This is a genomic window from Acinetobacter portensis (assembly GCF_023158935.1).
GTDB classification, from domain to species: Bacteria; Pseudomonadota; Gammaproteobacteria; order Pseudomonadales; family Moraxellaceae; genus Acinetobacter; species Acinetobacter faecalis.
Map to the genome: position 1 here is coordinate 2362044 of NZ_CP096120.1, position 57671 is coordinate 2419714.

Genomic DNA, 57671 nt, shown 5'->3' on the forward strand with positions numbered 1-57671 from the left:
TTAATACTAATTAATCAGGATTAATTATAAACATCTTTTATATGTGCTTTATATAAATCACCCATTCCATAACTATTTTGTATCGAGGCTCTCTCCCAATGCAAAAAACACAAAAATTATTACTTGCTACTTTAATTCAAGCAGCACTTGTTTCTACAGCTTTTGCAAGCGAACAAAGCGAATCTAAAGGTCTTGTTGCAGATGCTGAAGGCTCTGTTCTTTTCCGTACAGGTTTTATTGACCGTGATAAAAAAGATGGTGCTGCAGATAATCGCTCTACAGCTCAAACAGCAATTATCAAACTAGAGTCTGGTTATACACAAGGTACTGTTGGTATTGGTTTTGGTTTAATTGGCGATGCATCGTTTAAACTTGGCGACAATAAGCACGCTGGCAACAACATGATTCCACGTCATGATGATGCCAATGGTGAACCTAATGGTCGCACATACAATCATTGGGCTCGTGGTGGTGCATTTTTAAAAGCACGTGTTTCTAATACAACTGCTGTTTTTGGTACTCAAGTTTTAGATTTACCTGTACTAGCTAGCAACACAGGCCGTATGGTTCCTGAATACTTTGATGGTTTATTAGTTACAAGCCGCGAAATTAATGGCTTAGAACTTACTGCTGGTAAATTCACTAAAAACCAAATGTCTGACCAAATTTCTACCGATGAAAACAAGTTAGACCGTGCAATTGTTTGGGGCGCAAAATACAAAGTAAATGATGCATTAACAACATCTTACTTTGGCTTAGATTCTAAAGATAAATTAGAACGTCATTATGTAAATGCTAACTACAAACAATCTTTGGCTAATGATGCTTCTTTAACTTATGATTTCAGTGGCTATCATACAGAATGGGATAAAGGAGCAAGTGCTTCTTCTGCTCGCCCTGGTTTAGATGCTACATCTGACAACCGTAGTAATAACATTTGGGCACTTTCTGGTACTTATAGCCAAGGCCCTCATGCTGTAATGCTTGCTTACCAACAAAGTACGGGTAACACAGGTTATGCATATAATGAAAATGCTGACGGTTTCCAAAGTATTTATTTACCAAACTCTTACCTTTCAGACTTTAACGGTCGTGGCGAGAAATCTGTTCAAGTTCAATATAACGTAGATTTTTCTAATTATGGCGTTGCTGGTTTAAATTGGACTTCTGCTTATATTTATGGTTGGGATATCGACACCAAAACTACTGGTAACGCAAAAGAAAGTGAAATCTTTAACCAAGTGAAATACACAGTACAAGACGGCTTTGCTAAAGATGCTAGCCTACGTTTACGTTATTCTCACTACCGTACAGATTTTGCTTATACAGATGACTACTACATGCCAGACACTAATGAATGGCGTATCTTCCTTGATATTCCTGTGAAATTATTCTAATTCACACGAAATTCAAGTAAATAAAAAAACCTGCACAATGTGCAGGTTTTTTTATGGCTAAATTTTAAAAATAAAAACTTAAACCATCAAACAATTACTTGTTTGCTTCTTCGTAAGCAGCAATTGAGCTAAGAACTTCTTGTTTTGCAACTTCAGAACCTTCCCAACCACTTAACTTAACCCACTTACCAGCTTCTAAATCTTTATAGTGAGCAAAGAAGTGTTCAACTTGTTTGATCAATAATTCAGGAAGATCTGTATATTCTTTAACATCTTTATAGATAGGTGTTAATTTGTCGTGAGGTACAGCGATTAATTTCGCATCTACACCACCGTCATCTTCCATATTCAATTTACCAACAGGACGGCAACGAATTACAGAACCTGGTTCAACTGGATGTGGTGTTACAACTAACACGTCTAATGGATCACCATCTAAAGATAATGTATTAGGAACATAACCGTAGTTTGCAGGGTAGAACATTGCTGTACCCATGAAACGGTCTACGAATAATGCATCAGAATCTTTATCAATTTCGTATTTGATTGGTGCTGCATTTGCAGGAATTTCAATAATTACATAGATGTCGTTTGGCGCATCTTTACCCGCTGGGATATTGCTGTAGCTCATAGCATCACTCTTTAACAAGTTAAATCTTTCTTAATCGAAAGCGATTATAACCGCTTTCTAGATTAAATTTGCTGTCGATTATACATCTGCACTGGAAAAATACATATTTTCAGCCTTGCTACTCATCCAGTAATTTTAATCACTAGTAAAAGCAACGAAACCGAGCAAAGTATTGAAAGCAACCAAAAGATAGATCTTAAAGTTGCCCAATTAATTAAATAGCAAATACCAAATAAAATTCTAAATACAATGTACGCAATACCAAAAGTCATCACAACGCTTTGCGGAACCACCATATATTCTGCCAACAAAACCGCAGCAATAAATAAAGGAAGACTTTCAAAACTATTTTGCTGTGCAGCATTTGCTCGTGCAGCTAAGCCTGTTGTATTGGCTAAAAATGCTCTAGGGTTCTGATTATCTTTAACTTTAAACCCACCTGCTTTCTTTGCAATAATTGTAAAAACATAAGGTAAAAGACACGCAATTAAAATTAGATAAACAATTCCACTTATACTTTGCATGAAGACAATTCTCATAGAGATTTTATTGTCATATCATAGCATGGCGTTTCAACGATAATTTTCGTTTAATGTCGTGTTTTATCAATTTTACTTGTTTTAAAGGATCCATTTATGGCTAAGCCAGATCAAGAAGAAATGTTTGATATCCTTGAGATGCAACATAAAAATCAGCTTAAAGTGGATCGCGCTTTTAAAATTGTGATTCCTATTACTGCATTTTTATTGTGCGTTATTTGCGCCAATTTCAATGTTTGGTCAACCATTTTTACATTTGTAATTTTATGGATTGCCTTTTACGCAGTTTCAGTTAAACGCCTTTCTCTTGGTTTATGGGTCGCAATTCTTTGTGTTTACTGCCTTATAGACAATATTTTAAGTTATGGCACATTTAAAAATCCAAGTTTTTTGCGTCAATTTGGCACAATGTTTATCTTTATCGGTATTTTTGGTGTAGGTCGCCCATATGTCGATAGATGGTTTTTAAAGAAATAAAAAAAGCGCCTTAAGGCGCTTTTTTTATTTCATGAATTATGCTGGTTTACGTAAATCTTTACGTAGGATTTTACCTACATTCGATTTTGGTAATTCATCCATAAATTCAACATAACGTGGGCGTTTGTAGCCAGTTAAGTTTGCTTTTGCAAATGCTAGAATTTCTTCAGTTGTTAAAGATTGATCTTTTTTCACAACAAATAGTTTTGGTACTTCACCTGATTTTTCATCTGGCACACCAATTACTGCAACTTCTAACACTTTAGGATGTTGAGCAACAATTTCTTCAATTTCTGAAGGATATACGTTAAAACCAGAAACTAAAATCATATCTTTCTTACGATCAACAATTTTAACAAAACCTTCTGGGCTCATAACGCCAATATCACCTGTACGGAAGAAACCATCTTTAGTCATGACTTTTTCAGTTTCATCTGCACGGTTCCAATAACCCTTCATAACTTGTGGGCCACGAATCGAAATTTCACCTTGCTCGCCAAGTGGAACTTCATTGCCATCATCATCTAAAATAGCAACATCAGTTAATGGTAATGGAATACCAATTGAACCACTGAATTCCATAGATGCTGGTGGGTTTGCCGTTGCAACAGGTGAAGTTTCAGATAAACCGTAACCTTCAATAATGTTTGTACCTGTTATTTTTTTCCAAGCTTCAGCAGTCGATGGCAATACAGCCATACCACCACCCATCGCCATCTTCATTTTACTGTGATCTAACTGTTTAAATTCTTCGTTATTCACAAGTGCATTAAACAATGTATTTACAGCAGGGAAGAAAGTTGGTTGATATTTTCGAAGCTCTTTAATTACAGCAGGTAAATCGCGCGGGTTTGGAATAAGTACGTTGGCTTGACCTTTGTACATACCATATAGCGCACAAACCATGAATGCAAAAATATGATAAAGCGGTAAAGCACAGAAAATACGGTCGTCTGGCTGACCATCTTGATTACCAAATTTACTTTGGAAAATACCATCGCACTGCAGCATGTTTGCAACTAAGTTACGGTGAGTAAGTTCTGCACCTTTAGAAACACCTGTCGTACCACCTGTATATTGTAGTACTGCGGTATCACTTAAAGTTAAGCTTGGACGTTTGTAGTTGCTTGGATTTACCTTAGACATTGCAGCATTAAAGCGCACATGACCTGGAATATCCCATGCTGGAACTTGTTTACGAACAGAGCGTAAAACAAAGTTTACAATTGTGCCCTTTAGCGTACCAAGTAAGTCACCAACCGATGCGACTACTACATGTTTAACTGGCGTTTTGCCTAAAATTGCTTGGTAAACCGCAGCAAAGTTTTCAATAATTACCAACGCTTCAGAACCAGAGTCATTTAATTGATGCTCTAATTCACGAGATGTATAAAGTGGATTCACATTTACAAGTACATAACCTGCACGGAACACCCCTAAAGCTACAATAGGATATTGAAGAACGTTCGGCATCATTACTGCAACACGTGAGCCTTTAGCCAATCCTAAGCTTTGTAAATATGTCGCAAATTTACGACTTTCTTCATCTAATTGACCAAAAGTTAAAACTTTATCCATAAAGATAAAAGCATCACGCGAAGCAAACTTTTGAAAATTTCTTTCGAAAACATCGTTAAGAGATGTATTTTCTGCCGGAAGTTCAACAGTCTCTGGAATGCCTGTTTTTTGGTATTCACTAAACCAAATTTTTTCCATAACGTTCAATACTCCTACCTATAATCCTTAATATTTAAACTATTTTTTTCCAGTACAAGCTCATTATTTAACTTTTTGTGCTTGATACCGCATCCATTTTGAACACTTTGCATATATAACGTATTTTGTTTAATAGATGCTAGCATTATCTTTGAATGAACAGTTTATTTGCTTTTTGATAACCTCTTGGTAAAAGTTGCCCCTTGGTTCCCCTTTTACCTATATATTTTTGAAGGTCATCACCTTTTAGTTTTAGTTGTTGCTGCCCTGCAAGCAGTTGAATTATTTCATTTAAATTAAGAGTTGTCATGGATGTAATTTGATCTTTCGCATCAAGTTGTATCAATTTATTACCCTTACCTTTATTTAATGAAGGCAATTCTTCTAAATCTAGCACCAATAACCGACCCGCAGAGCTTAATACAGCCAAGTGCGTAGCTCCATCGACAGTTTGTAAATCTAGTGCAGAAGCACCTTCAGCCAAACTTAAGAAAGCCTTACCTGCTTTTGCACTGGTATCTAACTGCTTAGCTTGTGTTTTAAAGCCATAGCCTTTGTTACTAGCAACAATAAGTTCAGCGTCGTCATCGGCAATAAAGACTTGTTTGAAGCCAATACCATTTGCAGGTGCAAGTTTAGAGCTTAAAGGTTCACCCATGCCACGTGCCGATGGCAAACTATTTATTGCAAGCGCATAACTACGCCCTGCTTCATCTAGCACATAAACACGTTGATTTGACTTGCCTTGTGCATGACTTAAATATTTATCACTCGCACGATAATTTAAGTTTTCAACGTCAACATCGTGACCTTTTGCACAGCGAATCCAACCTGCTTCTGAAAGTACAACAGTTACAGGATCGGCAGGCAACATATCTTGTTCATTAATCGCTTCTGCATCTGCACGTTGAACAATTGGCGAACGGCGATCATCACCATATTTCTTCGCATCTTCTTTAAGCTCTTCAATAATTAAAGCTTTTAAAGATTCAGGATTTTCCAATTGCTCACGGATAATTGCAGCACGAGCTTCTAACTCTTCTTGTTCACGGCGCATTTCCATTTCTTCAAGCTTTGCCAAATGACGCAACTTGAGTTCTAAAATGGCTTCTGCCTGAACTTCATCAATATTAAAACGCAACATCAACACAGGTTTTGGTTGATCTTCTTCACGAATAATTTGAATGACTTCATCAATATTCAAATAGGCAATAATCAAACCGCCTAAAATATGCAGACGTTTTTCAATTTTGTTTAGATGATATTGCAGACGACGTGTAACGGTCTGTTTACGGATTTCGATCCATTCAAGCAAAATTTTACGAATAGATTTCACTTGTGGACGACCATCTGCACCAATCATATTCATGTTGACGCGATAGCTCGATTCTAAATCTGTTGTTGCAAATAAGTGGCTCATTACCGCTTCTGCATCAATTCGATTTGAACGTAAAACAATCACTAAACGTGTTGGATTTTTATGGTCAGATTCATCACGTAAATCTGCAACTAAAGGAAGTTTCTTCGCTTGCATTTGATCTGCAATTTGCGAAATTACTTTTGAACCCGAAACTTGATACGGTAAATCCGTAATCACAATTTCGTTCTTTTCAACTTTATAAACCGCACGTACTCGATAACTACCACGCCCTGTTGTTTGAATTTTTAATAATTCTTCAGGTGCTGTGATAATTTCTGCATTGGTTGGTAAATCTGGTGCAGGAATATATTCTGCAATTTTAGAATCGGTTAGGTTTGGATTGCGAATTAAAGCAATTGTACCTTTTACAACTTCACGTAGGTTATGTGGCGGAATATCTGTCGCCATACCTACCGCAATACCTGTTGTACCGTTCAGTAGAATATTGGGTACACGTGCAGGTAAATTGACAGGTTCTTTCATTGAACCATCAAAGTTATCTTGCCAATCGCATGTGCCTTGACCTAATTCAGACAACAACACTTCACTATATTGTGAAAGTTTGGCTTCGGTATAACGCATTGCCGCAAATGATTTAGGATCATCTGGCGAACCCCAGTTACCTTGCCCTTCAATAAAAGGATAACGATAACTAAAGGGCTGTGCCATAAGCACCATTGCTTCGTAGCAGGCAGAATCACCATGAGGATGATATTTACCTAATACATCACCCACAGTACGTGCAGATTTTTTTGGCTTGCCGCTATGTTTTAAACCCAATTCGCTCATTGCATAAACAATACGGCGCTGAACTGGTTTTAAACCATCGCTAATATGTGGCAATGCACGATCCATAATCACGTACATGGCATAATTTAAATAAGCTTGTTCAGTAAATTCTGCTACGGAACGGTTTTCTGTCGCATGATGCGCAAGGCTTGTCATAACAACTTGTTATCCTAAATCGTTTTTGTCTGTTTAAGTTCTTATGCTATGTCGCAGGGGGATTCTATACAAGTGTATGTCGTACCACTCTGCGACAATTTATGTCTTATGTCGTAAAAATATCCACTTTATTCCAAATGATCAACTAAAAAATAACCAATCACTAACTAATGGAATCGAGTGATTTTCCTTTTGTTTCTTCACCTAAAACTAAAATGACACATGCAACTGCCAATAAAACAGCAGTAAACATCATAAATACATAGCTAAAACCATTGTTCATGACCATCATGTGAGTAACCACTAATGGCGCAACAATTCCACCCATTCGCCCAATTGCAGATGCCCAACCTGAGCCAAATGCACGGATATTTGTAGGATATTGTTCTGGTGTGTAGGTATAAAGAACCCCCCATGCACCCAAATTAAAGAAGGACATTAAGCAGCCCCAAATTACAATTTGCTCAACGCTGTTAGATTGTCCAAAGAAATATGCAGATACTGCACACATTCCAATGAAACCTGCCAAAGTTGCTTTACGTCCTAGTTTTTCTACTAACCAAGCGGCTGCGATATAACCAGGAAGCTGTGCCAAAATCATCACCAAAACATATTCAAATGACTGAACAATGGTATAGCCTTCTTTGACCAATAAACTTGGCAACCATGTAAAAATTCCGTAGTAGGAATACACAATACCAAACCAAATAAGCCATAACATTAAGGTACGACGGGCAAAAGCACCTGACCATAATTGACTAAATGATACGTTTTGCTTTTCTGATACAGGCTTAACTTCTATTTTCTCTATAACTTCTACACCACATTGACGTTCAAAGCTTTGCACCAATGCATGTGCTTCATCAATACGACCACGGTTAATTAAATATGGAATAGATTCAGGGACTTTTTTCCAAATAACAAAAGCATATAAAGCAGGTAATCCACCAATTAAAAATGCCATATGCCAATCGAATTTAGGAATAACGAAGTAAGCAATAAGTGCGGCACACAGCCAACCCAACCCCCAAAAACTTTCAAGCAATACAATAAAACGACCACGAACATGCGCAGGGATGTATTCACTCACTAAGGTGACAGCAACAGGAAGTTGACCACCTAAGCCTAAGCCAACAATAAAGCGAAAAACCAATAACCACGTTAAATTGGGTGCAAAAGCACAAGCAGCCGTTGCTAAGCTATAAATAACTAAGGTCGCTGCAAATACGGTTTTACGCCCCCATTTATCAGCCAAACCACCTGAAAAAACAGCACCAATTGCCATACCCACAAAACCAATAGACACCACCCAACCTTTTTCGGCAGGCGTCATGGCCCAATCTTCAGACATTTTTGCCAAAATAAATGAAATGAGTCCTGTATCCATGGCATCGAACATCCACCCCAGTCCGATTACCCATAACAAGGTGTAGTGGAATTTACCAATAGGTAAGCGTTGTACTCGTGAGACTAAATCCATAACAATATCTCTGATTTGGTGAAAGATTACGTACTGCTTTCCCAACAGGATTTTATACTTTTGCTATTTTTTATAAGATAATCTTAAAAAGTAACTGCTTCTTATAGCAGTTACTTGGTCTTTTTAGAATAGTTATGATGCATCTTTCGATGAAGCAGATTGCTCATCATCATCTTTATAAATGAATTTAGGCATTTCTAAGCCAAAGTAAATTGCAATTAAACGAAGTGTAAAACCAAATATAAGCGTAGCAATCACTGTAAGCTCTAAAGATAAGCCTATTTCCACGCAAATCCAGTAGCAAATTACCGATACAAAAGAAATACTTGCATAAAGTTCACGGCGGAAAACCAAAGGCACATCATTACATAAAATATCACGTAAAATACCGCCCGAAACCCCTGTTAACACACCTGCAACAGCACAAACGACAAAGCCATGTCCCATTTGCAAGGCAATTTGGCAACCGATAATAGTAAAGCCAATTAAACCTAAAGCATCTAAAATTAAGAAAATTGAACGAAGCTGACTCATCCATTTTGCAATAATAATTGTGACAAATGCAGCGCAACACGTAAGCACTAAATATTCAGGATGCTTCACCCAAGTTAAAGGATAATGCCCAAGAAGAACATCTCGGACAGAACCACCACCTAAGGCGGTAACACAGGCAATGAGCGTTACACCAAACCAATCCATACTGCGCCGACCAGCAGATAAAGCACCTGTCATTGCTTCAGCAGTAATTGCGATAATATAAATAATGGTTAACAACATCGCCCTGATTCCCTATAGGGTAATAAGTGTGCGCTATTCTAAGGCATATCTAAGCTAAAGTTACAAAAATTGTGCGCAACATTGCTTAAATTTTTTATTAGAACCACAAATACAAGGCTGTTTCATCGTAATTTGTTGATCTGTTGTTGGGTCAAGGAAATACCATGCACCTTCTTGTTTCACAAAATGTGAAATTTCATGATGTATTTGTGCTTTTTCACCATCATGATAATGTGCTTTAAATTCAACTTGAGCATGATTTTTATCTAATTTTTCTTTGGCTTGTACAACTTCTAATTTTAACCATTGATTCGCTTTACTCCAATCTGCAATGGCTTGAACATCTAATGCTTGTTGTTGCCCAATTGCTGTGGTTTTTACAATGTAATCAATTTCATGTTTAGCAAAAGCACTATAGCGTGAACGCATAAGTTGAGCCGCAGATTCAGCTTTCAATTGACCTAAATGTAAAGGTTCACAGCAAGTTTTATACTCACCTTCACCACAAGGACATGCACTTAATGTCATTCAATTTTCCATAAAAATAGCCCGAAATATCGAGCTATTTTAGCGGAACTAGAAAACAGATTTTAATTATTTAATCTGTTTTCATTACGTACCTACTTTTTGTCTTTTGGTGTGATGTGCACTTTTTCAATTTTCTGACCTTCCATTGTCACAATTTCGAAAATATAACCATCAATTTCAATTTTTTCACTATTTTCAGGCAAATGACCTAAATGAAGTAAGATATAACCTGAAAGCGTTGAGTATTGTTCAGACTCATCGACCAAATCACGCCCTAAAAGCAATGAAACATGACGAATATCAGTTGAACCTTCAAGCATAAGTGAGCCATCTTCTAGACTTTCTGCTGCTGTATCAAGCTCATCTTCATCTGGGAATTCACCTGCAATTGCTTCAAGAACATCAATTGGTGTTGCAATACCTTCAATTGAGCCATATTCATTAAGAATAATTGCCATTTGTAATGGCGCTTGACGCAATTGTTCCATCACCATTAAAACTTGAGCATTTTCGTGAACAATCACAGGATCGCGTAAATGTGCCTCAAAGTTTAATGCACCTGTTTCAATATATTCATTCATGACTTTATGCGTCAGCACAACGCCCGCAATATTATCAAGCTCACCATGCGCTACAATTAAACGTGAATGCGTAGTACTTAATAATTGCTCACGAATAGACTGTTCATCTTCGTCTAAATCAATCCATTCAAGCTCAGGTCTTGGCGTCATTACAGACTTCACAGGGCGTTCAGATAAACCCAAAACACCTTGAACCATCACACTATGATAAGCACCGTTTTCTTCATCGAAAACTTCATCTGCAAAAGCGCGTGTTGCTAGAACATCTTCAACATTATTGTCTTGCGATTCCGCTCCACTTTTGGCACCTAACATACGCATAACAGCAGATGCTGTGCGATAACGTAAATCTGTTGTTGTCACCATTTTTTCTTGGTTACGGCGCACTGTTTGGTTCAAGAACTCAATGAGTACAGAGAAACCAATTGCTGCATATAAGTAGCCTTTTGGAATGTGATAACCAAAGCCTTCAACCAATAATGAGAAACCAATCATCATTAAGAAGCAAAGACATAAAATCACAACCGTTGGATGCTTATTCACGAAATTCATGAGTGGTTTAGATGCCCAAAGCATAATTCCCACAGCAATAATGACCGCAATCATCATCACAGAAAGGTGCTTCACCATACCAACAGCAGTAATAACACTATCAAGTGAGAAAACAGCATCTAATACAACAATTTGAATAATCACCATCCAAAATGTGGCATGTACTGGATTTTCTTCTTTCAGCATTGGCTTGCTTTCAAGACGCTCGCGCAACTCCATGGTGCCTTTAAATAAAAGGAATACCCCACCAAACAGCAAAATAAGATCTCGACCTGAAAATGGATGATCGAAAATATGGAATAAAGGATTGGTAAGCGTGACGACCCAAGCAATAGATGCAAGCAAAATTAAGCGCATACCGAGTGCTAAAACTAAACCGATAATACGTGCTTTATTACGCTGCTCTGGCGGCAGCTTTTCTGCCAAAATTGCAATAAATACTAAGTTATCAATACCTAATACAATTTCTAAAATAACGAGTGTAAATAATCCTACCCATGCAGATGGGTCTGACATCCATTCAAAGATCATATGCTCTTCTCCTGAATATCATGTTTAGATTGAGATTTATTGAATATCGCATTTAATTTAAATAGATAAAATGCAAAATTTAAGGAATAACTTGCGTTGGAAACCCAACTTCCACTACCCATGTCAGTTCTATTGTTATGAAACAGATTTTTAGTATAGAAAATATTGCAAATAGAATCATCATTTTTTGTGCATGCTTTGTTATTCATTTTATAAATTAACTGAAAGCTCAATAATCTATATACGTTTGTCACATTTTTATTCTATGCTAAAACCTGAATACAGAAGATGATAAGGTCATGACAACAATATGAACAATGCGTTAACGATGATTGAATATCAAAACCCCTCTCCTAAAACAACTCAACCACTTGTTGCACTTTATTGCGGTTCTCGTTCTGGTAACAATCCAATTTACAAAGAAAAAGCCATTGCGCTTGCTAAAGGCTTAGCAGAACATAATTTAGGTTTAGTTTACGGCGGTGCAAGTATTGGCTTAATGGGTCAAGTTGCAGATACTGTCATTGAACATGGCGGTGAAACGGTTGGTGTTATTCCTGAATTTATGTTGGATTATGAAATTGCACATAATGCCTTAACTGAACTTCACGTTGTTAGAACAATGCATGAACGTAAAGCAATGATGGCTGAACGTGCTTGTGCATTTGTTGCGCTTCCTGGTGGTTTGGGAACATTCGAAGAAATTCTAGAAATTGCCACTTGGGCACAGTTAAATCAACACCAAAAACCAATGATGCTTTACAACGTAAATGGTTTTTATGATTCGCTCATTGCGCAACTTGATCACGCTGTTCAAGAAGGTTTTTTACCACCGCAACATCGCGCGAAACTCATTGTGTGTAATTCTTCAAAACAGATTTTTAATGCATTAAACAATTTAGATTGCCCTAAAAGCTTTGTTGTTTAAATTGTAATTTGAATAGTTAATAAAAAAGCGAGCATCTAGCTCGCTTTTTTATTAACTATTCAACTCGCCAAGTTCGTCACAAAGTTATAGAACCACGGTAAAGTCACCGCTAAGAACACACTCATTGCCAAACCAAGCATGAGCTTCATTGCATCTTTACTTACGTTACGTGATGTTTTGTGCTTATTCACTTCACGTAAATGCATCGACATTGCAAACTCACGACCTGCAAGTAAACCCAAGAATACCCAAGTTGTACTCATTGGAATATTACTCCACTCTTTAAACACTAAAAGAATTAATGCATAAATGAAGTCAATAATGGTTGCCGAACGAATATCTGCAAGACCTGTTTTTGTATCAATAATCTTTTGGATTGCCCCACCACGCTGATAAAGAATCACACCAAGCAACACAACAAAAACTGAAATGGCAAAAATAAGGAACTCAAATGGAACTTGACGTGGCACATAGACAAAAATGTTTGCCAAATCTTGAATGAGCCATTGGCTCCAAAGAAATGCGGTAGATACCCACTGCAAACCAATCCAAATATTTGATGGACTTTGATCTCTAGTCTTACTGAAATAAACTGAAATTTGTTTAATCACAAAACGATAAACAATAATCGCAACAATAAAAGCAACTGCATAGCCCATCATTGATTTGGTGAGCATTGAAGTCAAACTACTTGGGGAGAAAATTGTTAATACTAAAAAAGTTGTACTAACAGGAATTCCGTATTTGGTTAAAAGAATTAATAAAATTGGCGGAACAATATAAAGCCAAGTAATACCACCTTCAGGAAATGGAATGGTTTCCAATCGACCATAAGATGCATCCCCCACACCAGATGCATACCAACCATAAAGTAGTACAACCACTAAAATTGAGCTGATATAAATCCAAAGTACCCACCAAGGACGATGCGCATTTGATGAAATAAAAGTACCTAAAGTTTGTGGAACATCATTTCCAACGATAGAGTATGCGGCTAAGCAAAAGCCTATCACCATCAATATTTCGATTGTCATATAAAGAACAAACCCTTTATTGCCAAAGACTTCTGTCTAGCAGTACTAAAATTTTTCAAGATTATGACAGTATTCTAACGCTTTAACTCATTTTTCATCAGGAAGTTTTTTTAAATATACGCTGAACCTCTTTTCATTTAATTTTTACATTCAAAATAAAAGCATTAATTTTTTATATGCTTTACTTTAAATATGCATTTTCACAACATGCTTTTTTTATTTATTCAGCTAAACTGTTTATAAATTCAATATTTTAACGCCAATATGAATGCAACCCCAACGCATCAAGCCTTACAACCTGAATTTAGACTTTTGGTACTTTTAGTATCAATTGGCTTTTTCATGCAAGGACTAGATACCACTATTGTAAATACAGCCATTCCAGCTATGGCACGTAGTTTAGGAGAAGATCCTCTGCAAATGCATAGTGTTGTTGTGGCTTATGTATTGTCCGTTGCAGCATGTATTCCTTTAAGTGGTTGGTTAGCAGATCGATTTGGCGTTCGAAATACTTACTTTGCAGCCATTATTATTTTTACCCTCGCCTCTTTAGGCTGTGGTTATGCAGAAAGCTTAAATGAACTTTTGGTTTACCGTGTAATTCAAGGCATTGGCGGTGCTTTGCTGCTTCCTATTGGTCGTTTAGCAATGCTCAAAGTCATTCCACGCACGCAATTCCTTGCAGCAATGAGTTTAATGAGCCTTGCAGGTTTAATTGGACCACTAATTGGACCAACTTTAGGTGGATGGATTGTTGAAGTTACGACATGGCATTGGATTTTCTTAATCAATATTCCTATGGGCTTACTTGGCGTGCTTATTACGTTTAAAGCAATGCCAAATGTTACAGAGCCTACAGTTCCTACTTTTGATTATGTCGGAATTATTTTACTTGTACTTGCAATGGTTGGCTTATCTTTAGGAATTGAGAACTTTGCTAATCCACAACATTCAATTTGGTGGAGTGTTGGTTTAATTATTATAGGATTTTTGGCTTCATTAATTTATGCATACCATTCGCATACACATAAAAATGCATTGTTTCGCAGTAAATTATTTAAAAACCGCATTTATGCAGTCGGCATTATTGGTAACTTTTTCGCACGATTAGGCGGCAATGCCTTACCTTTTCTATTGCCATTAATGCTACAAGTTGCTTTTGGTTTCAAGCCCTTTATAACAGGCTTACTAATGATTCCGACTGTGCTTGGTTCATTAGCATCTAAACCTATTATTCGCCCAATTATTCAAAAATTTGGTTATCGCGAAGTACTTATCATCAATACTCTTTTGGTTGGCGCATGTATTGCAAGTTTTGCCCTAACATCAGCAGATACGCCTATTTGGTTACGTGCAATCCACTTCTTTATTTTTGGCGTGCTTAACTCACTCCAATTTGTGTCTATGAACACGCTCACTTTAAAAGATTTACCTCAGCAAGATGCAAGTAGCGGTAATAGCTTTTTATCTATGATTATGATGGTTTCAATGAGTATTGGCGTTGCGCTAGCAGGTACATTAGTGAATGTTTTTACAGCCTATTTGGGTGCAGAAAACACCACAACTGCTTTTCATATTACTTTGTTAGTTCTAGGTTCTATCAACATTATAACGGCTGCAATTTTCTGGCAAATTCCTAAAAATACGCCCGTGTAAATTGTTCATACAAATAGCGTAGTTTGTTATTTCAGAACAGCGTATCATGGGCTAAACATCGTTTTTATATTAAGAATGAGCACACGAAAAAAGAAAATTCATCATAAAGCTGCGTATAGCTCCCTGTTTGGCATTGGGGGATTTTGTCTTGCTCTTATTATTTATTTAAGTTTTTTCCAACAGCGCTCTGCTTCAGCCACTGAATATCCCATTAAAGGATTTGATGTTTCACATCATCAAGGAGATATTCAATGGAAAAAAATATCTCCTAAAACCTATAAATTTGTATATTTAAAAGCCACTGAAGGTGGTGATTTTAAAGATAGAAAATTCCAAGACAATTGGTTAAAAGCACGTGAACAAGGCTTTTTAGTTGGCGCATATCATTTTTATAGAATTTGCCGTGATGGAAAAATTCAAGCACAAAATTTTATAGAAACAGTGCCAAATAAAGAAAATGCTTTACCCCCTGTCATAGACTTGGAATACGACAGCAATTGTATTAATACATTCACCAAAGAACAGTTGCTGCAAGAAATTCAAGTGATGCATGACCAAGTCCATCAGCACTATGGCAAACAGCCTATTTTTTATATTTCTAAAAGTTTTTATAACATCGTACTTGCTGGTGAGTTTAAAAACACACCGCTTTGGGTACGTGAATATAAAGGCAAACCTGATTTAAAAGACGATCCTAAATGGTTGATGTGGCAACATACGAATCAAGGTAAAATTTCTGGTATTTCTACTGTTGTCGATATGAATGTATTTAATGGCAATGAAAAAGACTGGATGAAATTTTTAGAAAAAAACAAAATTGATCCACTACAAAATCAACCATAATTTAAATTTAGTCAGACAGCTTGTGTCGTAGCTATCGTAGCTTGCTCTTCAACAAACCTACTTAAAATGTAATACTGAACTTAAAATAAACAACTACTTCAGTGCATGCGAAAAATCATACACATCGACATGGATGCATTCTATGCATCTGTCGAGTTACGTGACCAACCTAACTTAAAGCATTTACCTGTGGTCATTTCCTCGCATCATCCACGTGCGGTTATTGCTGCGGCATCTTACCCTGCGCGCACTTTTGGTTTACGTTCTGCAATGTCTATGACACAAGCCAAAAAGATATGCCCACAAGTTGTTGTCATTGAACCTAATTTTAATAAATACCGTGAAGTTTCAACTCAAATTCATCAAATTTTTCAAAAATATACACCACTTATCGAACCATTATCTTTGGATGAAGCTTACTTAGATGTAACCGAAAATTTGCAAAATATTGCCAGCGCAACAGAAGTGGCGATGCGTATTCGTGAAGATATTTTTGAAGTAACAGGATTAACAGCATCGGCAGGTGTTGCACCCAATAAATTTCTAGCAAAAATTGCATCTGATTGGAATAAACCGAATGGAATTTTTGTAATAAAACCATCACAAGTTCAAGGCTTTATACAAAATTTAGAATTAAAAAAAATCCCTGGCGTTGGCAAAGTCACACAAGAAAAGCTAAAAACTTTGAACTTAGAAACTTTAGGTGATTTACAAAATATTGAAGAAACCTTTTTAACGCATCACTTTGGAAAATATGGAAAACAACTTTATCTATATGCAAAAGGCATTGATGAACGACCTGTACAAACAGAGCGTGAACGCCAATCTATTTCTAAAGAAACAACATTTGATCAAGACTTTAACTTGGAACAATGCCACCCCTATTGGCCAAAATTGATTGACCAAGTTTGGGAGATATTAGACAAGAAAAATTTATGCGCTCGCGGTGTTTCAGCAAAATTAAAGCTGAAAAACTTCCAAGTTTTACAACACAGTAAAAGCTTTAAACATCCATTAAAAAACAAAGATGAATTGCAACAAATTTTAGAAAATCTATTGGCTGAAATGCATATTCCTCAAAATGATGAATTTAGATTAGTCGGCGTTGGCGTATATCAACTTTTTGAGAAAAAACCTCAACCACAACTTTCTCTTTGGGATTAATTCATATTTTAAATTGCATGCTTTTTAAACATAAGAATAAAAATAAATCAAATTTAACTTCACTTTAAATATTTTTAGAGTACTCTATTCGGGCGATGCATTATCCATGTATGCGCTGAGATGTTGAAAATCACCTTTACTTTCAGCATTTTGTCCTGTGATTGGCGTGACGATCAAATCCGAAGATTACAGGACATCTCTGATGTCAGTCCATGGAAACAATTCAAATTTAGCACTTTAAAAATTAATTAAAACTACAATCAAAATACTTTTAGATAAATTTATTCTTCTTAATCAATAAAATATACTTCTGAATATTCATTATAAGTTTTCTTATTTAAAGCTAGTACATAACACCAATACTGTATTACTGGTATTGAGCATCGTGTTACCAGTATCATTATAAAACTCTTTATTCCATTGAAAATCTTTGGTCATTAAGAACTAGACATTTCGACACGATGTTGTCATTTACTTTGCAATAGGCGATTGATTAACAATAATTTTGATTTTGTTAATGCCAAACTTCAGGATTAATAATATGGCTGTAGAACGCTTACATATTCAAGAACGCTTTTCTGAAATTGCGATTTCGGGCAACTTAGTTCACCTAGCAGGGCAACTTGCTGCGGACCTAACACTCGATATTAAAGGTCAAACACAACAAACTTTAGATTATATTGACCAATTTCTTGCAGATGCAGGAACTGATAAAAGCCACATTTTATCTGTGATGATTTTCGTGAAAGATATTGCAACAAACTACGCACCAATGAATGAAGTTTGGGATGCTTGGGTTGCAGATATTGATGCTCTACCACGTACATGCATAGAAGCAAATATGTATAAACCAGATGTTTTGGTTGAAATGACCGTTGTTGCTGTTAAACCATAATTAAAATTCAATAAAAAAGCATGCTATTCGCATGCTTTTTTTTAGTTCGTTAGCTTGAGATGAGAGGATGGCTTCCCCGCATAAAACTCATACTTTTTTGATGCAATATCTTGAACAAATAATTCAGAATCATCTAATACTCGAAATTCATCTTTTATATGTTCTAAATTAGGCACACCGTCAAAATAAAAAACTCGATAGCCTGCCATCTTTAAAATTTTTTCTTGATACACCACATCTTTATGCTTTTTTGTTGCGTGATAATCTTCTAAAACAATAATCGCAATGACTTCATTTTGTTGTCCTAAAACCACAAAATCTGCCGTCATATTTCTATATTTTGAACGTGTATGATAAAACTTTGTCGTTAATAATGAATCAAAAGATACTTGTGCCAAAACCGTATATTTCGGTAAGGCTTGCTTTAAACGAGCAAAAGTAAGTTGCTCGCTGATGTTAAAAATAGCACGTTGCTTTAGCGCACTATCATGAGGCTTTACACCAGACCTTAAGTTTTTAACCGCTAAAAAAACAATTAAGGCTAAAAGCAAAGCCCCCATTAAAAAGTAAATCACCATGACCCAATCCTTTAGATTCTTCTATTTTTATTTTGATATTTTTCATGCACGTAAAATCACTCGATACATCAACTTTAGCGCTATGAATTAAAAACAGTTTTAAATTAATTATTATATAAATAGATCAATTTTCCATATTGATCGCCCACTTTAAATAATCAATATTTTGTAAGCAGTCTTATAAAGTAGCCTAAAATTCATTTTTAGATCAACTTTTATCTTATTATTTTTGTATTTTCCGATGAAATACGCCCAATAAAAAAAGAACTCCTAAGAGTTCTTTTTTAAATTTTCAATTAAGCTTTCGATTTAGGCTTAGATTTACCTTTTGGTTTTGAACCACCAAAAGGCTTTTTAGCATCACCAGTTTCACGTGGTGGTAAACCTGTGTGTTGCGTTAAAATTTGCCCGCGCTCAGGACGTTTTTTGGTATTTGACGGACGAGTCGCTTGAGCATTTTTATCGGCACTACGCTTTTGTGAGTCACCCGCAACAGTCGAGTTCTTCTTACGTGCAGATTGATATTGGCCCTCTGCGCTACCCGCAGGTTGATAAGTCGGAATTAAATGATGTTTCGAGTTACCAATTAAATCAGCACGTCCCATTTCCTTCAGTGCTTCACGCAATAAAGGCCAGTTATTCGCATCATGGTAACGCAAGAATGCTTTATGTAAGCGACGACGTTTATCACCTTTTACAATATCCACTTGCTCGGTATAACGTGCCACTTTCGCAAGTGGGTTTTTACCTGTGTGATACATGGTTGTTGCTGTTGCCATTGGCGATGGATAGAAAGTCTGAACCTGATCGGCACGGAAACCATTCTTCTTCAACCAAATCGCAAGGTTCATCATGTCGTAATCGGTTGTACCCGGATGCGCTGCGATGAAGTAAGGAATTAAGTATTGTTCCTTGCCTGCTTCCTTACTAAAACGATCGAACATTTGTTTGAAACGGTCATACGTCCCTATACCCGGCTTCATCATTTTATTGAGTGGGCCTTTTTCGGTATGTTCAGGCGCAATTTTTAAATAACCACCAACATGATGAGTGACTAGCTCTTTCACATATTCAGGGTTTAAAACTGCAAGGTCATAACGTAAACCAGAACCAATCAGGATCTTCTTAATACCAGGTAAAGAACGCGCTTTGCGGTAAAGCTGCGTTAATGGTGCATGATCAGTGTGTAAGTTTTGACATACACCAGGGAATACGCACGATGGCTTACGGCAGTTTTTCTCAATTTCAGGATCTTTACATGCCAAACGATACATATTGGCTGTTGGACCGCCTAAGTCCGAGATAATGCCTGTAAAACCTGGTGCCGTATCACGAATTTTTTCAACTTCACGAAGAATTGAATCTTCAGAACGGTTCTGAATAATACGACCTTCATGTTCTGTAATTGAACAGAAGGTACATCCACCAAAACAACCACGCATGATATTCACAGAAAACTTAATCATGTCAAATGCTGGGAAACGTGCATTGCCATATGCTGGATGTGGTAAACGCGCATAAGGCAAATCGAATACATAATCCATCTCTTCCGTTGTTAACGGAATTGGCGGAGCATTCAACCATACATCACGCTCACCATGCTTTTGTACCATTGCACGAGCATTACCCGGATTGGTTTCTAAATGCAAAATACGATTAGCGTGTGCATACAAAACTGGATCTGCAGCAACATCTTCATAAGCGGGTAAGCGAATAACAGCCAATTCACGTGGCGGAAGCTTATGTTTAATTGCTTTCGAAGATGGTTGTAACTGCACAATTTGCGTATCAGGGGCTAAACCATCACCTTCACGCACAATTGGATTAGCAACATGTTCTTTTTGGAAACCTTGATATTGGCTGCTGTCCTTCCCTTGCTCAATCTCACAACCTTCAATATCTTCAGTCATAACATAAGGGTTAATAATCGGATCAACACGACCAACTGCATCTACATCATTCGATGCGATTTCTACAAATTTTGCTTTCGAAGCACGGTTGTGTTTATTAACAATAAACGCTGTACCACGAACATCTGTAATTTCGTGGATTTTTTCGCCACGCGCCAAACGATGCATAATTTCAGTAATAGAACGTTCACCATTACCGTACATCAATAAATCGGCTTTTGAATCCATGAGTACCGAACGACGAACTTTATCTGACCAGTAGTCATAATGTGCGATACGACGTAACGATGCTTCAATACCACCCAATAAAACAGGTACATCAGGATAAGCTTCACGTACGCGTTGGCAATATACCGTCGCTGCACGGTCTGGGCGCTTATTTGGTTGATTATCTGGAGAATATGCATCATCAGAACGAATCTTACGATCAGCCGTATAACGGTTAATCATAGAATCCATGTTGCCTGCTGTTACACCCCAAGCAATATTTGGTTTACCCAACGTACGGAATGCATCCACATTTGTCCAATCTGGCTGTGCGATAATACCGACACGGAAGCCTTGCGCCTCCAAGGTACGACCAATAATGCCTGAACAAAAAGATGGATGATCGATATACGCATCACCACACACTAAAATAAAGTCACAACTGTCCCAACCGAGATGATCCATTTCCTCGCGTGACATCGGCAAAAATGGCGCAGGGTCAAAACATGACGCCCAATATTTGTCGTAATCAAACAGCGCTTTCGGCGCAGTTTGCATAGTATAAGCAGTAGACATGGCTAGCAATTCTCGGCTGGCAGATGGTAGGAGATCTAAAATAGATCAAATATGAAAGCCGATCATTTTACCATGAATTGCATACATCTTGCTTGATTCAAATTTATACAAAATGTTTTTTAAAATATTTAATATAAAAAAATAATATTTACCACTTTAAACAAATACGGCTTTGTTGCACAAACCTATCTGTAAAGGGTTTTTCAGCGATATAATTTTCAAATGAAGAAGCCTACACACAAAATCTACCGCACAACCAATTGGCCCGCATATAACCGAGCACTCATGAGTCGCGGAAATATTGCCATTTGGTTTGATCCTGCTACGCAATGGTATGCTCAATCAAAAGGCAAACAAGGGCGAAATCAAACCTACTCCGACGCAGCCATCCAATGCTGCTTAATGATTAAATCCTTATTCCGTCTGTCTTTACGTATGGTCACTGGCTTTGTGCAAAGTCTGATTAAACTTTGCGGATTAAATTGGATAGCTCCAGATTACACCACGCTTTGTAGAAGACAAAAGCATATTGATATTGTAATCAGCTACCAAAAAAGTAGCGATGGGCTGCATCTACTCATGGACTCTACAGGCATGAAGTTTCTAGGTGAGGGCGAATGGAAACGCAAGAAGCATGGACCTGAATATCGTCGCCAATGGCGTAAACTTCATATTGGTATAGATGCTAAAACCCTACAAATACGAGCAGTTCAGCTTACAACCAATAATGTCAGTGATTCACAGGTGCTTGGTGATTTACTTAATCAGATTCCACAAGATGAGCAGATTAACTCTGTTTATACCGATGGAGCTTATGACACCAAGCAATGCAGTCAGGTCATTGCAGATCGGCAAGCGCATGCGGTGATTCCACCTAGAAAAAATGCGAAACCATGGAAAGATACAAAGAGTAGCTCGCTAGAGCGAAATGAATTACTTCGAACAATTAAACGTTTAGGCAGGACACTATGGAAAAAATGGTCAGGCTATCATCGGCGAAGTTTGGTTGAAACTAAGATGCATTGCATCAAATTATTAGGAGATAAACTCAGTGCAAGGAGTTTTGATAGCCAAGTGAATGAGATCCATGCACGTGTAGCAGTCCTTAACAGATTTACGGAATTAGGTCGACCACTTACCCAAGTTACGCCTTAAATTTGGCTCAATTAGGGGCGCTTTGCATTTCAAATCTTTGTGCAACAAAGCCGTTATTGATAAAAAAATGCATGAAATTTGGATACAAGATGATTTCAAATTTCAACCAATTCATAGTCTGAATATTGAAGCTTTAAATTTCGATCAAGTTGTAAATCTTAGACAGCAAAAAAAGAGACATGACTTAAGCCTATGGCTGTGGAATTATCTTTGGTCAAACCTTCAAAACGTCTCAAAATTCGATCATTCAAGTTATTACAAGCTAAAATATTGGCCTCAATATAGTAAAAATGTTCCAAAAGAGACATTAAAAATATCATCATGTTTTCAGCATGGTGCAAATATCAGTACTATTTCAAAAAATTTAAATATCAATCCTGAGCTTATTAACAAGTTCATTTACATTGCTCTTGCCTGTGACCTTATTCAAGAAATTCCAGCACATGAAGCAAAACTCAAATTCAATAATGAAGATAACACACCTTCCACTTTACGAAGCTTTTTTAGCAAAATGCGAAAAAAACTGGGGATATAAGGACTACTTGTGATTTTACATCCACATAAAATTGTTTTTGCTGGCTCAATGGGCGCGGGAAAATCTGCAGCAATACAATCACTCTCAGATGTACCTGTATTTACAACAGAAGCTATTAATACAGATCAAGATCGACACAATAAGTTGTTCACCACTGTTGGTATCGATTACGGTGAAATCACACTTGATGATGGCGTAAAAGTTGGACTTTATGGCACCCCAGGACAACAACGCTTCGATTTTATCTGGTCTACAATCAGTCAAGGTGCTTTAGGTACAATTATTTTAATTGATCATAGCTCAAAGAGCTCTATTCAAGATTTTGATTTTTATTATGAAAATTTTGTAAAAACAAATAATAATCTAATTTTTGCAATCACGCATATTGATGAGAAGTCTACAGCACATACTTCACAGTATCGAGAATGGATTTCAAATCAAAAACAAATTTATCCTTTATATTTTATTGATGCAAGAAAGTCAGAAGATGTGCTTCTACTCATAGATACCCTTCTTAGCCAATCTGAAATCTCTCTTAGCCTCTCAGGTAACTAGAATTATGCATGACCTTTCACGAAAGCCGCCAGAGTCTCTTATTCATTTATCACATCGCGCAATTTCAGATGTACTATTGAATGTAAAAGGTGTGGATTATATTCTTTTATGTACAGCAGATGGCTTTGAAATTAGCTCTGTACATAACAAAAATATCTATAACTCTAGTAAATTAGCAGCCGTGAGTAGTTCAATTGTTGCCATGATTTCTGCATTTGTAAATGAAATTGATTTAAAAGGATGCCAAAGCATCACTTTAGATGCTGAAAATGGCAAAGCTATTTTAAATGCAATACCTAACAAGAACTACCCAATGATTATGGTTGCTTTAACAAGTAAAGATATATTATTAGGACAGGCACTTTTCTTCTTAAAAAAATGCACAGAAGACATCATTTCAGCAGATTCGCACTATTCTAATTAAGATTATATCCCGATTCCATCGGGATTTTTCTTCGTAAATTATTCATATTTTCATTTTACTATTTTACTTAGCCAATAAAAAACCCCCTCCGTATTGGAGGGGGTTTTTAGAATTAATGAGCTGGCGATGACTTACTCTCACATGGGTAACCCCACACTACCATCAGCGCAAAGAGGTTTCACTTCTGAGTTCGGGAAGGGATCAGGTGGTTCACTCTTGCTATTGTCGCCAGCACAACTGTTTATGGACTTATTCGGGTCTTATTTACATCATTTGATGTATGCCTTACTTCGTACCAAATAGAATACATTAACAGGTATATCTGAGTTGAACATTGTCTTACTAACTTTCTTCTGAATCAAGCTATTTTGCTTAATATCGAATCAATTGAGCTTTATACAACAACTGTTTGGGTGTTGTATAGTCAAGCCTCACGAGCAATTAGTATTGGTCAGCTTCACATATCACTATGCTTCCACATCCAACCTATCAACGTCGTAGTCTTCAACGGCTCTTTAGAGGACATAAAGTCCTAGGGAAATCTTATCTTGAGGTAGGCTTCCCGCTTAGATGCTTTCAGCGGTTATCCCTTCCGAACATAGCTACCCGGCGATGCGACTGGCGTCACAACCGGTACACCAGAGGTTCGTCCACTCTGGTCCTCTCGTACTAGGAGCAGATCCTCTCAAATTTCCAACGCCCACGGTAGATAGGGACCGAACTGTCTCACGACGTTCTAAACCCAGCTCGCGTACCTCTTTAAATGGCGAACAGCCATACCCTTGGGACCTGCTTCAGCCCCAGGATGAGATGAGCCGACATCGAGGTGCCAAACACCGCCGTCGATATGAACTCTTGGGCGGTATCAGCCTGTTATCCCCAGAGTACCTTTTATCCGTTGAGCGATGGCCCTTCCATACAGAACCACCGGATCACTAAGACCTACTTTCGTACCTGCTCGACTTGTGGGTCTCGCAGTTAAGCGCGCTTTTGCCTTTATACTCTACGCGTGATTTCCGACCACGCTGAGCGCACCTTCGTACTCCTCCGTTACTCTTTAGGAGGAGACCGCCCCAGTCAAACTACCCACCAGACATGGTCCTCGCTCCAGATTATGGAGCAGAGTTAGAACCTCAATATTACCAGGGTGGTATTTCAAGATTGGCTCCACCGCAACTAGCGTCGCGGTTTCAAAGCCTCCCACCTATCCTACACAAGTAAGATCAAAGTTCAATGTCAAGCTGCAGTAAAGGTTCACGGGGTCTTTCCGTCTAGCCGCGGGTACACCGCATCTTCACGGCGAATTCGATTTCACTGAGCCTCTGCTGGAGACAGCGCCCCCATCATTATGCCATTCGTGCAGGTCGGAACTTACCCGACAAGGAATTTCGCTACCTTAGGACCGTTATAGTTACGGCCGCCGTTTACTGGGGCTTCGATCAAGAGCTTCGCTTACGCTAACCCCATCAATTAACCTTCCAGCACCGGGCAGGCATCACACCCTATACGTCCACTTTCGTGTTTGCAGAGTGCTATGTTTTTAATAAACAGTTGCAGGGGCCTGGTTTCTGTGGCTGCCGATAGCTCAGGAAGCAAGTTCCATCACCGTCAGCAGCGTACCTTCTCCCGAAGTTACGGTACCATTTTGCCTAGTTCCTTCAGCAGAGTTCTCTCAAGCGCTTTGGTCTACTCGACCTGACCACCTGTGTCGGTTTCGGGTACGATTCCTGTGTAACTGAAGCTTAGAGACTTTTCCTGGAAGTATAGTATCAGCCACTTCGCTAATAAATTAGCTTGCTATCAGTTCTCAGCATAGAGTACCCCGGATTTGCCTAAGATACATGCCTACAACCTTTCACCTGGACAACCAACGCCAGGCTGACTTAACTTTCTCCGTCCTCTCATCGCATTACACAGAAGTATTGGAATATTAACCAATTTCCCATCGACTACGCCTCTCGGCCTCGCCTTAGGGGTCGACTCACCCAGCCCCGATTAACGTTGGACTGGAACCCTTGGTCTTTCAGCGAACGGGTTTTTCACCCGTTTTGTCGTTACTCACGTCAGCATTCGCACTTCTGATACCTCCAGCAGACTTCTCAATCCACCTTCATCGGCTTACAGAACGCTCCCCTACCACTTGCAATAAATTGCAAATCCGCAGCTTCGGCATATAGTTTTAGCCCCGTTACATCTTCCGCGCAGGCCGACTCGACTAGTGAGCTATTACGCTTTCTTTAAAGGGTGGCTGCTTCTAAGCCAACCTCCTAGCTGTCTATGCCTTCCCACATCGTTTCCCACTTAACTATAATTTTGGGGCCTTAGCTGGCGGTCTGGATTGTTTTCCTCTTGACTACGGACGTTAGCACCCGCAGTCTGTCTCCCGGATAGTACTCATTGGTATTCGGAGTTTGCATCGGTTTGGTAAGTCGGGATGACCCCCTAGCCGAAACAGTGCTCTACCCCCAATGGTATTCGTCCGAGGCGCTACCTAAATAGCTTTCGGGGAGAACCAGCTATCACCAAGTTTGATTAGCCTTTCACCCCTATCCACAAGTCATCCCCTGGCTTTTCAACGACAGTGGGTTCGGTCCTCCAGTTAGTGTTACCCAACCTTCAACCTGCTCATGGATAGATCACCTGGTTTCGGGTCTATGCCCAGCAACTAAACGCCCTATTAAGACTCGATTTCTCTACGGCTCCCCTATTCGGTTAACCTTGCTACTGAACATAAGTCGCTGACCCATTATACAAAAGGTACGCAGTCACCGGACACAATGCCGGCTCCCACTGCTTGTATGCATGCGGTTTCAGGATCTATTTCACTCCCCTCACAGGGGTTCTTTTCGCCTTTCCCTCACGGTACTGGTTCACTATCGGTCAGTCAGGAGTATTTAGCCTTGGAGGATGGTCCCCCCATATTCAGACAAGGTTTCACGTGCCCCGCCCTACTCGACATCATCATATAAGCCCTTTCGTGTACAGGACTATCACCCACTATGGTTGCACTTCCCAGAGCATTCCACTAGAACTTATATGACTTAATGGGCTGTTCCCCTTTCGCTCGCCGCTACTGAGGGAATCTCAATTGATTTCTTTTCCTAAGGGTACTGAGATGTTTCACTTCCCCTCGTTCGCCTTGCAACACTATGTATTCATGTTGCAATACCTACCTTATGGTAAGTGGGTTTCCCCATTCAGAAATCTCCGGATCACAGGATATTTGCCGCCTCCCCGGAGCTTATCGCAGGCTATTACGTCTTTCATCGCCTCTGACTGCCAAGGCATCCACCACATGCACTTAATTACTTGACTATACAACCCCAAACAGTCGTTAATCCCTACAAGTAGGATTAGCAACAGATCAACTAACAAGTTAGTCAATCATACAGTTGGCGTCTGTGCACTTAAGCACTGTACAGCTTCAATTAGATTCATATACCAAAACGCTTGATTCAGTTTAATCGCTAGTAAATCATCATTCTCGTAAACTCAGAATTGCTTCTTCGTTTTTAAGTTTGATGAGTTATGAACAAATTATTTCAACTCAAATATATTCTGTTAATGATTTTTCTAGCCTTCGTCAGGTCTAGAAACTGTGATAAATCACAGAACTTAATAAACTTAAACTCTATCGTTTAATTTACTAAATTCTATAATCTCTCAGCTTATATATCGTAAACGATATATGGTGGAGACTAGGAGAGTCGAACTCCTGACCTCCTGCGTGCAAAGCAGGCGCTCTACCAACTAAGCTAAGTCCCCAGCTTATCATATAGATTCAATGTCTCTGATTCTCTGTCTTACTCTGCAATTAATTGCTTCGTCAGTAGTGGTGGGTCTGACAAGACTTGAACTTGTGACCCCACGCTTATCAAGCGTGTGCTCTAACCAACTGAGCTACAGACCCTCAGGTACATCGTATGAAGAACAACTTGTTGTGGATTCTTACCAATCGTCAATCTTTCGTTAAGGAGGTGATCCAGCCGCAGGTTCCCCTACGGCTACCTTGTTACGACTTCACCCCAGTCGTCGGCCACACCGTGGTAAGCGTCCTCCTTGCGGTTAGACTACCTACTTCTGGTGCAACAAACTCCCATGGTGTGACGGGCGGTGTGTACAAGGCCCGGGAACGTATTCACCGCGGCATTCTGATCCGCGATTACTAGCGATTCCGACTTCACGCAGTCGAGTTGCAGACTGCGATCCGGACTACGATCGGCTTTTTGAGATTAGCATCCTCTCGCGAGGTAGCAACCCTTTGTACCGACCATTGTAGCACGTGTGTAGCCCTGGTCGTAAGGGCCATGATGACTTGACGTCGTCCCCGCCTTCCTCCAGTTTGTCACTGGCAGTATCCTTAAAGTTCCCACCCGAAGTGCTGGCAAATAAGGAAAAGGGTTGCGCTCGTTGCGGGACTTAACCCAACATCTCACGACACGAGCTGACGACAGCCATGCAGCACCTGTATGTAAGCTCCCGAAGGCACCAATCCATCTCTGGAAAGTTCTTACTATGTCAAGACCAGGTAAGGTTCTTCGCGTTGCATCGAATTAAACCACATGCTCCACCGCTTGTGCGGGCCCCCGTCAATTCATTTGAGTTTTAGTCTTGCGACCGTACTCCCCAGGCGGTCTACTTATCGCGTTAGCTGCGCCACTAAAGCCTCAAAGGCCCCAACGGCTAGTAGACATCGTTTACGGCATGGACTACCAGGGTATCTAATCCTGTTTGCTCCCCATGCTTTCGTGCCTCAGTGTCAGTATTAGGCCAGATGGCTGCCTTCGCCATCGGTATTCCTCCAGATCTCTACGCATTTCACCGCTACACCTGGAATTCTACCATCCTCTCCCATACTCTAGTCTCCCAGTATCGAATGCAATTCCTAAGTTAAGCTCAGGGATTTCACATCCGACTTAAAAGACCACCTACGCACGCTTTACGCCCAGTAAATCCGATTAACGCTCGCACCCTCTGTATTACCGCGGCTGCTGGCACAGAGTTAGCCGGTGCTTATTCTGCGAGTAACGTCCACTATCCAAGAGTATTAATCTCGGTAGCCTCCTCCTCGCTTAAAGTGCTTTACAACCAAAAGGCCTTCTTCACACACGCGGCATGGCTGGATCAGGGTTCCCCCCATTGTCCAATATTCCCCACTGCTGCCTCCCGTAGGAGTCTGGGCCGTGTCTCAGTCCCAGTGTGGCGGATCATCCTCTCAGACCCGCTACAGATCGTCGCCTTGGTAGGCCTTTACCCCACCAACTAGCTAATCTGACTTAGGCTCATCTATTAACGCAAGGTCCGAAGATCCCCTGCTTTCCCCCGTAGGGCGTATGCGGTATTAGCAGCCGTTTCCAACTGTTGTCCCCCATTAATAGGTAGATTCCTAAGCATTACTCACCCGTCCGCCGCTGAATCCTGTAGCAAGCTACTTTCATCCGCTCGACTTGCATGTGTTAAGCCTGCCGCCAGCGTTCAATCTGAGCCATGATCAAACTCTTCAGTTTAAAATCAGTAGTACCTTTAAAGGGTACCAATCTTGGCTCATCAATTTTCTGACAAATATTTCTCAAATAAACTTCGAGTAATTTCTACCTTCAAATCAATGAAAATAATTTCGATTGATCAATCAGTAAAAATCCACACAAGTTGTTCTTCATAATCTCTTAATGATCTTCTTGTTGGTTCGTCACCAGCAAGCTAGGTCGGCTATATTACGCTTTCTTTTCAGAAAGTCAATCAGTAATTTAAATTATTTTTAAACTTTCTTTTCAAAACCCAATCCTAACACTTTGCGCTAAGTTACTGTTTATCAAGAAGTTTTAATCTTCATCACTGCCGATGGATGTGCATTCTACAGCATTTCAGATGCCTTGCAACACCTTTTATAAATATTTTATTTTGCATGTTTATTTTGTAATCTACAAAAACCATAAATACCTGAAATTTAAATAAAATTTATTTTAAATATATTTTATTTCTATTAAAAAATTAAGAAAGAACAAAGTAACACATTGTTTTATATAAACTTATCACAAAAACAAAACCCAATTTGCTTAAAGAAAATCCTATTATTGCGCTATTTACCAACAACGTGATGAATATGTATTCAATATCAATATTTCTTTTAAGAAAATATTAGATCACAAGCCATATCTTCCTATAAAAAAGCCACTACTCAGAAGTAATGGCTTTTAAAATATTTAAAATTTCAATTTAATTAGAACTTCATACTCATACGAGCCCAATAATTGCGTCCCGTATTATTAAATTGCTGATCACTTGCAAATCCATCCCCAAAACCTGCGTTACCCATTTTATTTAAATGCTCGGTATAGGTTTTATCTAATACGTTATCAACACCAACCGACAAATCTATATCTTTCGTTAAGTTGTATGAACCATTAATAGACAATGTCGTAAATCCTGCACTTTCTTTCAGGTCGTAACCAACAATATTACCTTCGTTTTGACTAATACGATTTTGACCATCGACTACGCGCCACAATAATCCAAAATTATATTTGTCTTGCACATAACGTAAATTCACACGTGCTTCTAAAGGTGAAATTTGTGGTAACGGCGTATTGTCTGTGGTGTTTTTACCCCATGCATACATTGCGCTCACATCTGCCTGAATTGCATCTGTAAATTGATAACCAATTCCTGCTTCAGCACCTGCAATAGTTGCATCCACATTACGTGTATGAGCTTGCAACATTTTCATATGCCCTGTTGATGACAAATACGTCGTAAGAACATAATCATTAATGATACCTGCGTATGCAGAAACCCAAGAGCTAAAAGCACCATGTTGATGTTGATATCCAGCATCCAACTGTAAAGTCTTTTCGGTATCAATGTTATTAAATGTATTTGGATTTCCATTACCAGATTGAGGACTAAATAATTCCCAATAGTCTGGCATACGCTCTACATAACCTAAGCCAATGTATGTTTTGCCATCATCATGTTCAGGATGTGTATTTTCAAATCGAATAAAACCGCTTGCTAATGTTTTGTCTAATTTACGGTTATATCCTTTATCAACAGAATTTTGACGTTCGTCTTTTACATTCACTTGATCTAAACGAAGACCTGAAACCAAACGATTTTGATCGTCAAAGTGATATGTCAACTCACCAAAACCACCAACCGATTGATATTTCATATCTGTCATACGTGGTTGATCTTGATAACTAATTCCTGTCTTACTATCCGTTTTACGAATACTATGTTCGTTATTTTGACTATCTACACCAGTAACTAGTTGAACTTTGTCCCACTCACCTGTTATAGCTACTCGAGTATTTAATGTTTTACGCGCCACATTAGTTGCTGCTCTATCAGGCATCATCATGCTTGGTTTAAACTCACGTAAACTATAATTATCCATCACATGATCATTAAAGTTATAGTTAACTTGTGCTTCAATTTTTTTAATGACTTCTGTGACATTTTTCTTTTCAAAACGCACTCCTAGGCTTTCACGTGCAAATTTAGAACCATCCATGCCACGACCCGCATAAACAACTTCACCATCTGCTTTGCCACCCGTAAGTTCTAACCACGTGTTTTCATCAGGCGTCCAACCCAGCGCAACATCTGCATTCCAACGTTCCCAATCCGATGGCACTTTGTTTCCATCACCATCTTTATAGCTGTCTGAAACTGAACGATTGGCATTTAAGCGGACATATTTATGCTCATCACCAATTGCCGTTTCAAGGTTATGATCTAAACGACCAAATGAACCCATCAGCACACTTGCTTGTCCACGATAATGCTTATCTTCTGTGAATTTTTCTGGTGTACGTTCAAAAATTACTGTTGCTGCTGAACCAGTATTTGCATATTGGACTGTTTGAGGTCCTTTAATCACTGAAATTCGATCGTAACTTTCAGGTGAAATATAAGATGTAGGTGAATCCATTCGACTTGGACAAGCACCTAAGTTTTCTGTGCCATCTGTCAAAATTTTAATACGTGAACCAAACATACCGCGGAATGTGACATCACCATTTGTACCCGCACCACTATTTACAGAGCTAAAACCCACAATACTTTGCAAGTAATCTGCACCATCTGTTGCAGGAATTGGCTGAATGGGCTGCTTAGGATCTGCACGTACAATTAGACCGTGTGCATCATTACCTGCTTGGGCAGTAACCGTAATTGGTGCAAGTATTTTAGAATCATTTAAATCATCTGCAAATACAGCAGTTGAATAACAAGCAACACAAATTGCAGCCGCAAGAGGCTGTAAAAAGAATTTTGGCTGAGCCATTTTTTTCTCACTTAAAACATAAATAAAACAAGGCTGGAGTCAGTAAAGACCCAAATTAAAAAGTTTTGATTTATGCAAAAAGTGGTGGGGCTCGCCCTTGAGGAATAAGAAAAAGTTGCTGAAGTACAAACCAAACATGCGTGAATGCTTTTTGAAATGCAATTAAACGAATTTGAATTCGGTCAAAGACTTCTTTTATGTCAAGCTCTAGAGGTAAAACTAAATTTGCATGTACCGTACAATATTGGCAATGATGATTTGCATCATGCTCATGCCCTGCATGTTCAGCAGTTTGCGTATGATGTGAATGTGCAGATGTGTGGTTTGAATGAATGCTATGTTCAGAATGTGCAGAAATTTTCAACAAAAGCGCACGCGTAATGGTTTCACAGACCGGAGCAACTTGATATTGCTTCGGCAATAAAGGCTGTATATAAACAGCAATCTGTAAAAATACTGCAAAAGCTGCAAGCAGTAAGCCACCACGTAATAGCAAAGGCAAATCCTAAAATTTGTCGCGAGCAAGTATAACAAAGCCCAATAAAAATTGGGCTTTGAGTTACAAACTTTTGCTAAGGAATTAGCGTTTTGCTGGAACCTTTTCTTTTTGACGCTGACGAGCAGCTTTTTCAATTTTCTCACGCGCACGTTGACGCTTTAAAGGAGAGAGATAATCTACAAAAAGTTTACCGTTTAAGTGATCCATTTCATGCTGAATACAAACAGCGAGAAGTCCATCTGCTTCCAACTCAAAAGCATTACCCTCTAAGTTGATTGCCTCAATTTTTACGCGTGACGGACGTTCAACTTTATCGTATATTTGAGGCACTGAAAGACAACCCTCTTCATAAGGTTGAGTATCTTCAGTTAATGGGGTAACTTTCGGGTTAATAAAAACCATGGGTTCATCTTTGTTTTCAGATAAATCCATAACAATAAGCTGAATATGTTTATCGACTTGCGTAGCAGCCAAACCAATTCCTGGCGCAGCGTACATCGTTTCAAACATGTCTGCAGCAAGCTGACGAATTTCATCAGTAACTTCTTCGACTGGTTGTGCAATGGTACGAAGACGTGGGTCGGGGAAACTTAAAATAGGTAATAAGGCCATATTGCGTCCTCACTTATGCCATTGATCAAAAAACCAAAATGAAGGAATGCTTCATCGAAAAAATGTGTGTAAGATCGTTATTATAACGCAACTACATACATAATTTTAGGAATTATGATAATGAAAAAGGTTTTGAAGGACACTTCTTCTTTGCGTGTCTTGGGGTTTAAAAAACAAATTCTAGCTCTTGCTGTTTGCTTTGGCGTTGGTCTAGGTACAATCAGCATTGCTGAAGCTGCGCCTTCTCGCAATGTTAATCCGCCTGCATTAAAAGTAAATGCACCCAATGTTTATATTGTGAAAAAGGGCGATACACTTTGGGATATTTCAAAAAAATTCCTCAAAAACCCGTACCGCTGGCGTGAAATTTGGGCAGGTAATAAACACGTTAAAAATCCACATTGGATTTTTCCTGGCGACCGTTTACTCATGTGTACCTATAACGGTAAGCCTTTAATTGGAAAAGATGAAGGTGATGGTTGTGATGGTATTATTCGTCGCTATGACAATCAAACCATCAACTTACAACCACAAGTTCGCGTAGAATCTTTAAACAATACTATTCCAGTCATTCCACTAGATAGCATTAAAAACTGGTTAGAACGCTCAACTATTGTTCCTGTGAATTCTACCAAAAACATACCTTATGTTGTTGGTGCTAAAGATCAGCGAGTTCTAGCCGCAAAAGGTCAGAATATTTATGTTCGTGGTAATGGCTTAGAAATAGGTCAGCGCTACAGCGTTTACCGTGAAAATGATCCCTACATCATGCTTGATGCTAAAGGTAAAAAGTATAATGCAGGCTTAGAGCTTGTTGAGGTTGCATCTGGTATTGCAACAAAGCAAGCTGGCGATATCACCACACTAGAAGTTACAGATTCTTATAATTCTGAAATTCGTCGTGGTTATTTCGTAATGCAAGAATACGAAGCAATGTTACCAACACTATTTTATCCTGTGAATGCTGAAGAAGTGATTGCAGGCGGTAAAGTTATTCGTGTTCAAGGCTCTATTGGCGCTGCGGCTGTTGGAAGTGTCGTTAGCCTTGACCGAGGTACAAACCAAGGTGTTAAAGTTGGACATGTTTTCAACGTAAATGAATTAGGTCAAACCATAAAAGACCAAGTTACAAATGAAACAATTCAGCTTCCTTCTGAAAATGTCGGTAGTGTTATGGTATTCAAAGCTTTTGACAACATTAGCTATGCTTATGTACTAGAAAGTTCACTGCCTATTAATGTTGGTGCGGCACTTACACCACCTATTATGAATGACTAGTTGAACGAAGATGTTGAGCCATTTATCAAAATCTCAAACTGAAACAATTGCGATCTGGTACGTGGTTCAACATTCACTATCTAGTTTTTATAAAATTCAAAAACATTTCAAAACCCTTGAACAAGCATTAAAACCTGAAAATATTAGCCAATGGCAAAATTTAGCATTACATAAAAATCATCTTCAGCGTTTAGAAAAATTTCATACTTTAGAAGGTCAAAATGACTTTCAACAATTACTCAACCAAATTAAGCAATCTTCAGATTTTGTTCTTATAGAAACAGATTCCTGCTATCCAACTCAACTTTTACCTTATAGCGATAGACCGCCGATTCTTTTTGGGCAAGGCAATGCGCAAACCCTTTTACAGCCACAAGTTGCAATTGTAGGTAGTCGTAAATCGAGCACGCATGGTCGACAAGTTGCTTATGACTTCGCTTACTATTTAAGTGAAAAAGGTTTTTATATTAATAGTGGATTAGCACAAGGAATAGATGAAGCATCACATCAAGGTGGATTAAAAAATCAACGCACAATTGCTGTTATGGGTACAGGTTTAGACATTACCTATCCATCTCAAAATACAGTACTAAGACAAGACATTATTCAGAATAATGGTGCGGTGATTACAGAGTTTCTACCAACAACTAAACCTTTACAACAACATTTTCCAAGAAGAAATCGAATTGTTAGCGGATTAAGCCTAGGTGTTATCGTAGCTGAAGCAACTTTAGAGAGTGGTTCACTTATTACCGCTAAAATTGCTGCTGAACAAGGTAAATTAATTTTTGCAATTCCCGGTCATATCTACAGTGAGTTTCACCAAGGATGCCATCAACTTATACGAGAAGGTGCCATTTTAATTGACCATCCTGAACAAGTTGTTGAAGATTTAGCCTTACCAACACAATGGCAAGCGAAACAAGCAGAAAACCAAAACATACCATCAAAATTATTTGAAAAAAATAATGAAGAATCATCTGATATTCCAAGTCATTTGATTAATTTATATAAACAACTCGATTGGGTTGGACAAGATATAGACCAACTTGCAGCAATACTAAATCTTGATATTGCTACGCTTACAGCTTACTTAATGGAATTAGAATTAAGTGGATTATGCATGCAACAATCAGGTTTATATGTACGTTGTCGTTCCAATAAATAAGGTTCACAATAGCCCTTTGTTTTTGAAAGGCTCCCTCCCATGATCACTACTTCTGCCACTGAAGCTGCGAACCTCCTTAAAAATGGACAAGTACTCGCCTATCCAACAGAAGCTGTTTGGGGATTAGGTTGCGACCCTCACAATGAACAAGCATTCCAAGAAATTCTTAGGTTAAAACAAAGACCTATTGAAAAAGGCGTTATTCTGTTAGCAGGTCAAACTTCACAAATAGAACATCTACTAGTAAATTTAGACCGTGAAATGCAAAAGCAAGTTATCGATTCTTGGAGCAATAGACACCCTGCTGAACGTGCTACAACATGGCTTTTACCTGCAACCAAAGACATTCCAACATGGATTAAAGGCAACCACCCCAAAGTTGCCGTTCGTGTAACAACACATCCTTTGTGCATTGCTTTATGCCATGCGTTTAATGGCTATATTGTTTCTACAAGTGCTAATTCTGCAGGCTTAGAACCTGCACGCTCATTACAAGAAGCAAATACTTATTTTGCAAATGAACTCAATTATTTGAACGGTGATTTAGGCTTAAGCCGTGAACCAAGTAAAATTATAGATGCAGAAACTGGCGAGATAATTCGTGCTTAATATTTTAAAAGTATTATAAGCTAAATTTATTAGACAAAAAAAAGCTCAACCATATAGGGATGGTTGAGCATAAAAAGGATGTGTAATCACATCCAGAGGGTCTTACATATCTCTGGGTTAGCAACAAGGATGTTTAAAAAACAAGTACTTAATTACCTAACTAGGACTATTATTAATTAAATATTATTCAATATGAAATATAATAAAATTATCTATTAATAGAAAAAATATATTAATAACCAACTGTTAAAATTATAATCAAATTATCTCACTATTTTATTGAACATTTTTTTAAATTTGTATTTTTATTCAACATATAAAATTTATATATATCGAATAAAAAAATATTAAAACAAAATTCAATTGATTATTATCCAACCAAAATGCTTGGTTTTAGGCTTTCTTTTGCGCCAAAATAATTCCCAAAACAATAATAATGCCACCAATCGTGTGATAAATCGTCCATGCTTCTTTTAACCATAAATATGCAATGAGTGCGGTAAAGACAGGCATTAAATTCATGAAAATACTGGTTCTATTTGGACCATTTTTTTGAATAGAGAGCATCCAAATTAACGGTGCTATAAAAGATGGGAAAATACCTGCATATAAAACACTTGCTACATTTTTTGTGTTTATAGCATCTAAACCCAACCACATTAAAAATGGTAAATGATAAATAAGCGCAAAAATAATCTGTACATACAAACTGAGCATCAGTGGAATTTGTAGCTTCCACTTTTTAAGAAACACGCCATAAAATGCATAAAAGAATACGGCTGCAATCATTAGCAAGTCACCTAAATGACCACCTAAATTCAGTAAACTTGTAATACTCCCCTGTGCAATCACAAATATAAGACCACTAAATGAGAGGATTCCACCAATTACAGCAAACTTACTTGGAAAATCTTTAAGAATCACCATCGACACAAAAATGGTAAATATTGGAATAAATGCGTTAATAATCCCCATATTTGTTGCACTTGTATAATGTGCCGCAGCATAGGCAATCCCTTGATACAACACCATGCCGAATGCAGATAACACAGCAAGTTTTGGTAAATAAGGACGTATAGAAGACCATTCTCGAATAAGCTTTATAGACATAAATGGCGTTAAAATAAGAAAGGCAACCAACCATCTATAAAAACTAATGCTCACAGGTGAAATATAGTCTGCAACATAGCGTGTTACAGCAACATTCAGTGCCCAAATAAACACGGCAATTAATGGCAATAAAACTGCCCAATTATTTGTTTTGGCTTGCTGATTCATAAATATTTCATGTCTTAAATGCGAGTGATTATTGTGCAAAAAGTCTGAAACAATTTAAATACTGAATTTCAGACATCTATACCGTATATTCGACATTGTAAAAATAAGAATAATTTCCTAAAACTCACCAACTCATTGAACCTATACGACATGATTGAACTTGAAAAATATATAACAGTAGAAGAATTTTTTTATGAAAAAGATGATGTTGTGAATCCCCATGCATCTATTTGGGGAGATTTTAATTTTTGCCTAAATGGTATTTTAGAATATGAAATTGATGGACATACACAATTATCTCCACCTAGCTATGGTATTTGGATTCCATCCCGTACAACGCATCACTGTAAAGCAATTGAACAAACCAAAATTCATTATGTCGCTATTCGCTTTCATCCGAACTTATGCCAACATTTTTCTAAAAATGCAGAAATTTTAGGAGTAAGTTTCTTTCTTCGAACATTGGTTGAGGAAGTTTTAAATTTTAAAGTTAATGCTAATAATTTAAATATTTACCGCAACTTACTTCAAGTTTTATTAGATCAACTGATTGTAGCACCCAAATATAATCACTACTTACCACAAAGCAACCACCCTGTTTTAAAAGAAGTTTTAGAAAAACTATCTTCTCCTAAAAATTTAGCATGTAGTCTTCATCAACTCATTTCACAAGCTCCAATTACAGAGCGTCACTTATTACGTTTATGCCAACAGGAACTAAATATGACGATTTCTGAATGGCGTAATCGGGCTAAAATTTTATATGCCATTACCCAATTACGTCAGGGGGAATCAATAAAAAAAATTGGATATGATTTAGGTTATAACCATAGCTCGAGCTTTATTGAGTTTTTTAAAAGATACACAGATCAAACACCGAATCAACTTAAATCTTCTTAATGCAAGCCTGAAAGAACAGCATTCTAAAAACATCATCTTAGTTAATTCGGCACTAAAAAATAACATTGCTGTTTTCATATTCAGTTATTTTAAATGTACAAATTTACCTCAAATTCAGCAAAAAATTCACTTGCTCCTCTCATTAATAACCGCTAAAACATTTGAGTACTTATTATTAGAGAATTTGTCATGGCTTCTGTATACAACATTCCAGTAAAAACCATTCAGGGTTATGATGTCACACTTAACCAATATGAAGGCAAAGTTTTACTTCTTGTAAATGTTGCGTCTAAATGTGGTTTAACACCGCAATATGAGGGCTTAGAAAAACTTTATACAGAAAAGAAAAATGCAGGATTAGAAATTTTAGGATTTCCTGCAAATAACTTTTTAGCTCAAGAACCAGGTTCAGATGAAGAAATTCAAGAATTTTGCTCTGTAAATTACAAAGTAGACTTCCCTCTTTTCTCTAAAATTTCTGTTGCAGGTGAAGACAAGCATCCACTTTACCAAACTTTAACGCAAGCTATTCCAGAACGTATTGGTGAAGGCCCTTGGTGGAAAGATCTTGTAGATTATGGTTTAACACCAAACGAACCACCTGAAATTTTATGGAATTTCGAAAAGTTCCTTGTGTCTAAAACAGGTGAAATTGTTGCGCGTTTTGCGCCAGATATCACTGCAGATGATGCTCGAATTGTAGATGCAATTAATGCTGAACTTGCAAAATAAGCTTCATTTAATCCATTAGGAAGAAAAGAGCATACACATGCTCTTTTTTACAAAAGTAATGTTATAACTTTGCAAAAATCTGTTTTTTCTCCACATTTCCCCCTTATATTAAAACTCTCTTTATCAATGCTGTGCTGATTATGAAAAAAGTTATTCAAGGTGCATTACTCCCTTTTGTTATTTTTAGCGCAGGAGTTCTTTTAATTGGTTGTGAACAAAATCAATTACCTGAAACCACATCAGATAAAAGTGAAACTGAACAATCTCTTGATGTTTCATCTAATAATGAAGCACCTGAAAATTTAAAAAGTGGCAATATGCTTTATATTGTTCGCGATGTTGCAGACATGCAAATGAAAGCTGGCGAATATATTGAGCAATTAAAACAAACGCAGACCGACCTTGAAAGTGCGGTTAATGCACAAAATCATGAACAATTACAAACAGCAGCAACTCAGCTTCAAACTCAATTAAAAGCATTGAATCAAGTTTTAGAGTCTTTAAATTTAAAGAGTCAGGAAATTGATAGTATCCGTGCAAATATTTTATCTGCCAATGAAAAAGTCTTAAATTCTTCTTTCTTGAATGGTGATCTAGATTTATCTAAGGTCGATTTAGAAAAAATTGAACAGCAAATGGGTAGCGTTCAAGATGAAATGATTAAACTTGCAAGCATGATGATTTCATCGAATGACAAAGAGTCTTCTTAAGTTATTATAGACTCCTACCTTCCTTTTAATCTCTTATGCTTTATGCAGTTAATTATTTTTACAGGCGTTCAAGCTTCAGGAAAGTCGAGTTTTTATTTATTGAATTTAGCGCATAGTCATTTGCGTATAAATTTAGATATGCTAAAAACTCGCCATCGTGAAAATATTATTTTTGAAGCAGGTTTAGCTTCTAAAACTAAAATGGTTATAGACAATACCAACCCTACCAAAGCAGATAGAGCGCGTTATATTCAACGTGCTAAAGATGCAGGTTTTAAAGTCATTTCTTATTATTTTGAAACAGATTTGAATAGTGCTTTAGAGCGTAATAGTCACCGTACAGGCAAAGCCAGTATTCCTGAAGTTGGTGTCCGAGCAACTTATAAGAAACTAGAAATACCGAGTTTAGATGAAGGATTTGATGAGATATTCAAGATAAAAATTGTGGGAAATGGGGAGTTTGATATTATTAATACCTACTAAATTAAAACTTATAAACACGAGTCTTTTTTAATTAGGCTAATTAATTCACCTACATATTTTCTTGAAATATCAACAAAATTATCATTAATATTTTCTAAATCACTTAATAACTTATCTGTTTCAATACTACCCTTAGTACTTACAACATCGCATATTTCATCAAATAGACTATTTATATGATCATAATAATCAATTAAATAACTTTTTAACAATTGATTGTCTTTAACCTCCAAATAAAATAGCCCTTCATGCATTAAATCATTATTAGATTTAGTTATATTTTCTATATTTCGATATACTGCATTATGCATTTGTTCTATTAAAATCTGTCTATCAGGCCTACCTGTACAATGTAATTTTTTTAAATCTAAAGTAAGAGCTGTGAGATCAAGGGAATATCCATGCGTTTTTTTAATTGTAAAATAAGATCTTTTCCTAAACCACTAAAATAATTTACTCTATGTTGTTCTTTCCAGTTATCAAGTAATAGATAGGCAACAACTGCAGCATATAATGTTGCTCCTGTATTTAAACAGGAAGCTAAAGTTGCACCTTTATCAGTTGATACAGGCAAGATGAACCAAAGTGTAATTAGTAAGGTATATGAAAAAATAAATAAAAACATCGACAACATGCGTCTAAATAAGCTTAATTCCGAAATTTTTTTCAAACTCAGCACCCTTTTTATTTTTAATTATTTATAGCATAAAAAAACCACCCTTTCGGGTGGTTTTTTCAATCTCAAACTGCGTCTTATTGAGCGCGGTTTTTGATTTTGCGGATCGTTTCCAACTGAGCAGCAGTTTCTGCAAGAGCAGCCAATGCAGCAGCAGCGTCCAAATCGCTCTTTTGATTTGCAAGCAATGCTTCAGCGTTTTTACGCGCTTCAATAATTGCAGCTTCATCTAAGTTGTCAGCACGAACTGCAGTATCTGCAAGAACAGTAACAACATGCGGTTGAACTTCTAGAACACCACCCGATACATAGATTAACTCTTCTGTACCGTTTTCCAACACAACGCGGATTGCGCCAGGTTGAAGCAAAGTTACTAACGGAGCATGTCCAGGCATAATACCTAACTCACCGCCAGCACCTTTAGCAATTAGCATAGTTACAGTGCCAGAGTACAAAGACTCTTTTACACTTACAACGTCACATTGCATAGTCGCCATGAGAATCTCCTAAATTAGGGAACTAATTAAAGTTTCTCAGCTTTAGCAATAACTTCGTCAATACCACCAACCATGTAGAACGCTTGTTCTGGGATATGATCGTATTCACCAGCTAAAAGACCTTTAAAGCCACGAATCGTTTCTTTAAGTGGTACAAGTTTACCAGGAGCACCAGTAAACACTTCAGCTACGTGGAACGGTTGAGAGAAGAAACGTTGGATCTTACGTGCACGGTATACAGTAAGTTTGTCTTCTTCTGCCAATTCGTCCATACCAAGAATTGCGATAATGTCTTTCAATTCTTTGTAACGCTGAAGAACGTTTTGAACTGAACGAGCAATTTCGTAATGCTCAGTACCAACCACTAATGGGTCTAACTGACGTGAAGTAGAGTCTAGTGGATCGATCGCTGGGTAAATACCAGAAGATGCGATGTCACGGCTCAATACAACTGTTGCGTCTAAGTGAGCAAACGTTGTAGCAGGCGATGGATCTGTTAAGTCATCGGCAGGTACGTATACCGCTTGAATAGACGTAATAGAACCAGACTTAGTAGATGTAATACGTTCTTGAAGAACACCCATCTCTTCTGCAAGAGTTGGTTGGTAACCTACAGCAGACGGCATACGACCTAGAAGTGCTGATACTTCAGTACCTGCTAGTGTATAACGGTAGATGTTATCTACGAACAATAGAACGTCACGGCCTTTACCGTTTTCGTCTTTCTCGTCACGGAAATACTCAGCCATAGTAAGACCAGTCAACGCTACGCGTAAACGGTTACCTGGTGGCTCGTTCATCTGACCGTAAACCATCGCTACTTTGTCAAGTACGTTAGAGTCTTTCATCTCGTGATAGAAGTCATTACCTTCACGAGTACGCTCACCAACACCAGCAAACACAGATAAACCTGAGTGAGCTTTAGCGATGTTGTTGATCAACTCCATCATGTTTACAGTTTTACCAACACCGGCACCACCGAATAAACCAACTTTACCACCTTTAGCGAACGGGCAAAGTAAGTCAATTACTTTAATACCAGTTTCTAAAAGGTCAGTAGAAGCAGCTTGTTCAGCGTAAGATGGCGCTTGACGGTGAATTGGTAAACGCGCTTCAGTAGCAACAGGACCAGCTTCGTCGATAGGGCGACCAAGAACGTCCATGATACGACCAAGAGTCGCTGTACCAACTGGTACAGAGATAGGCGCGTTAGTGTTAGTTACGTTCAAACCACGCTTAAGGCCTTCAGTAGAACCCATTGCAATAGTACGAACTACGCCATCACCAAGTTGTTGCTGAACTTCTAATGTAGTTTCAGTACCATCAACATGGAGAGCGTCATAGATCTTAGGAACGCTGTTGCGTTCAAACTCGACGTCGATAACCGCGCCGATGATCTGAATGATACGACCGCTACTCATTGCTGTCTCCTCAATTCAAAATAATGTTAAACGGCAGCGGCACCACCAACGATCTCAGAAATTTCCTGAGTAATCGCGGCTTGACGCAGCTTGTTATAAATAAGTTGTAGGTTCTTGATGAGATCACCAGCGTTATCAGTTGCAGCTTTCATTGCAACCATACGAGCAGACTGCTCACACGCGATGTTTTCAATCACACCTTGATACACCACAGACTCAATGTAACGAACTAATAAACCATTTAAAAGCTCTTCAGCTTCTGGCTCATAGATATAATCCCAACCATATTGACGGTTTAGACCCTTGTCATCTTCAGACGCAGCTAAAGGAACAAGTTGTTCGATTTTTTGATCTTGAGTCATGGCGTTTACAAAGCCGTTAGAAACTAAATAAATACGATCTAAATCGCCTTTATCGTAAGCATCTAACATTACCTGTACAGAACCAGTTAACTGTTCAAGACTTGGAGTATCGCCTACATTCGTAGTCGCACCAAGAACTTTACCGCCGTAGTTTTTAAAAAACGAAACCGCTTTTTGACCAATTAAAGCAAATTGAACTTCAATTGACTGCTCTTGTTGTTGCTGTACATGTTTAACAACCTTCTTGAACAAGTTAATGTTCAAGCCACCTGCCAAACCACGATCTGATGACACAATGATATAGCCAACGCGCTTAACAGGACGTTCAACCATATAACGGTGTTTGTATTCAGGATTCGCTTGTACCAAATGAGCAATTACACGGTGCATATTTTCGGCATACGGACGGCCTTGAGCCATGCGCTCTTGCGCACGACGCATCTTAGAAGCTGCTACCATCTGCATCGCGCGAGTAATTTTCTGCGTGCTTTTGATACTAGCTACTTTGGCGCGAATTTCTTTTAAATTTGCCATACGCTTAACCTAGTATTCGAAGGCCCTTGCGAGCCTCCGAAGGTTGATTCCGTGAACCAAACCAACACTAAATTTCAACAGTTTGAAACTTAGTAAGTTTGAGTCGCTTTAAAGCTTTCAATACCTGCTTTGAATGTTGCTTCGATATCTTTATCCCAAGCACCAGTCTCATCAATCTTTTGCATTAACGCTGCGTGTTCTGAACGGAAGTAAGAAACTAACGCAGCATCAAATGCAACGATTTTCTTAACTTCTACGTCAGCCATGTAGCCTTCGTTAGATGCATAAATTGAAACAGCTTGGTCAGCAATTGAATATGGAGCATATTGTTTTTGCTTCATTAATTCAGTTACACGTTGACCATGTTCTAATTGCTTACGAGTTGCTTCATCAAGATCAGAAGCGAACTGAGCAAACGCTGCTAATTCACGATATTGAGCCAAAGCGGTACGGATACCACCAGACAATTTTTTGATGATCTTAGTTTGCGCAGAACCACCAACACGAGATACAGAGATACCCGCGTTCACAGCAGGACGGATACCTGCGTTGAATAATGATGTTTCTAAGAAGATCTGACCATCAGTAATCGAAATTACGTTCGTTGGTACGAATGCAGATACGTCACCCGCTTGAGTTTCAATAATTGGTAATGCAGTTAATGAACCAGTTTGGCCTTTAACTTCACCATTAGTGAATTTCTCAACGTAGTCAGCAGATACACGAGAAGCACGTTCAAGTAGACGTGAATGTAGATAGAACACGTCACCTGGGTAAGCTTCACGACCTGGTGGACGGCGTAAAAGCAATGAAATTTGACGGTAAGCAACAGCTTGCTTAGACAAGTCATCATAAATGATTAACGCATCTTCACCGCGGTCACGGAAGTATTCGCCCATTGTACAGCCAGAGTATGGAGCAAGATAAAGCATTGCTGCTGGATCCGCTGCCGCTGCTGCTACAACAGTTGTATACGCCATAGCGCCAGTTTCTTCTAGCTTGCGTACAACGTTAGCGATAGTCGATTGTTTTTGACCAATCGCTACGTATACACATTTAATGCCAGAGTTTTTCTGAGCGATGATCGCGTCGATCGCCATTGCTGTTTTACCAGTTTGACGGTCACCAATGATCAACTCACGTTGACCACGGCCTACAGGGATCATTGTATCTACTGATTTATAACCAGTTTGTACAGGTTGATCCACTGATTGACGCCAAATTACGCCTGGTGCTACTTTTTCAACAGCATCAGTTAATTTTGCATCAATAGGGCCTTTACCATCAATTGGGTTACCCAAAGCATCTACTACACGGCCTAAAAGTTCTGGACCAACCGGAACTTCTAATACACGACCTGTGCAACGAGCTTTTTGACCTTCTTGAAGGCTTAAGTAGTTACCTAAAACAACGACGCCCACTGAATCCTGTTCTAGGTTCAGTGCCATACCATAAAGGCCGCCGTCGAATTCGATCATTTCACCGTACATTGCATCAGCAAGGCCGTGAATACGCACAATACCGTCGGAAACCATAACAATGGTTCCTTCGTTCTTAGCGGTTGCGCTGGTGTCCAGATCGCCGATACGCTGTTTAATGAGCGCACTGATCTCGGATGGATTCAGTTGTTGCATTGCGCTATACCTCAATCTTTTTAAAGTTCAGTCTTCGAGCCATTAAGCAAGAAGACGAGTCCGCATTTTTTCAAGCTTGTTAAGCGCAGAATCATCTATCACTTGGTCGCCTGCACGAATAACCACACCAGCAATTAACTCTGGTTTAACTTCTACAGAAACGTTTACTGCTGCTTCGAATTTTTTCTCTAATGCATGTGCAAGTAATTGTTCTTGTACAGAAGTCAATGGGAATGCTGATTCAATCACAACATCCACAGTATTGTTATTCTGTGATTTGAGCTGTTCGTATTCTGCTGCAATTTCAGGAAGAAGAGATAAACGGCCATTTTCGGCAAGCAATGTCAAAAAGTTAGACACTGAAACGTTTTGGTCTTCACCTAAAACTTTAACAATAACACTTACCTGCTCAGCAGGAGTAAGCTCAGGGCGATTTAGATAAGCTGAAAATGCTTCGTCTTGCACCGCAGCACTGAGCAATTCAAGTGCTGTTGACCAAGAGTCAGTCGCACTTTGCTCAGAAGCGTACGCAAATGCTGCTTTAGCGTATGGGCGTGCCAACGTCAAGAGTTCAGCCATAATCCGCCTCTCTTAAAGTTTAGCAGCCAGCTGAGTCAGCATGGCATTGTGAGCTTCTGCGTCAACTTGTTGGCTAAGAATTTTCTCAGCACCAACAACTGCAAGAGCAGCAACTTGTTGACGTAATTCTTCACGAGCAGAATTGATTTCAGTATCAACAGCTTCTTTAGCCTGTTGACGAATACGCTCACCTTCAGCAGATGCTTGAGTACGCGCTTCTTCAATCAATTGCGCACCGCGACGGTTCGCTTGTTCGATCAATTGAGCCGCTTGTGCTTTAGCCGCGTCTAATTCCGCTTTCACTTGAGCTTGCGCATCCGCAAGATCAGCTTTCGCTTTTTCAGCTGCGTTTAAGCCATCAGCGATTTTACGCTGACGCTCACTAATCGCATTGATTAGTGGTGGCCATACAAACTTCATGCAGAATGCGACAAAAATCGCAAAAGCAATCGCTTGGCCAATCAATGTGAGGTTGATATTCATTGCTATTCCTCAATAGTTTAATTTAGGAATTAAGCTGATTAACCTACAAATGGATTAGCGAAGATGAAGAACAAGCCAATACCAACACCGATCATAGGCACAGCATCAAGAAGACCCGCGATTAAGAACATACGAGTTTGAAGTTGTGGAGCCAATTCTGGTTGACGAGCTACAGCTTCAAGGAAACGGCCGCCTAATAGACCAAAACCAATCGCAGTACCTAAAGCACCAAAAGCGATCAAGATAGCAGATGCGATTGCAACTAGACCTAAAGTGAGTTCCATGATAATTCCTCAGAGGTTAGGTTTTATACCAAGTTAAATTAAAGAAAATTATAGGCTTAACCATCTTATGATAGTTAAGCATTACCATTAATGTTTTTCGCTAGCCATACTCAAGTATACGATAGTTAGCATCATGAAAATGAATGCTTGTAGCGTAATAACAAGAATGTGGAAGATCGCCCAAGGCACAGACAGAGCCCATTGGATCCAGAACGGTAATAACGCGATTAAGATGAAGATTAACTCACCTGCATACATGTTACCGAAAAGTCGAAGAGCCAATGAAACTGGACGTGCAAGGAATGTTACTAATTCAAGAATTAAGTTAACTGGAATTAATAACGCTTTTGCAACTGGGTTACTTGGGTTAAATGGGTTAAGTGCCAATTCGCCAACAAAACCACCAATCCCCTTTTCACGGATACTATAGAACAAAATAAGAACAAATACAGACAATGACATACCAAGGGTAATGTTAGGGTCAGTAGATGGAACAATTTTGAAGTAAACGTGGTGAGGATCCATACCAAATACGTGTGCACCAATCAATTGAGCTGTATACGGGATAAAGTCAACTGGTATTAAGTCCATCGCGTTCATGAGGAAAATCCACACGAAGATGGTTAATGCTAATGGAGCAATTAAACGTGATTTGCCATGGAAAGTGTCGCGAACACTTGAGTCAACAAACTCAATGATCATTTCAATTGCAGACTGGAACTTGGTAGGAACACCAGAGTTTGCAGCTTTCGCTACACACCAGAATAACAAACAGAAAATCACACCGAGCGTGATAGACCAACCCATAGAATCCAAGTGAATAGCAGTGAACCCCATCTGTTGAGCTTCATCAGCAGTTTCAGCTAACTTCCAAGAACCATCCGGCATTTTGCCGTAAGTCATGTTCGTTAAGTGATGCTTGATATACTCGGTCGAAGTAAGGGCATGTTCTTCAGCAGCCATAAATCACACCTGGTCAATGTCAAATACTAATATAGAGAAAACGAATATCGCGTGCTGCTTGATATCTCGCTCCACTCCAAAAAAACTTTTCAATTTTTTGTTGCGTTTAAACTCGTTTCTGAAGGCGTGATACACAAAAAGGTGCAACCCACGACATGGCTTGAACGAGCATAAACCCACAAAACAATGCTCCCGCTGACAACGGTTTAACATTGCTCAAAATTAAAATGAATCCAATGATCACTATAGCAAACTTGCCCATCATGCCCCTATACATGTTCAAAAGAACTTGCTTCGTTGCTCGCGCGCCTGCCGTTCGAAACGACTGCCAAGAAAAATAACTACTCGCTAACCAGCAAACTAACGCTCCAAGAGCGGCGCTATAAGCGGCAGTTGTGTCTTTCAAGACCAACGCAATCAAGGCTGAAACAGGAATCATACATGCTTGTATGAGGATTAAAGCTTTCGCTAATCGTCGATCAATCATGCGACTAGTTCGGCTCATATACATTTCCACTTACAGCACTAATGCTTGACAAGTTTATCAGGTGATCGATTTTTATCGGAGGCATTATAGAGTTAGCCCCCTAAACATGCAATCGTTTCCCGACCTAAGTCGAGTTTTTTTGCAACTATGTAACATTATCTTTATGTTTATTTTTGCTTAATAAATAGTTTACTTTCGTGTACTTAATACGCATTTTTGAACTTCTTGAGTCAAATTAGCCCAACCTACAACAAAGTCCCCTTCCCCACTCATACTTTCATCAACCTTTTGAAAGGAGATATCACCTAATTTTTGATATTGATTTTTACTTGCATGACCTTCTGCAAGTAAGCACATTTTTGTCATTGGACGACTGTCATTTAAGTATTTAATTTGAGTTACAGTTGGTGCCATATGCGAATCTGTCGTTAAAGCGCCCGAAAATTTCAAATTCAATGAACGCTCTAAATATTGGTATGCGTCATGAAATGACCAATAAGGCTTTGCCGCAGAAGTAATATTTAACTTGTTTGCAGCCAACAACATATCTTTTGCAAACTTCTGAGCATTTGCCCAATATTCAGCTTTAAATTCTGGTTTTTGCTGTGAACGTAATGCTGCAATAAAGAAACCAATACGAACAGCATTATTGGGATCTAACCAAACATGCGTATCTAAAGTACCTTTAATTGCTTTTCCACGAGCATCACGTTGTGGCAATGTTTGCACAATTCCAGATTCTAGAATTGAAATTGCTGAAGCATTATTTACCAATAATTTATTTAATGGTGCTTCATGCTGGGGGCCAAGCCAAACAACCAATTCAGCTTCCTGAATAGTTTTACGATGTGCAGGCGTTAATGTTACATCATGACCTGACTGATCTTTTAATAATAAAGTTGGCTTTTCCACACCTTCTGTAATTTTTTCAGCAATTAAATAAATTGGATGTGTAGAAACCACGATCGCTTGAGACCAACTCAAACTACTCATCACAGTAAATATACAAAATGCAAAAAAACGAGACATGGAAAAATCGCTTAAAATTTTTGAGGATGTTATAGTATAACAAATTAATAAAAATATATATCCTGAATCGAAACTCCACTCACTTCATGTTAAAATTCAACGTATATTTTTTACTCTAAATCCATGAGGTTGCTATGGGCTCATGTTCTCATGAACATCACGATGCTTTACACGGCGTACACGGTCATCACAATGTTGATCAACGCCTAGCAGATGCCGAAAGTCTTTGTGCATCGACAGGTGCACGCCTCACTCCATTGCGTAAAGAAGTTTTAGAACTCATTCTTTCTGCTTCAGGACCTGTTGGTGCGTATGACCTTTTAGCAAAATTAAAAGGCGGTTCAGAGCGACCTGCAGCCCCTCCTACCGTTTATCGGACTTTAGATTTTTTATTAGAAAAAGGGCTTATTCATCGCCTCACTTCTATTAATGCTTATATTCCTTGTTGCCATCCTCGTGAAGGACATCAAGCAGCATTTTTAATTTGTACAGAATGTAAATCTGTTACTGAAGCATCTGCCCAAGGATTACTACAACAACTTGCAACTTTATCTGCTGCAGACAACTTCACAGCCCATCACAGCATTATTGAAATTTCTGGAGTTTGTCAGCAGTGTCGCAACAAGCAATAACTGGAACTCCTGTCATTGAGCTAAAGAATATTTTTGTTCATATAGATGATAAAGAAATTTTAAAAAATGTTGATTTCACTTTGCATGATCGTGAAATTGTCACGCTTATTGGCCCAAACGGTGCAGGAAAATCAACATTAATTAAAGTTTTGCTTGGAATTGTGAAACCAAAATCAGGCAGCATTCACACAAATGCTCATCTTAAATTTTCTTATGTGCCACAAAAGTTCAACCCGTCTCATAGTTTACCTTTACGTGTAAAAGACTTATTAAATTTAGAAGTTTGCTCACCAGAAATTAAAGCGCAAATTATTCAAGATACAGGTATTGCTAAACTAGAGAATGCAAAAGTTCAGCAACTTTCAGGTGGTGAACGTCAACGTGTTTTATTAGCACGCGCTTTGCTCAGACAACCGAATGTTTTAGTGCTTGATGAACCTATGCAAGGGTTAGATATTCAGTCTGAAGCCGAACTTTATGATTATGTTCGTAGCCTTCCTAAAAAATATGGTTGCTCAATTTTAATTGTTTCACACGATTTACAATGGGTGATGCAGGGTACACAACGCGTTGTTTGTTTAAATAAGCATATTTGTTGTAGCGGTCTGCCTGAAAACATTCAGCAAGATCCTGCATACCAAGCCATTTTCGGCACAAATCGCGTTTTCTATCAACATCATCACAATCATTGTGCTCATGGTGATACAGCAACAACTTGCGAACATGATTCACGCCCACACATTCACCCAGAACCGGAAGCTTAAGCCATGATGGAATGGTTACAACTACTATTACCTGCATGGACAATGGGAACATTACTTGTGTTTCTAACTGCACCACTAGGATGTTTGATGTTGTGGCGTCGTATGTCATTTTTTGCTGACACGATGGCGCATGGAACACTACTTGGCGTTGCTGTCGCAGGTATTTTAAGTTTGCCTTTATGGGTTGGTGTAACTTTTTTAGCATTATTATTAGTTGCTGTTTTATGGGTTCTACACGATCCTAGACTTCCAAATGATGCACTTCTTGCACTTTGTTCAGCAACACTCTTATGCTCTGGTTTACTGCTCATTCAGTATTTACCTACGCTACGTCCCGAACTTTTAAGCTATTTATTTGGCGATCTTTTACAAATTTCTTGGGCAGATTTACCTGTATTTGCAACTGTTATTGCAATTGCGCTTGCTATTCTTTACAAGTACTGGACAGCACAAATTCAAATTGCGATTGATCCAGACATTGCAATAAGTGAAGGTGTGAATGCAAATTGGCAACGCCTAATTTTCATGTTATTACTTGCATTATTTACAGTATTGGCTTTACGTGCTGTTGGTTCTTTACTTATGGGTGCTTTGTTAGTTATTCCTGCTTTAACCGCTCGCCTACTTGCACATTCACCCAAACAAATGGTTATTTGGGCATTTGTAATCGCACAAATTGGCGTAAGTGTTGGCTTATGGTCAAGTGCAGGTCTAGACATCTCTACAGGACTAAGCATTGTTTTAACGATGTCTATTCTGTTTGCCACAATATTTTTCATTCAAAAAGTTAAAAAAATCGTTTAATTCATACATAAATGAATAAATAGAAAGCCATCTTTAAAGATGGCTGTTTTTATTTTGAGCTTTGATTTTTGAAAAAGTGTAAATAAAAAGAGACTCCTTAGCTTGGGGGAGCTAAAGAGTCTTAAAATGCAAAACTTGTGGAGTTTTTTCTTATTTTGTTTTTATATTGTGAAATATATCACATTTTTAAAAAGAGTCAAACACTTTCTGTTCTTTTTTTAATCAAATTTTCATTTCTTCAAAATTTATTCAAATCACTCTACTGATGCACAAAACTAAGTAAACTTGCAGCACATGCAAAGAGCACAGCAAATGTACGATTCATCATTTTTTGCTGTTTCGCAGATTTCAACATTCTTAATACTTTCGCAGCTAAGCCTGTATAACCCGCCATTACAATCAAATCTATACTAATCATTGTTATTGCCATAATTGTATATTGAGGCCACTGAGGCTTTGCCAAATCTAAAAATTGAGGCAACACAGCTAGTAAAAACACAATCGCTTTCGGATTACTCATATTGACTAAAAAACCATAGAGCACAAGCTGAGTCCGAGATTTATTTGGCAAATCATTTTTAATATCTATAGATTGCGCAGGTGCATTCCACTGCAAATAAGCCAAATATAATAAATAAGCCACACCAAACCATTTCACAACTAAAAATGCCCAAGGACTTGTGGTAAATAAAACCCCAACCCCTGCTGCAACAATTGCAATTTGTACTACCAATGCCAATTGCAACCCTAGAACATTCCAGTATCCGTGTCGAAAACCATAGTTGAGCCCACTCGACATAGATGCAATAGCACCCGCTCCTGGAGAAATACTAATCACCCAACATGCAAGCATGAAGGCAATCCACATTTGATAGGACATGATTGAACCGCATAAAATAAAATCGACGTATTATAAAACTATTCCACTTTTCATAGCTTTAAAATTCAATAGTGAATTATTTGTTTTATACTATTCACAGCTTTTACCATCAGGCACAATAAGCAAAGTCTGCAAAAAAGATAAATTTTCAGGAGCCATGAATGACCGCCCAATCTGTAATTTTGCCATTACCATCAGATCATGCTCGATTTATTGTTTTACGTTTAAAAGATTTAAGCATTGAAGAACTTAAAGAAAAATTTGAAGATTTAATATCAACACGTGATCGCCTTATTAGCCAACATCCACAAGCAGATATTAAGACCGCAATTGCATTTGGACCTGAACTTTGGGACAAACTTTATTCAAAACGCCCTGAAGGTTTCAATCAACTTGCACCCATTCACGGTTCATTTGAAATGCCAGTTGTTCCTGCCGATGTGATTATTCATATTGCAGCTCAACGCGCAGATTTATGTTTTGCACTTAGTCAATCATTCTTTGATGGCATTCAAGACAAAGTTGAAGTTTTAGATGAGCGCGTTTGCTTCCGCCAATTTGATGGTCGAGATTTAACAGGTTTTATTGATGGCACCGAAAACCCCCAATTTCCAGATGATCGCGCTGAAACAGCCCTTTTACCTGAAGATGCAGATGAATTTGCGGATGGATCTTTCATTTTTGCACAGCGCTACGCACACAATTTGGAAAAATGGAAAAAACTAAAAGTTGATGTGCAAGAGCAAGTGATCGGTCGTACTAAATTAGAAAGTATTGAACTAGATGATGATGTTCAACCGAATAACTCTCACGTTTCTCGTACCGTTGTAGAAGATGATGAAGGTGAAGAAATGGCTATTCTTCGTCACTCACTTCCTTATGGTGATGGTAAAGGTGACCAAGGTCTATTTTTTATTGCATATACCAACAATTTATCAATTATAGATTCAATGCTTTTACGCATGTTTGGTACAAGTGGCGATGGTATTCATGATCGTCTACTTCACTTTGTAACACCAAAAGATGGTGCATATTACTTTGCGCCAAGCGAAGCATTACTCGAAACAATTTTAGAAAGTTGATTTTCTAAATAAAAGGGAGTAATTGCTCCCTTTTATTTAGAATGCTAATTAATAAGTAACGCGTTTATAATCTCGATACTCTGGTTTCCAGAAATTATTTTCAATTTCTTTATTTAATAAATCATCACTTATAATAGGAGCGACACCTGTTTCCATTGCTGCTTTTGCAACTTTAAATGCAATGATTTTTGAAACTTTTTGAATCTCATTTAAATCAGGTAATAAATCTGCATCAATATTTTGCAATTTTGGAGAACAGTCTGCCAAAGCATTACTTGATGCCATTAGCATGCTTTCAGTTACACGCGTTGCACCAACAGCTAATACACCCAAACCTATACCTGGGAAAATATAAGAGTTATTGCATTGAGAAATATTAAATGTTTTACCCTCATATTCTACAGGTTCAAATGGGCTACCCGTTGCAATAAGCGCTCGACCTTCCGTCCATTTAATAATATCTGCTGGCACAGCTTCAACTCGCGAAGTTGGGTTAGATAAAGGCAAAATAATTGGACGTTCGCAATGCTGAGCAAGCGTTCTAATAACTTCTTCTGTAAATAAACCCGGCTGACCAGATACACCAATTAATACAGATGGCTTGGCATTTTTAACAACATCTAATAATGTGATGATGTCACCTTCAGATGCCCACGCAGAAACATCGTCATGGTTTTGTGCCAATTTGCTTTGAAAGTCGAGTAAATCTGGTTGCTTATGTGTGACTAAACCAAAGCGATCAACCATTAATACACGTTTACGTGCTTGCTCATCCGTTAAACCCTCTGCAACCATTTGCGAAACAATTTGTTCCGCAATACCACAACCCGCTGAGCCAGCACCCAAGAAAGTAACAACCTGATCTTTTAATTGCTTACCTGCTGCACGTGAAGCAGCTATTAAACTACCTACTGAAACTGCTGCCGTACCTTGAATATCATCATTAAAGCAACACACTTTATCTCTGTATTTGTTCAATAAAGGCATTGCATTTACTTGTGCAAAATCTTCAAACTGAATTAACACTTTTGGCCAACGACGTTGAATCGCAGCGATAATTTTATCAACAAAGTTATAGTATTCTTCACCTCGAATACGCGGGTGCTTTAACCCCATATAAATAGGATCGCTTAACAATTCTTCGTTATTTGTACCTACATCAATGGTGATTGGTAATGTGTATGCAGGGCTAATACCGCCACATGCTGTATATAGCGATAATTTACCAATTGGAATACCCATACCACCAATACCTTGGTCACCTAGACCAAGAATACGTTCACCATCCGTAATTACGATAACTTTCACATTTTTTTTATTCACATTATGTAAAATTTCATCAATTTGATCACGGTCTGAATATGAGATAAACACACCACGATGACGGCGATAAATATCAGAAAAACGCTGACATGCTTCACCTACAGTTGGTGTATAAATAATTGGTAACATTTCACTTAAGCGATTTTCAACTAAGTGATAGAACAGTGTTTCGTTGGTATCTTGAATATTACGTAAATAGATATGTTTATTAATGGCTTCATCAAAAGCACTATATTGCTGATATGAACGCTGACTTTGCTCTTCGATTGTTTCAACTACACGCGGAATTAATCCATTTAAATTAAAAGTTGTACGCTCTTCGTCGCTAAATGCTGACCCTTTGTTTAAAAGAGGCAATTCTAAAAGGGTGTTACCTGCGTAAGGAATATATAAAGGTTTTTTAACTTTGCTTAAGTCTGATGTCATTTCCGATCTCATTGTGCGGGTCACCGGATGAAATAAAATGGGAAAATTTATTCCATCTCTATTTTCTTGCTATAGCTTAGCGTCATTTCATCAAAAAATGTCATTTAGTTAATTGATAGTAATTTTAAGATGATTTAGCCAATAAATAAAAATGGCATTTTTTATAATTTTTATCTAAAAAATTGCTTATTTTGATGAATAAAGGGTAATTTTATTATTATTTTTATAAAAAACTTAAATTTTGTGAATTAGTACGATTTCTTATAAATCTGAAAATGATTCCATTTTACGAAATTTGTCATTTCTTAAAGAAATACCAAGTAGCATATTTGACTTTTATTTAAGCAAATTACTTTGGAGGCATAATCTGTCTCATATCAACAAAAATACTTGCCAAACATCTCACCCAAGGCAATAAGACCAATACCACAGGAAATGCGACAACCCAAGACAACATCCAATTTTCAAACCAAAATGCAAGAAAGCCGTCGTACCAACCCACATTTCGTAGCATATTAATAAAGGAAATAATTCCACTCATTAAGCATGATAGAAAAAACGGGATAACAACAGCTGCCCATTTCACTGAAAGCTTTGGAACATTGCCAAATATCATTGGAAGTTTTCTAGACACTTCAATTCCATTTTTATTTATTAAATTTGGCTTAGAATATGCCACAAACCAATTACTTATTCTTATTTATTCACTAAAAATTCATTAAATATTAAAAAAATCATCGAACAATATTCATTCAGTACAATTGCGTTTACCTAAAGACCTCGAAATTTGCTATATTTAGCGTTTTTCTGCGACATCTTTTTCGACTGATTATGAATACGGCAATACAAGCAGCGCTCGATCATGCAGTGCAATCCCTTCAAGCTGAAGGTGTACTCCCATCTGACTGGAACAATACAAGCATTTTGACTCGCACTAAAGACCGAAGTCATGGCGATTTCGCATCTAATATTGCGATGATTGGTTCTAAAGCTGCTGGTATGAAACCACGTGATTTAGCCGAAAAAATTCTTGCGAATCTTCCTGAAGTTGCAGACATTAGCAAAGCAGAAATTGCAGGTCCTGGTTTTATCAATTTCTTCTTAAATGCAGACCAGCGCTTTGTTGTTTTAGATCAAATTCAAGCACAAAAAAATCTATTTGGTCGTACTCAAGCAAATGCTGAAAAACGCATTCAAGTTGAATTTGTTTCTGCAAATCCGACATCAAGCCTACACGTAGGTCATGGTCGTGGTGCTGCATACGGTATGACTGTTGCAAACTTGCTTGAAGCCACTGGCGCTAAAGTTGACCGCGAATACTATGTAAATGATGCTGGCCGTCAAATGGACATCCTTGCAACATCTACATACCTTCGTTATTTAGAGCTTACAGGTCAAGAACTTGCATTCCCTAAAAATGCATACCAAGGCGACTATGTTAAAGAAATCGCACAAAGCATTATTGATAAAGATGGTGATGCACACGTACGCCCTGTTGCAGACGTATATAAAGATGTTCCTGAAGATGTTCAATTTGCTGCTGAGCTAGATGCTGATGGCAACAAAGTTGTACTTTCAGGTGACAAAGAAAAGCACATTGATGGTTTAATTTTTAACGCTCAAACACTCATTGGTGAAGGCTACCGCGTTTTCCATCAAGCAGCTTTAACTGCCATTTTAGATGACATTAAAGATGACCTTGGTGAATTTGGCGTAACATTCAATAACTGGTTCAGTGAAGCAACTTTAACTGAAAAAATTGAAGAAGCACTTCAAACTTTAGACCAACGTGGCTTCTTATACGAAAAAGATGGCAACATTTGGTTTAAATCGACTGAATTTGGCGATGAAAAAGACCGTGTTGTAAAACGTCGTAATGGTCAAACAACTTACTTCGCATCTGACATTGCATATCACTTGAACAAACTTCAACGTGGCTACACAGATATTATTGATATTTGGGGTTCAGATCACCACGGTTATATCGCACGTGTAAAAGCAGCAATTGATGCTTTAGGTTATGACTCTAAAAAGTTAACTGTTCTTTTAGTTCAGTTCGTAAGCTTGTGGCGTGGCGGTGAGATGGTTCAAATGTCATCTCGTTCTGGTCAATACGTAACTTTGCGCGACCTTCGTAAAGAAGTGGGTATTGATGCTGCACGTTTCTACTATGTAATGCGTAAGTCTGAACAACACATTGATTTTGACTTAGATCTTGCAG

Annotated in this window: 53 protein-coding genes, 2 tRNA genes and 3 rRNA genes (1 of these 58 only partly in view); 23 read left to right on the forward strand and 35 right to left on the reverse strand. The window is 38.2% G+C overall.

Translation table 11 applies throughout. The features are described from left to right. The first annotated feature begins 98 nt into the window (after positions 1-98). A complete protein-coding gene (locus MZO21_RS11750) occupies positions 99-1397 on the forward strand; it encodes an OprD family outer membrane porin (protein ID WP_248102303.1) in 1299 nt (432 codons plus the stop codon). Positions 1398-1491: 94 nt separating this feature from the next. On the opposite strand, the gene ppa is transcribed toward MZO21_RS11750, so the two are convergent. Together ppa and MZO21_RS11760 are read right to left on the reverse strand one after the other, a co-directional pair. Beyond that, positions 1492-2028 (reverse strand): inorganic diphosphatase, encoded by a 537-nt coding sequence (ppa, locus tag MZO21_RS11755; protein ID WP_152873743.1) that lies wholly within the window; start codon positions 2026-2028, stop codon positions 1492-1494. Positions 2029-2150: 122 nt separating this feature from the next. After that, positions 2151-2552 (reverse strand): MAPEG family protein, encoded by a 402-nt coding sequence (locus tag MZO21_RS11760; RefSeq protein ID WP_154771918.1) that lies wholly within the window; start codon positions 2550-2552, stop codon positions 2151-2153. A gap of 111 nt (positions 2553-2663) precedes the next feature. On the opposite strand from MZO21_RS11760, the gene MZO21_RS11765 reads away from it, so the two are divergent. Then, positions 2664-3044: a hypothetical protein gene (locus MZO21_RS11765; RefSeq protein ID WP_154771917.1), complete on the forward strand. Its 381-nt coding sequence runs from the start codon at positions 2664-2666 to the stop codon at positions 3042-3044. Positions 3045-3080: 36 nt separating this feature from the next. Here MZO21_RS11765 and MZO21_RS11770 read toward each other — a convergent pair whose 3' ends face one another. From MZO21_RS11770 to MZO21_RS11795, 6 genes are all read right to left on the reverse strand, one after another. Then, entirely contained in the window at positions 3081-4760 is a 1680-nt protein-coding gene (locus tag MZO21_RS11770) for an AMP-binding protein (RefSeq protein ID WP_154771916.1), read from the reverse strand. Positions 4761-4905: 145 nt separating this feature from the next. Continuing rightward, the gene (parC, locus tag MZO21_RS11775) at positions 4906-7125 is read right to left on the reverse strand and encodes a DNA topoisomerase IV subunit A (RefSeq protein WP_248102300.1); all 2220 of its coding nucleotides are present in this window, start codon (positions 7123-7125) and stop codon (positions 4906-4908) included. Between the two features lie 163 nt (positions 7126-7288). Beyond that, the gene (gene niaP / locus MZO21_RS11780; protein ID WP_248102297.1) at positions 7289-8605 is read right to left on the reverse strand and encodes a niacin transporter NiaP; all 1317 of its coding nucleotides are present in this window, start codon (positions 8603-8605) and stop codon (positions 7289-7291) included. A 132-nt stretch (positions 8606-8737) separates the two neighbouring features. Further along, positions 8738-9382, reverse strand: a complete 645-nt coding sequence (locus MZO21_RS11785; RefSeq protein ID WP_248102294.1) for a trimeric intracellular cation channel family protein — start codon at positions 9380-9382, stop codon at positions 8738-8740. 60 nt (positions 9383-9442) lie between these two features. Next, positions 9443-9910 carry a YchJ family protein gene (locus MZO21_RS11790; RefSeq protein WP_248102292.1) on the reverse strand — a complete coding sequence of 156 codons (468 nt, stop codon included), beginning with the start codon at positions 9908-9910 and terminating at the stop codon, positions 9443-9445. 92 nt (positions 9911-10002) lie between these two features. Beyond that, a complete protein-coding gene (locus MZO21_RS11795; RefSeq protein WP_154771911.1) occupies positions 10003-11574 on the reverse strand; it encodes a TerC family protein in 1572 nt (523 codons plus the stop codon). Between the two features lie 310 nt (positions 11575-11884). On the opposite strand from MZO21_RS11795, the gene MZO21_RS11800 reads away from it, so the two are divergent. Further along, positions 11885-12502 (forward strand): TIGR00730 family Rossman fold protein, encoded by a 618-nt coding sequence (locus tag MZO21_RS11800; RefSeq protein WP_248102289.1) that lies wholly within the window; start codon positions 11885-11887, stop codon positions 12500-12502. 59 nt (positions 12503-12561) lie between these two features. Here the strand turns inward: MZO21_RS11800 and MZO21_RS11805 are convergent, their stop codons facing one another. Continuing rightward, positions 12562-13536 carry a hypothetical protein gene (locus MZO21_RS11805; protein ID WP_154771909.1) on the reverse strand — a complete coding sequence of 325 codons (975 nt, stop codon included), beginning with the start codon at positions 13534-13536 and terminating at the stop codon, positions 12562-12564. Between the two features lie 264 nt (positions 13537-13800). Between MZO21_RS11805 and mdtD the strand changes: the two genes are divergently transcribed. The 4 genes from mdtD (at position 13801) to MZO21_RS11825 (ending at position 18094) form a co-directional block, all read left to right on the forward strand. Continuing rightward, positions 13801-15192, forward strand: coding sequence for a multidrug transporter subunit MdtD (gene mdtD, locus MZO21_RS11810; RefSeq protein ID WP_248102286.1), 1392 nt, complete (start codon positions 13801-13803; stop codon positions 15190-15192). Between the two features lie 75 nt (positions 15193-15267). Beyond that, positions 15268-16035 carry a glycoside hydrolase family 25 protein gene (locus MZO21_RS11815; RefSeq protein WP_154771907.1) on the forward strand — a complete coding sequence of 256 codons (768 nt, stop codon included), beginning with the start codon at positions 15268-15270 and terminating at the stop codon, positions 16033-16035. A gap of 105 nt (positions 16036-16140) precedes the next feature. Then, positions 16141-17199: a DNA polymerase IV gene (dinB, locus tag MZO21_RS11820; RefSeq protein WP_154771906.1), complete on the forward strand. Its 1059-nt coding sequence runs from the start codon at positions 16141-16143 to the stop codon at positions 17197-17199. A gap of 541 nt (positions 17200-17740) precedes the next feature. Continuing rightward, the gene (locus MZO21_RS11825) at positions 17741-18094 is read left to right on the forward strand and encodes a RidA family protein (RefSeq protein ID WP_154771905.1); all 354 of its coding nucleotides are present in this window, start codon (positions 17741-17743) and stop codon (positions 18092-18094) included. A gap of 41 nt (positions 18095-18135) precedes the next feature. On the opposite strand, the gene MZO21_RS11830 is transcribed toward MZO21_RS11825, so the two are convergent. Then, positions 18136-18672, reverse strand: a complete 537-nt coding sequence (locus MZO21_RS11830; RefSeq protein ID WP_154771904.1) for a DUF2726 domain-containing protein — start codon at positions 18670-18672, stop codon at positions 18136-18138. A 296-nt stretch (positions 18673-18968) separates the two neighbouring features. Then, entirely contained in the window at positions 18969-21365 is a 2397-nt protein-coding gene (locus MZO21_RS11835) for a YgiQ family radical SAM protein (protein WP_248102283.1), read from the reverse strand. 222 nt (positions 21366-21587) lie between these two features. Here MZO21_RS11835 and MZO21_RS11840 point away from each other — a divergent pair, with 222 nt between their 5' ends. From MZO21_RS11840 to MZO21_RS11855, 4 genes are read left to right on the forward strand one after another with little or no spacing between them, the layout of a single operon-like run. Beyond that, positions 21588-22520, forward strand: a complete 933-nt coding sequence (locus MZO21_RS11840; RefSeq protein WP_248129639.1) for an IS5-like element ISAba12 family transposase — start codon at positions 21588-21590, stop codon at positions 22518-22520. Between the two features lie 22 nt (positions 22521-22542). After that, positions 22543-23055, forward strand: coding sequence for a hypothetical protein (locus MZO21_RS11845; protein ID WP_248129640.1), 513 nt, complete (start codon positions 22543-22545; stop codon positions 23053-23055). 9 nt (positions 23056-23064) lie between these two features. Further along, entirely contained in the window at positions 23065-23610 is a 546-nt protein-coding gene (locus MZO21_RS11850) for a GTP-binding protein (protein WP_248104238.1), read from the forward strand. A 4-nt stretch (positions 23611-23614) separates the two neighbouring features. Next, positions 23615-24034, forward strand: coding sequence for a roadblock/LC7 domain-containing protein (locus tag MZO21_RS11855; RefSeq protein WP_248104236.1), 420 nt, complete (start codon positions 23615-23617; stop codon positions 24032-24034). A 118-nt stretch (positions 24035-24152) separates the two neighbouring features. Here the strand turns inward: MZO21_RS11855 and rrf are convergent. The 8 genes from rrf to def form a co-directional block, all read right to left on the reverse strand. After that, positions 24153-24267: ribosomal RNA gene (gene rrf, locus MZO21_RS11860) — 5S ribosomal RNA — on the reverse strand. Positions 24268-24454: 187 nt separating this feature from the next. Then, positions 24455-27349: ribosomal RNA gene (locus MZO21_RS11865) — 23S ribosomal RNA — on the reverse strand. Positions 27350-27723: 374 nt separating this feature from the next. Next, positions 27724-27799, reverse strand: a tRNA-Ala gene (locus MZO21_RS11870). A 68-nt stretch (positions 27800-27867) separates the two neighbouring features. Continuing rightward, a tRNA-Ile gene (locus MZO21_RS11875) sits at positions 27868-27944 on the reverse strand. 60 nt (positions 27945-28004) lie between these two features. After that, a 16S ribosomal RNA gene (locus MZO21_RS11880) occupies positions 28005-29541 on the reverse strand. The 16S, 23S and 5S rRNA genes sit together here with 2 tRNA genes alongside, the layout of an rRNA operon. 713 nt (positions 29542-30254) lie before the next feature. Continuing rightward, positions 30255-32321 (reverse strand): TonB-dependent copper receptor, encoded by a 2067-nt coding sequence (locus tag MZO21_RS11885; protein WP_154773702.1) that lies wholly within the window; start codon positions 32319-32321, stop codon positions 30255-30257. A 70-nt stretch (positions 32322-32391) separates the two neighbouring features. Continuing rightward, the gene (locus tag MZO21_RS11890; protein WP_248103093.1) at positions 32392-32817 is read right to left on the reverse strand and encodes a DUF2946 family protein; all 426 of its coding nucleotides are present in this window, start codon (positions 32815-32817) and stop codon (positions 32392-32394) included. A gap of 84 nt (positions 32818-32901) precedes the next feature. Next, positions 32902-33432, reverse strand: coding sequence for a peptide deformylase (gene def, locus MZO21_RS11895; protein WP_248103090.1), 531 nt, complete (start codon positions 33430-33432; stop codon positions 32902-32904). A gap of 120 nt (positions 33433-33552) precedes the next feature. Here def and MZO21_RS11900 point away from each other — a divergent pair, with 120 nt between their 5' ends. The 3 genes from MZO21_RS11900 to MZO21_RS11910 are packed head-to-tail and all read left to right on the forward strand — an operon-like array spanning position 33553 to position 36487. After that, positions 33553-34710: a LysM peptidoglycan-binding domain-containing protein gene (locus tag MZO21_RS11900; RefSeq protein WP_248103087.1), complete on the forward strand. Its 1158-nt coding sequence runs from the start codon at positions 33553-33555 to the stop codon at positions 34708-34710. 10 nt (positions 34711-34720) lie between these two features. Further along, complete coding sequence (gene dprA, locus MZO21_RS11905; RefSeq protein WP_248103084.1) at positions 34721-35878, forward strand: DNA-processing protein DprA; 1158 nt, start codon at positions 34721-34723, stop codon at positions 35876-35878. 39 nt (positions 35879-35917) lie between these two features. Further along, complete coding sequence (locus MZO21_RS11910; RefSeq protein ID WP_248103081.1) at positions 35918-36487, forward strand: L-threonylcarbamoyladenylate synthase; 570 nt, start codon at positions 35918-35920, stop codon at positions 36485-36487. Positions 36488-36880: 393 nt separating this feature from the next. On the opposite strand, the gene MZO21_RS11915 is transcribed toward MZO21_RS11910, so the two are convergent. Continuing rightward, entirely contained in the window at positions 36881-37765 is an 885-nt protein-coding gene (locus tag MZO21_RS11915; protein WP_248103078.1) for a DMT family transporter, read from the reverse strand. Between the two features lie 150 nt (positions 37766-37915). On the opposite strand from MZO21_RS11915, the gene MZO21_RS11920 reads away from it, so the two are divergent. The 4 genes from MZO21_RS11920 to MZO21_RS11935 all read left to right on the forward strand — a co-directional run bounded on the left by MZO21_RS11920 (position 37916) and on the right by MZO21_RS11935 (position 40590). Beyond that, a complete protein-coding gene (locus MZO21_RS11920; protein ID WP_154773708.1) occupies positions 37916-38665 on the forward strand; it encodes a helix-turn-helix transcriptional regulator in 750 nt (249 codons plus the stop codon). Positions 38666-38854: 189 nt separating this feature from the next. Continuing rightward, on the forward strand, positions 38855-39397 hold the full coding sequence (locus tag MZO21_RS11925; RefSeq protein WP_248103075.1) for a glutathione peroxidase: 543 nt from the start codon (positions 38855-38857) through the stop codon (positions 39395-39397). A 140-nt stretch (positions 39398-39537) separates the two neighbouring features. Continuing rightward, positions 39538-40107: a primosomal replication protein PriC gene (gene priC / locus MZO21_RS11930; RefSeq protein WP_154773710.1), complete on the forward strand. Its 570-nt coding sequence runs from the start codon at positions 39538-39540 to the stop codon at positions 40105-40107. A gap of 42 nt (positions 40108-40149) precedes the next feature. Next, the gene (locus MZO21_RS11935; protein WP_154773711.1) at positions 40150-40590 is read left to right on the forward strand and encodes an AAA family ATPase; all 441 of its coding nucleotides are present in this window, start codon (positions 40150-40152) and stop codon (positions 40588-40590) included. Positions 40591-40598: 8 nt separating this feature from the next. Here MZO21_RS11935 and MZO21_RS11940 read toward each other — a convergent pair whose 3' ends face one another. The 12 genes from MZO21_RS11940 to MZO21_RS11995 form a co-directional block, all read right to left on the reverse strand. Beyond that, positions 40599-40901, reverse strand: coding sequence for a hypothetical protein (locus tag MZO21_RS11940; protein WP_248103072.1), 303 nt, complete (start codon positions 40899-40901; stop codon positions 40599-40601). Positions 40902-40957: 56 nt separating this feature from the next. After that, the gene (locus MZO21_RS11945; RefSeq protein WP_248103069.1) at positions 40958-41260 is read right to left on the reverse strand and encodes a hypothetical protein; all 303 of its coding nucleotides are present in this window, start codon (positions 41258-41260) and stop codon (positions 40958-40960) included. Between the two features lie 83 nt (positions 41261-41343). Then, the gene (locus MZO21_RS11950; RefSeq protein ID WP_154773164.1) at positions 41344-41763 is read right to left on the reverse strand and encodes a F0F1 ATP synthase subunit epsilon; all 420 of its coding nucleotides are present in this window, start codon (positions 41761-41763) and stop codon (positions 41344-41346) included. A 26-nt stretch (positions 41764-41789) separates the two neighbouring features. Then, positions 41790-43184: a F0F1 ATP synthase subunit beta gene (atpD, locus tag MZO21_RS11955; RefSeq protein ID WP_104221778.1), complete on the reverse strand. Its 1395-nt coding sequence runs from the start codon at positions 43182-43184 to the stop codon at positions 41790-41792. A 26-nt stretch (positions 43185-43210) separates the two neighbouring features. Further along, a complete protein-coding gene (atpG, locus tag MZO21_RS11960) occupies positions 43211-44080 on the reverse strand; it encodes a F0F1 ATP synthase subunit gamma (RefSeq protein ID WP_154773165.1) in 870 nt (289 codons plus the stop codon). An 89-nt stretch (positions 44081-44169) separates the two neighbouring features. Next, a complete protein-coding gene (gene atpA, locus MZO21_RS11965; RefSeq protein ID WP_248103066.1) occupies positions 44170-45714 on the reverse strand; it encodes a F0F1 ATP synthase subunit alpha in 1545 nt (514 codons plus the stop codon). Positions 45715-45756: 42 nt separating this feature from the next. After that, positions 45757-46293 carry a F0F1 ATP synthase subunit delta gene (locus MZO21_RS11970; protein ID WP_154773167.1) on the reverse strand — a complete coding sequence of 179 codons (537 nt, stop codon included), beginning with the start codon at positions 46291-46293 and terminating at the stop codon, positions 45757-45759. A 12-nt stretch (positions 46294-46305) separates the two neighbouring features. Continuing rightward, the gene (locus tag MZO21_RS11975; RefSeq protein ID WP_154773168.1) at positions 46306-46776 is read right to left on the reverse strand and encodes a F0F1 ATP synthase subunit B; all 471 of its coding nucleotides are present in this window, start codon (positions 46774-46776) and stop codon (positions 46306-46308) included. 38 nt (positions 46777-46814) lie between these two features. Then, positions 46815-47060, reverse strand: a complete 246-nt coding sequence (gene atpE / locus MZO21_RS11980; protein ID WP_000424060.1) for a F0F1 ATP synthase subunit C — start codon at positions 47058-47060, stop codon at positions 46815-46817. Between the two features lie 87 nt (positions 47061-47147). After that, positions 47148-48023, reverse strand: coding sequence for a F0F1 ATP synthase subunit A (gene atpB / locus MZO21_RS11985; RefSeq protein WP_154773169.1), 876 nt, complete (start codon positions 48021-48023; stop codon positions 47148-47150). Positions 48024-48129: 106 nt separating this feature from the next. Further along, positions 48130-48528 (reverse strand): ATP synthase subunit I, encoded by a 399-nt coding sequence (locus MZO21_RS11990; RefSeq protein WP_154773170.1) that lies wholly within the window; start codon positions 48526-48528, stop codon positions 48130-48132. Positions 48529-48699: 171 nt separating this feature from the next. Beyond that, positions 48700-49539 (reverse strand): metal ABC transporter solute-binding protein, Zn/Mn family, encoded by an 840-nt coding sequence (locus tag MZO21_RS11995; protein WP_248103063.1) that lies wholly within the window; start codon positions 49537-49539, stop codon positions 48700-48702. A gap of 134 nt (positions 49540-49673) precedes the next feature. On the opposite strand from MZO21_RS11995, the gene MZO21_RS12000 reads away from it, so the two are divergent. The 3 genes from MZO21_RS12000 to znuB are packed head-to-tail and all read left to right on the forward strand — an operon-like array spanning position 49674 to position 51739. After that, positions 49674-50171 carry a transcriptional repressor gene (locus tag MZO21_RS12000; RefSeq protein WP_154773172.1) on the forward strand — a complete coding sequence of 166 codons (498 nt, stop codon included), beginning with the start codon at positions 49674-49676 and terminating at the stop codon, positions 50169-50171. Further along, positions 50153-50935, forward strand: a complete 783-nt coding sequence (gene znuC / locus MZO21_RS12005) for a metal ABC transporter ATP-binding protein (protein WP_248103060.1) — start codon at positions 50153-50155, stop codon at positions 50933-50935. Before MZO21_RS12000 ends, znuC begins: the two co-directional genes overlap by 19 nt. 3 nt (positions 50936-50938) lie before the next feature. Then, the gene (gene znuB / locus MZO21_RS12010) at positions 50939-51739 is read left to right on the forward strand and encodes a metal ABC transporter permease (protein WP_248103057.1); all 801 of its coding nucleotides are present in this window, start codon (positions 50939-50941) and stop codon (positions 51737-51739) included. A 259-nt stretch (positions 51740-51998) separates the two neighbouring features. Here znuB and MZO21_RS12015 read toward each other — a convergent pair whose 3' ends face one another. Beyond that, on the reverse strand, positions 51999-52619 hold the full coding sequence (locus MZO21_RS12015) for a LysE family transporter (protein WP_248103054.1): 621 nt from the start codon (positions 52617-52619) through the stop codon (positions 51999-52001). A gap of 161 nt (positions 52620-52780) precedes the next feature. On the opposite strand from MZO21_RS12015, the gene MZO21_RS12020 reads away from it, so the two are divergent. Continuing rightward, entirely contained in the window at positions 52781-53701 is a 921-nt protein-coding gene (locus MZO21_RS12020; RefSeq protein WP_154773176.1) for a Dyp-type peroxidase, read from the forward strand. 48 nt (positions 53702-53749) lie between these two features. On the opposite strand, the gene MZO21_RS12025 is transcribed toward MZO21_RS12020, so the two are convergent. Both MZO21_RS12025 and MZO21_RS12030 read right to left on the reverse strand, forming a co-directional pair. Next, positions 53750-55450: an NAD-dependent malic enzyme gene (locus MZO21_RS12025; RefSeq protein ID WP_248103051.1), complete on the reverse strand. Its 1701-nt coding sequence runs from the start codon at positions 55448-55450 to the stop codon at positions 53750-53752. Between the two features lie 349 nt (positions 55451-55799). Further along, a complete protein-coding gene (locus MZO21_RS12030; protein WP_248103095.1) occupies positions 55800-56066 on the reverse strand; it encodes a DUF2798 domain-containing protein in 267 nt (88 codons plus the stop codon). A 215-nt stretch (positions 56067-56281) separates the two neighbouring features. Here MZO21_RS12030 and argS point away from each other — a divergent pair, with 215 nt between their 5' ends. Next, positions 56282-57671 carry the 5' portion of an arginine--tRNA ligase gene (gene argS, locus MZO21_RS12035; RefSeq protein ID WP_154773178.1) on the forward strand. Its footprint extends 401 nt past the window's final position, so only the first 1390 of its 1791 coding nucleotides appear in the window; the start codon lies at positions 56282-56284; the stop codon falls past the right edge of the window.

Coding starts and splice junctions, on each gene's coding strand:
- MZO21_RS11910 (WP_248103081.1), top strand. CDS start 35,918: ATGATCACTACTTCTGCCACTGAAGCTGCGAACCTCCTTAAAAATGGA.
- niaP (WP_248102297.1), bottom strand. CDS start 8,605: ATGGATTTAGTCTCACGAGTACAACGCTTACCTATTGGTAAATTCCAC.
- MZO21_RS11765 (WP_154771917.1), top strand. CDS start 2,664: ATGGCTAAGCCAGATCAAGAAGAAATGTTTGATATCCTTGAGATGCAA.
- MZO21_RS11825 (WP_154771905.1), top strand. CDS start 17,741: ATGGCTGTAGAACGCTTACATATTCAAGAACGCTTTTCTGAAATTGCG.
- MZO21_RS12030 (WP_248103095.1), bottom strand. CDS start 56,066: ATGATATTTGGCAATGTTCCAAAGCTTTCAGTGAAATGGGCAGCTGTT.
- MZO21_RS11835 (WP_248102283.1), bottom strand. CDS start 21,365: ATGTCTACTGCTTATACTATGCAAACTGCGCCGAAAGCGCTGTTTGAT.
- MZO21_RS11885 (WP_154773702.1), bottom strand. CDS start 32,321: ATGGCTCAGCCAAAATTCTTTTTACAGCCTCTTGCGGCTGCAATTTGT.
- MZO21_RS11975 (WP_154773168.1), bottom strand. CDS start 46,776: ATGAATATCAACCTCACATTGATTGGCCAAGCGATTGCTTTTGCGATT.
- priC (WP_154773710.1), top strand. CDS start 39,538: ATGAAAAAAGTTATTCAAGGTGCATTACTCCCTTTTGTTATTTTTAGC.
- MZO21_RS12025 (WP_248103051.1), bottom strand. CDS start 55,450: ATGACATCAGACTTAAGCAAAGTTAAAAAACCTTTATATATTCCTTAC.
- MZO21_RS11915 (WP_248103078.1), bottom strand. CDS start 37,765: ATGAATCAGCAAGCCAAAACAAATAATTGGGCAGTTTTATTGCCATTA.
- MZO21_RS11970 (WP_154773167.1), bottom strand. CDS start 46,293: ATGGCTGAACTCTTGACGTTGGCACGCCCATACGCTAAAGCAGCATTT.
- atpA (WP_248103066.1), bottom strand. CDS start 45,714: ATGCAACAACTGAATCCATCCGAGATCAGTGCGCTCATTAAACAGCGT.
- MZO21_RS11750 (WP_248102303.1), top strand. CDS start 99: ATGCAAAAAACACAAAAATTATTACTTGCTACTTTAATTCAAGCAGCA.
- atpB (WP_154773169.1), bottom strand. CDS start 48,023: ATGGCTGCTGAAGAACATGCCCTTACTTCGACCGAGTATATCAAGCAT.
- MZO21_RS11770 (WP_154771916.1), bottom strand. CDS start 4,760: ATGGAAAAAATTTGGTTTAGTGAATACCAAAAAACAGGCATTCCAGAG.
- znuB (WP_248103057.1), top strand. CDS start 50,939: ATGATGGAATGGTTACAACTACTATTACCTGCATGGACAATGGGAACA.
- mdtD (WP_248102286.1), top strand. CDS start 13,801: ATGAATGCAACCCCAACGCATCAAGCCTTACAACCTGAATTTAGACTT.
- dinB (WP_154771906.1), top strand. CDS start 16,141: ATGCGAAAAATCATACACATCGACATGGATGCATTCTATGCATCTGTC.
- MZO21_RS11940 (WP_248103072.1), bottom strand. CDS start 40,901: ATGCATAATGCAGTATATCGAAATATAGAAAATATAACTAAATCTAAT.
- MZO21_RS11805 (WP_154771909.1), bottom strand. CDS start 13,536: ATGACAATCGAAATATTGATGGTGATAGGCTTTTGCTTAGCCGCATAC.
- MZO21_RS11900 (WP_248103087.1), top strand. CDS start 33,553: ATGAAAAAGGTTTTGAAGGACACTTCTTCTTTGCGTGTCTTGGGGTTT.
- atpD (WP_104221778.1), bottom strand. CDS start 43,184: ATGAGTAGCGGTCGTATCATTCAGATCATCGGCGCGGTTATCGACGTC.
- MZO21_RS11935 (WP_154773711.1), top strand. CDS start 40,150: ATGCAGTTAATTATTTTTACAGGCGTTCAAGCTTCAGGAAAGTCGAGT.
- MZO21_RS11920 (WP_154773708.1), top strand. CDS start 37,916: ATGATTGAACTTGAAAAATATATAACAGTAGAAGAATTTTTTTATGAA.
- parC (WP_248102300.1), bottom strand. CDS start 7,125: ATGACAAGCCTTGCGCATCATGCGACAGAAAACCGTTCCGTAGCAGAA.
- MZO21_RS12015 (WP_248103054.1), bottom strand. CDS start 52,619: ATGTCCTATCAAATGTGGATTGCCTTCATGCTTGCATGTTGGGTGATT.
- MZO21_RS11995 (WP_248103063.1), bottom strand. CDS start 49,539: ATGTCTCGTTTTTTTGCATTTTGTATATTTACTGTGATGAGTAGTTTG.
- MZO21_RS11790 (WP_248102292.1), bottom strand. CDS start 9,910: ATGACATTAAGTGCATGTCCTTGTGGTGAAGGTGAGTATAAAACTTGC.
- atpE (WP_000424060.1), bottom strand. CDS start 47,060: ATGGAACTCACTTTAGGTCTAGTTGCAATCGCATCTGCTATCTTGATC.
- MZO21_RS11795 (WP_154771911.1), bottom strand. CDS start 11,574: ATGATCTTTGAATGGATGTCAGACCCATCTGCATGGGTAGGATTATTT.
- MZO21_RS12000 (WP_154773172.1), top strand. CDS start 49,674: ATGGGCTCATGTTCTCATGAACATCACGATGCTTTACACGGCGTACAC.
- dprA (WP_248103084.1), top strand. CDS start 34,721: ATGTTGAGCCATTTATCAAAATCTCAAACTGAAACAATTGCGATCTGG.
- def (WP_248103090.1), bottom strand. CDS start 33,432: ATGGCCTTATTACCTATTTTAAGTTTCCCCGACCCACGTCTTCGTACC.
- MZO21_RS11830 (WP_154771904.1), bottom strand. CDS start 18,672: ATGGTGATTTACTTTTTAATGGGGGCTTTGCTTTTAGCCTTAATTGTT.
- MZO21_RS12020 (WP_154773176.1), top strand. CDS start 52,781: ATGACCGCCCAATCTGTAATTTTGCCATTACCATCAGATCATGCTCGA.
- MZO21_RS11785 (WP_248102294.1), bottom strand. CDS start 9,382: ATGTTGTTAACCATTATTTATATTATCGCAATTACTGCTGAAGCAATG.
- MZO21_RS11815 (WP_154771907.1), top strand. CDS start 15,268: ATGAGCACACGAAAAAAGAAAATTCATCATAAAGCTGCGTATAGCTCC.
- MZO21_RS11950 (WP_154773164.1), bottom strand. CDS start 41,763: ATGGCGACTATGCAATGTGACGTTGTAAGTGTAAAAGAGTCTTTGTAC.
- MZO21_RS11800 (WP_248102289.1), top strand. CDS start 11,885: ATGAACAATGCGTTAACGATGATTGAATATCAAAACCCCTCTCCTAAA.
- MZO21_RS11760 (WP_154771918.1), bottom strand. CDS start 2,552: ATGCAAAGTATAAGTGGAATTGTTTATCTAATTTTAATTGCGTGTCTT.
- MZO21_RS11990 (WP_154773170.1), bottom strand. CDS start 48,528: ATGAGCCGAACTAGTCGCATGATTGATCGACGATTAGCGAAAGCTTTA.
- MZO21_RS11855 (WP_248104236.1), top strand. CDS start 23,615: ATGCATGACCTTTCACGAAAGCCGCCAGAGTCTCTTATTCATTTATCA.
- atpG (WP_154773165.1), bottom strand. CDS start 44,080: ATGGCAAATTTAAAAGAAATTCGCGCCAAAGTAGCTAGTATCAAAAGC.
- MZO21_RS11840 (WP_248129639.1), top strand. CDS start 21,588: ATGAAGAAGCCTACACACAAAATCTACCGCACAACCAATTGGCCCGCA.
- MZO21_RS11925 (WP_248103075.1), top strand. CDS start 38,855: ATGGCTTCTGTATACAACATTCCAGTAAAAACCATTCAGGGTTATGAT.
- ppa (WP_152873743.1), bottom strand. CDS start 2,028: ATGAGCTACAGCAATATCCCAGCGGGTAAAGATGCGCCAAACGACATC.